The 48,067-nt window shown below is 64.4% G+C and carries 74 protein-coding genes; 12 read left to right on the plus strand and 62 right to left on the minus strand.

The window, feature by feature from the left end:
* Positions 1 to 204 precede the first annotated feature (204 nt).
* The 7 genes from JOF45_RS12825 to JOF45_RS12855 all read left to right on the plus strand — a co-directional run bounded on the left by JOF45_RS12825 (position 205) and on the right by JOF45_RS12855 (position 3,689).
* Entirely contained in the window at positions 205 to 498 is a 294-nt protein-coding gene (locus tag JOF45_RS12825) for a DUF6504 family protein (RefSeq protein ID WP_210051496.1), read from the plus strand.
* The gene (locus JOF45_RS12830) at positions 485 to 784 is read left to right on the plus strand and encodes a hypothetical protein (RefSeq protein WP_210051497.1); all 300 of its coding nucleotides are present in this window, start codon (positions 485 to 487) and stop codon (positions 782 to 784) included. The genes JOF45_RS12825 and JOF45_RS12830 overlap by 14 nt, the downstream gene beginning before the upstream one ends.
* A 428-nt stretch (positions 785 to 1,212) precedes the next feature.
* Positions 1,213 to 1,647, plus strand: coding sequence for a DUF6941 family protein (locus JOF45_RS12835; protein ID WP_210051498.1), 435 nt, complete (start codon positions 1,213 to 1,215; stop codon positions 1,645 to 1,647).
* A 32-nt stretch (positions 1,648 to 1,679) separates the two neighbouring features.
* Positions 1,680 to 1,895 (plus strand): hypothetical protein, encoded by a 216-nt coding sequence (locus JOF45_RS12840; RefSeq protein WP_210051499.1) that lies wholly within the window; start codon positions 1,680 to 1,682, stop codon positions 1,893 to 1,895.
* Positions 1,896 to 1,951: 56 nt separating this feature from the next.
* On the plus strand, positions 1,952 to 2,293 hold the full coding sequence (locus tag JOF45_RS13820) for a DUF2283 domain-containing protein (RefSeq protein WP_210051500.1): 342 nt from the start codon (positions 1,952 to 1,954) through the stop codon (positions 2,291 to 2,293).
* A gap of 257 nt (positions 2,294 to 2,550) precedes the next feature.
* A complete protein-coding gene (locus tag JOF45_RS12850) occupies positions 2,551 to 2,751 on the plus strand; it encodes a helix-turn-helix domain-containing protein (protein WP_210051502.1) in 201 nt (66 codons plus the stop codon).
* A gap of 176 nt (positions 2,752 to 2,927) precedes the next feature.
* On the plus strand, positions 2,928 to 3,689 hold the full coding sequence (locus JOF45_RS12855) for a DUF4190 domain-containing protein (protein ID WP_210051503.1): 762 nt from the start codon (positions 2,928 to 2,930) through the stop codon (positions 3,687 to 3,689).
* Positions 3,690 to 3,783: 94 nt separating this feature from the next.
* Here the strand turns inward: JOF45_RS12855 and JOF45_RS12860 are convergent, their stop codons facing one another.
* From JOF45_RS12860 to JOF45_RS12905, 10 genes are all read right to left on the minus strand, one after another.
* Positions 3,784 to 4,074 carry a hypothetical protein gene (locus JOF45_RS12860; protein ID WP_210051504.1) on the minus strand — a complete coding sequence of 97 codons (291 nt, stop codon included), beginning with the start codon at positions 4,072 to 4,074 and terminating at the stop codon, positions 3,784 to 3,786.
* A 2-nt stretch (positions 4,075 to 4,076) separates the two neighbouring features.
* A complete protein-coding gene (locus JOF45_RS12865) occupies positions 4,077 to 5,225 on the minus strand; it encodes a peptidoglycan recognition protein family protein (RefSeq protein WP_210051505.1) in 1,149 nt (382 codons plus the stop codon).
* Positions 5,222 to 5,380 (minus strand): hypothetical protein, encoded by a 159-nt coding sequence (locus JOF45_RS12870; RefSeq protein ID WP_210051506.1) that lies wholly within the window; start codon positions 5,378 to 5,380, stop codon positions 5,222 to 5,224. Before JOF45_RS12870 ends, JOF45_RS12865 begins: the two co-directional genes overlap by 4 nt.
* Positions 5,381 to 5,443: 63 nt before the next feature.
* Entirely contained in the window at positions 5,444 to 5,773 is a 330-nt protein-coding gene (locus JOF45_RS12875; protein ID WP_210051507.1) for a hypothetical protein, read from the minus strand.
* Between the two features lie 16 nt (positions 5,774 to 5,789).
* Positions 5,790 to 6,230 carry a hypothetical protein gene (locus JOF45_RS12880; protein ID WP_210051508.1) on the minus strand — a complete coding sequence of 147 codons (441 nt, stop codon included), beginning with the start codon at positions 6,228 to 6,230 and terminating at the stop codon, positions 5,790 to 5,792.
* Positions 6,231 to 6,256: 26 nt separating this feature from the next.
* Positions 6,257 to 7,045, minus strand: a complete 789-nt coding sequence (locus JOF45_RS12885; protein WP_210051509.1) for a hypothetical protein — start codon at positions 7,043 to 7,045, stop codon at positions 6,257 to 6,259.
* Positions 7,046 to 7,048: 3 nt separating this feature from the next.
* Positions 7,049 to 10,822, minus strand: coding sequence for a phage tail protein (locus tag JOF45_RS12890; RefSeq protein WP_210051511.1), 3,774 nt, complete (start codon positions 10,820 to 10,822; stop codon positions 7,049 to 7,051).
* A 38-nt stretch (positions 10,823 to 10,860) separates the two neighbouring features.
* Positions 10,861 to 12,765: a hypothetical protein gene (locus JOF45_RS12895; RefSeq protein ID WP_210051512.1), complete on the minus strand. Its 1,905-nt coding sequence runs from the start codon at positions 12,763 to 12,765 to the stop codon at positions 10,861 to 10,863.
* Between the two features lie 9 nt (positions 12,766 to 12,774).
* Complete coding sequence (locus JOF45_RS12900; RefSeq protein ID WP_210051513.1) at positions 12,775 to 13,764, minus strand: hypothetical protein; 990 nt, start codon at positions 13,762 to 13,764, stop codon at positions 12,775 to 12,777.
* Complete coding sequence (locus tag JOF45_RS12905; RefSeq protein ID WP_210051514.1) at positions 13,761 to 17,492, minus strand: tape measure protein; 3,732 nt, start codon at positions 17,490 to 17,492, stop codon at positions 13,761 to 13,763. Before JOF45_RS12905 ends, JOF45_RS12900 begins: the two co-directional genes overlap by 4 nt.
* A gap of 148 nt (positions 17,493 to 17,640) precedes the next feature.
* On the opposite strand from JOF45_RS12905, the gene JOF45_RS12910 reads away from it, so the two are divergent.
* Positions 17,641 to 18,054 (plus strand): hypothetical protein, encoded by a 414-nt coding sequence (locus tag JOF45_RS12910; RefSeq protein WP_210051515.1) that lies wholly within the window; start codon positions 17,641 to 17,643, stop codon positions 18,052 to 18,054.
* Here JOF45_RS12910 and JOF45_RS12915 read toward each other — a convergent pair.
* Together JOF45_RS12915 and JOF45_RS12920 are read right to left on the minus strand one after the other, a co-directional pair.
* On the minus strand, positions 18,051 to 18,206 hold the full coding sequence (locus JOF45_RS12915) for a hypothetical protein (protein WP_210051516.1): 156 nt from the start codon (positions 18,204 to 18,206) through the stop codon (positions 18,051 to 18,053). The genes JOF45_RS12910 and JOF45_RS12915 overlap by 4 nt on opposite strands.
* Positions 18,207 to 18,415: 209 nt before the next feature.
* Entirely contained in the window at positions 18,416 to 19,030 is a 615-nt protein-coding gene (locus JOF45_RS12920; RefSeq protein ID WP_210051517.1) for a hypothetical protein, read from the minus strand.
* 71 nt (positions 19,031 to 19,101) lie between these two features.
* Here JOF45_RS12920 and JOF45_RS12925 point away from each other — a divergent pair, with 71 nt between their 5' ends.
* Positions 19,102 to 19,428 (plus strand): hypothetical protein, encoded by a 327-nt coding sequence (locus JOF45_RS12925; protein ID WP_210051518.1) that lies wholly within the window; start codon positions 19,102 to 19,104, stop codon positions 19,426 to 19,428.
* Here the strand turns inward: JOF45_RS12925 and JOF45_RS13545 are convergent.
* The 49 genes from JOF45_RS13545 to JOF45_RS13155 all read right to left on the minus strand — a co-directional run bounded on the left by JOF45_RS13545 (position 19,425) and on the right by JOF45_RS13155 (position 44,721).
* Complete coding sequence (locus tag JOF45_RS13545) at positions 19,425 to 19,550, minus strand: hypothetical protein (RefSeq protein ID WP_281069774.1); 126 nt, start codon at positions 19,548 to 19,550, stop codon at positions 19,425 to 19,427. The genes JOF45_RS12925 and JOF45_RS13545 overlap by 4 nt on opposite strands.
* Before the next feature lie 95 nt (positions 19,551 to 19,645).
* Entirely contained in the window at positions 19,646 to 20,206 is a 561-nt protein-coding gene (locus JOF45_RS12930; RefSeq protein ID WP_210051519.1) for a phage tail tube protein, read from the minus strand.
* Positions 20,206 to 20,403, minus strand: coding sequence for a hypothetical protein (locus JOF45_RS12935; RefSeq protein ID WP_210051520.1), 198 nt, complete (start codon positions 20,401 to 20,403; stop codon positions 20,206 to 20,208). The genes JOF45_RS12930 and JOF45_RS12935 overlap by 1 nt, the downstream gene beginning before the upstream one ends.
* Before the next feature lie 92 nt (positions 20,404 to 20,495).
* On the minus strand, positions 20,496 to 20,927 hold the full coding sequence (locus JOF45_RS12940; protein ID WP_210051522.1) for a hypothetical protein: 432 nt from the start codon (positions 20,925 to 20,927) through the stop codon (positions 20,496 to 20,498).
* Positions 20,924 to 21,265: an HK97-gp10 family putative phage morphogenesis protein gene (locus tag JOF45_RS12945; RefSeq protein WP_210051523.1), complete on the minus strand. Its 342-nt coding sequence runs from the start codon at positions 21,263 to 21,265 to the stop codon at positions 20,924 to 20,926. The genes JOF45_RS12940 and JOF45_RS12945 overlap by 4 nt, the downstream gene beginning before the upstream one ends.
* 9 nt (positions 21,266 to 21,274) lie before the next feature.
* On the minus strand, positions 21,275 to 21,724 hold the full coding sequence (locus JOF45_RS12950; protein ID WP_210051524.1) for a DUF6093 family protein: 450 nt from the start codon (positions 21,722 to 21,724) through the stop codon (positions 21,275 to 21,277).
* Positions 21,724 to 22,089 carry a hypothetical protein gene (locus JOF45_RS12955; RefSeq protein WP_210051525.1) on the minus strand — a complete coding sequence of 122 codons (366 nt, stop codon included), beginning with the start codon at positions 22,087 to 22,089 and terminating at the stop codon, positions 21,724 to 21,726. The genes JOF45_RS12950 and JOF45_RS12955 overlap by 1 nt, the downstream gene beginning before the upstream one ends.
* 73 nt (positions 22,090 to 22,162) lie before the next feature.
* Positions 22,163 to 23,260 carry a phage major capsid protein gene (locus tag JOF45_RS12960; protein ID WP_210051526.1) on the minus strand — a complete coding sequence of 366 codons (1,098 nt, stop codon included), beginning with the start codon at positions 23,258 to 23,260 and terminating at the stop codon, positions 22,163 to 22,165.
* Between the two features lie 33 nt (positions 23,261 to 23,293).
* Positions 23,294 to 23,701 carry a DUF2190 family protein gene (locus JOF45_RS12965; protein WP_210051527.1) on the minus strand — a complete coding sequence of 136 codons (408 nt, stop codon included), beginning with the start codon at positions 23,699 to 23,701 and terminating at the stop codon, positions 23,294 to 23,296.
* Positions 23,701 to 24,750 carry a hypothetical protein gene (locus JOF45_RS12970; RefSeq protein WP_210051528.1) on the minus strand — a complete coding sequence of 350 codons (1,050 nt, stop codon included), beginning with the start codon at positions 24,748 to 24,750 and terminating at the stop codon, positions 23,701 to 23,703. Before JOF45_RS12970 ends, JOF45_RS12965 begins: the two co-directional genes overlap by 1 nt.
* Positions 24,751 to 24,930: 180 nt before the next feature.
* Positions 24,931 to 25,980, minus strand: a complete 1,050-nt coding sequence (locus JOF45_RS13690; RefSeq protein WP_210051529.1) for a phage minor head protein — start codon at positions 25,978 to 25,980, stop codon at positions 24,931 to 24,933.
* Between the two features lie 7 nt (positions 25,981 to 25,987).
* Positions 25,988 to 27,520, minus strand: a complete 1,533-nt coding sequence (locus tag JOF45_RS12980; RefSeq protein ID WP_210051530.1) for a type II toxin-antitoxin system HicA family toxin — start codon at positions 27,518 to 27,520, stop codon at positions 25,988 to 25,990.
* 36 nt (positions 27,521 to 27,556) lie between these two features.
* Complete coding sequence (gene terL, locus JOF45_RS12985) at positions 27,557 to 29,065, minus strand: phage terminase large subunit (RefSeq protein ID WP_210051532.1); 1,509 nt, start codon at positions 29,063 to 29,065, stop codon at positions 27,557 to 27,559.
* 9 nt (positions 29,066 to 29,074) lie between these two features.
* Positions 29,075 to 29,572, minus strand: a complete 498-nt coding sequence (locus JOF45_RS12990; RefSeq protein WP_210051533.1) for an HNH endonuclease signature motif containing protein — start codon at positions 29,570 to 29,572, stop codon at positions 29,075 to 29,077.
* Between the two features lie 424 nt (positions 29,573 to 29,996).
* Complete coding sequence (locus tag JOF45_RS12995) at positions 29,997 to 30,815, minus strand: hypothetical protein (RefSeq protein ID WP_210051534.1); 819 nt, start codon at positions 30,813 to 30,815, stop codon at positions 29,997 to 29,999.
* On the minus strand, positions 30,812 to 31,063 hold the full coding sequence (locus JOF45_RS13000) for a hypothetical protein (RefSeq protein ID WP_210051535.1): 252 nt from the start codon (positions 31,061 to 31,063) through the stop codon (positions 30,812 to 30,814). Before JOF45_RS13000 ends, JOF45_RS12995 begins: the two co-directional genes overlap by 4 nt.
* Positions 31,060 to 31,338, minus strand: a complete 279-nt coding sequence (locus JOF45_RS13005) for a hypothetical protein (RefSeq protein ID WP_210051536.1) — start codon at positions 31,336 to 31,338, stop codon at positions 31,060 to 31,062. The genes JOF45_RS13000 and JOF45_RS13005 overlap by 4 nt, the downstream gene beginning before the upstream one ends.
* The gene (locus tag JOF45_RS13010; RefSeq protein WP_210051537.1) at positions 31,339 to 31,938 is read right to left on the minus strand and encodes an HGGxSTG domain-containing protein; all 600 of its coding nucleotides are present in this window, start codon (positions 31,936 to 31,938) and stop codon (positions 31,339 to 31,341) included.
* A gap of 79 nt (positions 31,939 to 32,017) precedes the next feature.
* On the minus strand, positions 32,018 to 32,368 hold the full coding sequence (locus JOF45_RS13015; RefSeq protein WP_210051538.1) for a VRR-NUC domain-containing protein: 351 nt from the start codon (positions 32,366 to 32,368) through the stop codon (positions 32,018 to 32,020).
* 226 nt (positions 32,369 to 32,594) lie between these two features.
* Positions 32,595 to 32,729 (minus strand): hypothetical protein, encoded by a 135-nt coding sequence (locus JOF45_RS13550; protein WP_281069775.1) that lies wholly within the window; start codon positions 32,727 to 32,729, stop codon positions 32,595 to 32,597.
* Positions 32,730 to 32,774: 45 nt separating this feature from the next.
* Positions 32,775 to 33,092, minus strand: a complete 318-nt coding sequence (locus JOF45_RS13020; protein ID WP_210051539.1) for a hypothetical protein — start codon at positions 33,090 to 33,092, stop codon at positions 32,775 to 32,777.
* Positions 33,082 to 33,408 (minus strand): hypothetical protein, encoded by a 327-nt coding sequence (locus JOF45_RS13025; protein WP_210051540.1) that lies wholly within the window; start codon positions 33,406 to 33,408, stop codon positions 33,082 to 33,084. Before JOF45_RS13025 ends, JOF45_RS13020 begins: the two co-directional genes overlap by 11 nt.
* Positions 33,401 to 33,799: a hypothetical protein gene (locus tag JOF45_RS13030; RefSeq protein ID WP_210051542.1), complete on the minus strand. Its 399-nt coding sequence runs from the start codon at positions 33,797 to 33,799 to the stop codon at positions 33,401 to 33,403. Before JOF45_RS13030 ends, JOF45_RS13025 begins: the two co-directional genes overlap by 8 nt.
* The gene (locus tag JOF45_RS13035) at positions 33,796 to 34,431 is read right to left on the minus strand and encodes a hypothetical protein (RefSeq protein WP_210051543.1); all 636 of its coding nucleotides are present in this window, start codon (positions 34,429 to 34,431) and stop codon (positions 33,796 to 33,798) included. Before JOF45_RS13035 ends, JOF45_RS13030 begins: the two co-directional genes overlap by 4 nt.
* 157 nt (positions 34,432 to 34,588) lie before the next feature.
* Complete coding sequence (locus JOF45_RS13040) at positions 34,589 to 35,890, minus strand: replicative DNA helicase (RefSeq protein WP_210051544.1); 1,302 nt, start codon at positions 35,888 to 35,890, stop codon at positions 34,589 to 34,591.
* Entirely contained in the window at positions 35,847 to 36,788 is a 942-nt protein-coding gene (locus tag JOF45_RS13045) for a hypothetical protein (RefSeq protein ID WP_210051545.1), read from the minus strand. The genes JOF45_RS13040 and JOF45_RS13045 overlap by 44 nt, the downstream gene beginning before the upstream one ends.
* Positions 36,788 to 37,015, minus strand: coding sequence for a hypothetical protein (locus JOF45_RS13050; RefSeq protein ID WP_210051546.1), 228 nt, complete (start codon positions 37,013 to 37,015; stop codon positions 36,788 to 36,790). The genes JOF45_RS13045 and JOF45_RS13050 overlap by 1 nt, the downstream gene beginning before the upstream one ends.
* 61 nt (positions 37,016 to 37,076) lie before the next feature.
* Positions 37,077 to 37,352, minus strand: coding sequence for a hypothetical protein (locus tag JOF45_RS13055; RefSeq protein ID WP_210051547.1), 276 nt, complete (start codon positions 37,350 to 37,352; stop codon positions 37,077 to 37,079).
* Positions 37,349 to 37,504, minus strand: a complete 156-nt coding sequence (locus tag JOF45_RS13060) for a hypothetical protein (protein WP_210051548.1) — start codon at positions 37,502 to 37,504, stop codon at positions 37,349 to 37,351. Before JOF45_RS13060 ends, JOF45_RS13055 begins: the two co-directional genes overlap by 4 nt.
* Before the next feature lie 11 nt (positions 37,505 to 37,515).
* Positions 37,516 to 38,073 carry a hypothetical protein gene (locus tag JOF45_RS13065; protein ID WP_210051549.1) on the minus strand — a complete coding sequence of 186 codons (558 nt, stop codon included), beginning with the start codon at positions 38,071 to 38,073 and terminating at the stop codon, positions 37,516 to 37,518.
* Entirely contained in the window at positions 38,070 to 38,204 is a 135-nt protein-coding gene (locus tag JOF45_RS13555; RefSeq protein ID WP_281069776.1) for a hypothetical protein, read from the minus strand. Before JOF45_RS13555 ends, JOF45_RS13065 begins: the two co-directional genes overlap by 4 nt.
* Positions 38,205 to 38,403: 199 nt before the next feature.
* A complete protein-coding gene (locus JOF45_RS13070) occupies positions 38,404 to 38,583 on the minus strand; it encodes a hypothetical protein (RefSeq protein WP_210051550.1) in 180 nt (59 codons plus the stop codon).
* A 122-nt stretch (positions 38,584 to 38,705) separates the two neighbouring features.
* Positions 38,706 to 39,206, minus strand: a complete 501-nt coding sequence (gene ssb / locus JOF45_RS13075; RefSeq protein WP_210051551.1) for a single-stranded DNA-binding protein — start codon at positions 39,204 to 39,206, stop codon at positions 38,706 to 38,708.
* The gene (locus JOF45_RS13080) at positions 39,203 to 39,481 is read right to left on the minus strand and encodes a glutaredoxin domain-containing protein (RefSeq protein WP_210051553.1); all 279 of its coding nucleotides are present in this window, start codon (positions 39,479 to 39,481) and stop codon (positions 39,203 to 39,205) included. Before JOF45_RS13080 ends, ssb begins: the two co-directional genes overlap by 4 nt.
* The gene (locus JOF45_RS13085) at positions 39,474 to 39,662 is read right to left on the minus strand and encodes a hypothetical protein (protein WP_210051554.1); all 189 of its coding nucleotides are present in this window, start codon (positions 39,660 to 39,662) and stop codon (positions 39,474 to 39,476) included. The genes JOF45_RS13080 and JOF45_RS13085 overlap by 8 nt, the downstream gene beginning before the upstream one ends.
* A complete protein-coding gene (locus JOF45_RS13090; protein ID WP_210051555.1) occupies positions 39,659 to 39,910 on the minus strand; it encodes a hypothetical protein in 252 nt (83 codons plus the stop codon). Before JOF45_RS13090 ends, JOF45_RS13085 begins: the two co-directional genes overlap by 4 nt.
* Complete coding sequence (locus tag JOF45_RS13095) at positions 39,907 to 40,419, minus strand: hypothetical protein (protein ID WP_210051556.1); 513 nt, start codon at positions 40,417 to 40,419, stop codon at positions 39,907 to 39,909. Before JOF45_RS13095 ends, JOF45_RS13090 begins: the two co-directional genes overlap by 4 nt.
* A complete protein-coding gene (locus JOF45_RS13100; RefSeq protein WP_210051557.1) occupies positions 40,412 to 41,254 on the minus strand; it encodes a recombinase family protein in 843 nt (280 codons plus the stop codon). Before JOF45_RS13100 ends, JOF45_RS13095 begins: the two co-directional genes overlap by 8 nt.
* The gene (locus tag JOF45_RS13105) at positions 41,205 to 41,429 is read right to left on the minus strand and encodes a hypothetical protein (RefSeq protein ID WP_210051558.1); all 225 of its coding nucleotides are present in this window, start codon (positions 41,427 to 41,429) and stop codon (positions 41,205 to 41,207) included. Before JOF45_RS13105 ends, JOF45_RS13100 begins: the two co-directional genes overlap by 50 nt.
* Complete coding sequence (locus tag JOF45_RS13110; RefSeq protein ID WP_210051559.1) at positions 41,426 to 41,728, minus strand: hypothetical protein; 303 nt, start codon at positions 41,726 to 41,728, stop codon at positions 41,426 to 41,428. Before JOF45_RS13110 ends, JOF45_RS13105 begins: the two co-directional genes overlap by 4 nt.
* A 50-nt stretch (positions 41,729 to 41,778) precedes the next feature.
* Complete coding sequence (locus JOF45_RS13115) at positions 41,779 to 42,057, minus strand: hypothetical protein (RefSeq protein WP_210051560.1); 279 nt, start codon at positions 42,055 to 42,057, stop codon at positions 41,779 to 41,781.
* On the minus strand, positions 42,054 to 42,281 hold the full coding sequence (locus JOF45_RS13120) for a hypothetical protein (protein ID WP_210051562.1): 228 nt from the start codon (positions 42,279 to 42,281) through the stop codon (positions 42,054 to 42,056). The genes JOF45_RS13115 and JOF45_RS13120 overlap by 4 nt, the downstream gene beginning before the upstream one ends.
* Positions 42,278 to 42,415, minus strand: coding sequence for a hypothetical protein (locus JOF45_RS13125; RefSeq protein WP_210051563.1), 138 nt, complete (start codon positions 42,413 to 42,415; stop codon positions 42,278 to 42,280). Before JOF45_RS13125 ends, JOF45_RS13120 begins: the two co-directional genes overlap by 4 nt.
* Entirely contained in the window at positions 42,412 to 42,648 is a 237-nt protein-coding gene (locus JOF45_RS13130) for a hypothetical protein (protein ID WP_210051564.1), read from the minus strand. Before JOF45_RS13130 ends, JOF45_RS13125 begins: the two co-directional genes overlap by 4 nt.
* Before the next feature lie 115 nt (positions 42,649 to 42,763).
* Positions 42,764 to 43,012 (minus strand): hypothetical protein, encoded by a 249-nt coding sequence (locus JOF45_RS13135; RefSeq protein ID WP_210051565.1) that lies wholly within the window; start codon positions 43,010 to 43,012, stop codon positions 42,764 to 42,766.
* Positions 43,009 to 43,191: a hypothetical protein gene (locus tag JOF45_RS13140; RefSeq protein WP_210051566.1), complete on the minus strand. Its 183-nt coding sequence runs from the start codon at positions 43,189 to 43,191 to the stop codon at positions 43,009 to 43,011. The genes JOF45_RS13135 and JOF45_RS13140 overlap by 4 nt, the downstream gene beginning before the upstream one ends.
* Positions 43,191 to 44,054, minus strand: coding sequence for a BRO family protein (locus JOF45_RS13145; protein WP_210051567.1), 864 nt, complete (start codon positions 44,052 to 44,054; stop codon positions 43,191 to 43,193). The genes JOF45_RS13140 and JOF45_RS13145 overlap by 1 nt, the downstream gene beginning before the upstream one ends.
* Positions 44,055 to 44,057: 3 nt before the next feature.
* Positions 44,058 to 44,390: a hypothetical protein gene (locus JOF45_RS13150; protein ID WP_210051568.1), complete on the minus strand. Its 333-nt coding sequence runs from the start codon at positions 44,388 to 44,390 to the stop codon at positions 44,058 to 44,060.
* A 61-nt stretch (positions 44,391 to 44,451) separates the two neighbouring features.
* The gene (locus JOF45_RS13155) at positions 44,452 to 44,721 is read right to left on the minus strand and encodes a helix-turn-helix transcriptional regulator (protein WP_210051569.1); all 270 of its coding nucleotides are present in this window, start codon (positions 44,719 to 44,721) and stop codon (positions 44,452 to 44,454) included.
* Positions 44,722 to 44,952: 231 nt separating this feature from the next.
* Here JOF45_RS13155 and JOF45_RS13160 point away from each other — a divergent pair, with 231 nt between their 5' ends.
* From JOF45_RS13160 to JOF45_RS13170, 3 genes are all read left to right on the plus strand, one after another.
* The gene (locus JOF45_RS13160; RefSeq protein ID WP_210051571.1) at positions 44,953 to 45,492 is read left to right on the plus strand and encodes a hypothetical protein; all 540 of its coding nucleotides are present in this window, start codon (positions 44,953 to 44,955) and stop codon (positions 45,490 to 45,492) included.
* A gap of 246 nt (positions 45,493 to 45,738) precedes the next feature.
* Positions 45,739 to 46,362, plus strand: coding sequence for a hypothetical protein (locus tag JOF45_RS13165; RefSeq protein WP_210051572.1), 624 nt, complete (start codon positions 45,739 to 45,741; stop codon positions 46,360 to 46,362).
* Between the two features lie 57 nt (positions 46,363 to 46,419).
* Positions 46,420 to 46,794 carry an ImmA/IrrE family metallo-endopeptidase gene (locus JOF45_RS13170; RefSeq protein ID WP_245324884.1) on the plus strand — a complete coding sequence of 125 codons (375 nt, stop codon included), beginning with the start codon at positions 46,420 to 46,422 and terminating at the stop codon, positions 46,792 to 46,794.
* On the opposite strand, the gene JOF45_RS13175 is transcribed toward JOF45_RS13170, so the two are convergent.
* Positions 46,784 to 47,920: a tyrosine-type recombinase/integrase gene (locus JOF45_RS13175; protein WP_210051573.1), complete on the minus strand. Its 1,137-nt coding sequence runs from the start codon at positions 47,918 to 47,920 to the stop codon at positions 46,784 to 46,786. The two genes, JOF45_RS13170 and JOF45_RS13175, sit on opposite strands and share 11 nt — an antisense overlap.
* Positions 47,921 to 48,067 lie beyond the last annotated feature (147 nt).

Below are 48,067 nucleotides of genomic sequence, written 5' to 3' on the forward strand. Positions count from 1 at the left end.
GCACGACCGCTGAACCGACACAGTATCACGCAAGATTACGCGGGTTCGAATCGTCCCTGTGGGTCTGAATGGGTCCGTTGCGAGGGGTCCTCCTGAAACTGTCAGGATGCCTCCGAGGGGCCCGCCCCTCCTCCGTGTCGGTGCCCGACCCTAGGCTGACCTGCATCACTTGAGTCGAACATACTTTCGAAGGATGCTTAAGCCATGCTCACCACCCAGACCCCTGCAGCAGTCCGTGTCGCCTGCGCCGACGACGGCAGCCCACGCCGGCTCATCTGGGGCGGCCGGCGCCTGACTGTGATCCGGAAGCCGATCCCGTGGATCGGCCGCCGCTCATGGTGGGAACTGACCCGCCGTGCCGAGCGTGGCACGACGGCGGCGATCTTCGAGCGGGACATGTGGCACGTCGAAGCCAGAGACGTCGACACCGGCGAGGTGCTGACCCTGGACCTGGCCGTGGAGGAGCACGGCTGGGAAGTCGCCGATGAGCACCTATGACGAGCCCGTCGAGCCGGAGGCCACCAGGATCTACCGAACGATGATCGACGCGCACACATCAGCATTCGGCTCACCTGACCGGCGGCACTGCGCCTACCTATGGGGCCTTGCCAGGGAGCTGGTCATGCGGGAAGGGCTGCAGCTGCACTGGGGAACCATGGAGCCCACCGGAGTCCTGCCCGTCCGTGAGGGTCGGTCGCGTGGCCAGCAGGTCGCCGCAGTGGAACGACTAGGCCGGGACGCCTTTGTGGCCATGCGGTGGGCGTCGAAGTGGCGGGCTGAGTGAACACCCGCTGCCCGGCGAGAGTACAAGCGCGCCGAGCGCGCCCGAACCCTGCAAGCATTCGAACCGGCCGATCACGGGCTAACCGGCACGTACCAGCGCGGCTGTGACTGTGACGAATGCGCAGAGGCGACACGGCAGTACCTGGCACGGCGCAATGAGCGGAGCCGCGAGACAGCACACGCGCACGGCGGCCGGTGGTCAGGTAAGGAGATCCTGTACGTACTGAGGAAGGACCTTACGATGGGGCAGATCTCCCGAGACCTGGGCCGCATGTACAGCGCGATCTCCAATGTGCGCACCGCCGTGGCCGCCGGCCACCCTCGATACATGGCTCTGCTGCGCAGCGAGGAGTCCTAGCTGTCGTGCCTCCGGCGACCTTGAGGCGAGGAGAGGGCCAATCTCGGGCTGTGGCCAGTAGGATCGCAGTCATGGATTCCACCGAACTTCAACCGGACCTCGACTACGCATTCCTCGCAGAGTATGCCCGCGCTGAGGGAAATAGTCTGACCGCCATCGGGGCCAGTTTTACTCAAATTGACGTCCCGCAAGTTCCAGCGCAGTTCATGCTGTATGTCGCGGGCAGAATCCGGGCGAAAGAAGCCGGCGACCCATTCCCCCTCAGCTTGCGAGTCGGCCCAGATGACGCCAGCGACAGGATTCAGCTTGAGACGTCCCTCGACCCCAAAAGTGCCGTGCACCCCTACCGGGGTCGAGTTGGCATCATATTCGCAGTAGGCATTCCTTTGGGCATCGACGTGGCGGGATTACACAGGGTCGACATCGTCCTCGGGGAGGAGCAGGCCCGGACTCTCTACTTCTCAGTGAACGATCTCGCATCCGACGGCCTCGCGGCGGCACGATGAATCTGGTTCCTATCCCTCACTGCAAACGGCGGATGAGCCAGCGCAACATATCGTGGAGCGAAGTCTCCCAGGTCCTCTATGAGCACAAGCGCGGTGTGTCGTTCCCGAGCCCGGACCATCCGATGCGGCGCGTGTACACCTTGAGTCTAGAGCGGGGCTCGCTGTGCGTTGTCACACAGCCGGCAATCGAGGACACGGCACCGGATGGCAACGTGCAAGTCATCACGGTGTACTACCGGGACGAGTAGCTGTAAACTCACAAGACAACGAAGGCATACCCCGCGTAGCCTCCGGAGAGGAAGACATGCACCCAGAAGACACCACTTACTTTGACGCTAACTTTGGAGTTGGCTATGCCAAGGTCTCGGGCGGCGAGGTTGCTCGTACTCTTGAGTACTCAGAAAGTATCGTTCTTGACATGGACTCTTCCGACCGACTCGTCGGCATCGAGGTTCTCGGTCGAGTTCCTTCCCTCCCCGTCCAAGAGATGGCCCAGAAGTTCAGCTGGGGACCATCGACTGTAGCGCGTGCAGCAGAAGCTGCTAGACGGCTTCGCAGCCTAATGGACGCAAGTTCGTCCGTATCTGGCGACGGAGTCATTAATCAAGTCAATGGTTGGTCCAACCCGGGTCTCGTAACCACCTAGCTGGCCGACAAGAAGAAGGGCCCCACTGCCTCGTCGAGGCAGTGGGGCCCTTCTGTGCACGTCGAGGTTCAGCAGTGCGAGCACCGGCGGCACCAGGGCGGCCACGGCTGTCAGGATCACGCCGAACTCGGCCACGGCGATCTCGGTCGCCTGGCGGACTCGCTGGATGCTGCCCGGAGCGCAGATCTCTGCGATGACCGCGATGATCAGGGCGAAGAGTCCCAGCTGTCGCGCCCCGCCCAGATAGGATCATAGCCATGCGCCGCTTCTACACGATCCCCGAAGTCGCCGAGGCCTTCGCCACCTCAGAGGCCCAGATCCGCAGCCTGCTGAAGTCTGGCGAGCTCGAGGGCATCCAGATCGGAGGCCGCGGTCAGTGGCGCATCGAAGACACCAAGGTTGATGAGTACATCCAGCGGATGTACGCGGAGCAGCGGGATCACCAGGAAACCTTCTAGTCTGCCAGAAATCCAGGCCCGCCTTCTTGCTCGAGACTTCCTCCCCGCCAGCTGGACGTTAGGGGCTAGAATCCCTGACACGACGCAGGGGTCGTATACGAGCCGAGCGTACTGCCCCACGTCGCTTGCATCTGTCATGAGCGCACACAATTGCTCACATCTTGAAGGGGGAAGCTGTGACCGAACCTACCTATCCCGCACCGGGATACCAGCCGTACGGAGGGTACGCACCCGCACCCGAGCCGCCGAAGAAGGGAATCGGCATCACCGCAATGGTGCTCGGCATCGTTGCATTGGTATTTGCATTTATTCCGGTCATCGGACTCCTGAGTCTTGCGCTTGGCCCCGTTGCCGTAGTCCTTGGCGTCATCGCGCTTGTCAAGCGTAGGGGCCGCGGGCAGGGCATCGCTGGCGTCATCACTGGCGCGTTCGGATTCATCGTCTCTCTCGCAGGTGTCGTCCTGTTCGGAGCCTTCATGTCCGCCATGGATGAGGAAGAGGAGCGCGAGGATGTTGAAGAGCAGGTCGAGGAGGCGGCCGAAGAGGCCGGTGAAGACGACGCCGAGGTAGAGGAAATCGAAGAGGAGGTGGCTCAGGAGGCAGAGGAACCTGCTGAGGAACCTACCGGTGAGTGGGTCGAGGTTGCTTCTCTCTCGGGGACGGGCGACCAGCGCGGGGAGGTCTTCGAGGTTGAGGGCGATGCGCGGATCACCTATGAGTTCAACGAGTCTGGCGGTATGGCAGAAGGCTTTGGGCTCGGCGCTATCTACGTGGTGAGCGAAGGTGAAACCCTCGCAGAGGATGGCGGGATCCCTGAGCAGATGATCAGCGGGTCTGAGTCTGGCGAGACGATGTTCTACCAGACCGGTAGTTTCTACCTGGATGTGTCTGCAGCGAACTACGACTCTTGGACTGTGACTGTCGAGCAGCAAGAGTAGCAACCCCGAGCGACACGAAAAGAGCCGCCCCACCCTGCAGCAGCAAGGTGGGGCGGCTTCTTCGTGCGCGCTCCACACTGGGAGCGTACCCGGGTCATGGTTGGTCGATGACCTCTTCCGGGTCGTACTCGTCCAGCGGGTTGGCCGGCTCGTCGTCGGTGAGGTTCAGCAGTGCGAGCACCGGCGGCACCAGGGCGGCCACGGCTGTCAGGATCACGCCGAACTCGGTCACGGCGATCTCGGTAGCTTCCCGAACTCGCTGGATGCTGCCGGGCGCGTAGAGCTCTGCGATGACCGCGGCCACCAGAGCGAGGATTGCTGCGCCGCCGACCGCGTACAGCACGGCGCGGGGCACCTTAGCGAGAGTGTGCTTCTTCTGGGCCATGATCAGTAGACCTTTCCGTCGTATCCACGTGTCTTAGCGTGTGCGCTGGGCGGCTGGGGCTTCAGGTGCCGTCGCTGGTCATTGAGGAATGCTTTCTCAGCGCGGGTGAGCTCATCGGTCCACGCGCCGTTGGACACGTCGCCGGAGAAGAAGCCTCGGTCCCGGAGGGCGCGCTTCAGGCCACGCCCGTACTTCCCGGTCCGCTTCTTTCCCCAGCCGACGCCGTAGCCCTTGCCGGACTTCGCGGCAGGGTTCCACGCACCACGTAGCCAGCGCTTGATCGCGGCGTGCACGCTGCCATCCCGGTCGTTCCAATCACCGGTGCGTCGTAGCAGGTCTTCCCAGGCCAGGAAGAACTCGCGGGAGCGGTCGTTGGTCAGCGGGAGGTCCCGGTCGGGCCACTGGCCATGATGCAGGACGTCATTCGACCCGCCGTTCTTGACCTTCCGCACCGCAGACTTGGGCACCCACAGGTCGCCCACGCCGGTCCACCACTGCGAGTCCTGGCCGGAGCCGATCAGCAGCTCGCCCTCCTTCACGTCCCGGACCTTCTTGTGCGTGGACAGAGGGCCGCTACGAAGCTCGGTGTCGCGGGTGGCGCGGAGGAAACCGGTCAGGTTGTTCTTCGGCTTGGTGGTGGCCGGGGCTGCGCCGCTGTCGGCCCGGACAGCGCGGAGCGGGCCGACCGAGTTCTTGCCGGAACAGGCCGTGGCGAAGACATCGCGGTGCAGCGCGGTGAAGCGGTCGGTGGTCCACCAGCCCTGCTTGCGCCCATAGTCCAGGAGCCAAGCAGTGGCCGCGACCTGTGCGGCAGTCAGGGATTCGCGCTCGTAGTTGCCGATGAAGCAGATCGCCGCGCCGCCGGTGTTGCGGTTCAGCGTGTGGGCGGAGACACGGCCGATGCTCACACCCTGGAAGATGCGGCCAGACGGCGGGATCAGGAAGGTGTAGGACATACCCACGCCGTAGGTGGCCTGGCCGACGGCCTCGACGGTGCGGACGGCGGCACAGTCCTGGGCGAAGGTGGCATTCGCACCACTATGCCCTGTCACACTGTGATGACCATACACGGCCAGCCTTCCGACCGGGCGATTACCGTAGCCGTCCTGGAATCGAGCGCCCCAGGAGGCTCGGGAGATGATCGTGCTCATGCCTCCACCTCCTCTGCTTCAGTCAGCTCTTCGGCGTGAACCTTCTCCAGGTCCAGGCCGCTGTCCTTGTCGTCGGGGTCTGCGTCCAGTAGCGATGTGTCTACGTCGTCGTCAAGCTCGATAGGGATGTCGTCATGGACCATGTGCTTCCCCATAGGCTCCTCCTTCAGGGCATGAGAAACCCCCGTCCATATGGAGCGGGGGGTCAGTTGGTGTGGTCAGTGGCCTTCAGGCCAGGGCGGCAGGCTGTCTGGGTCAGCCTGGTAGGTGACAATCGTGTGCTGTCTCAGTCGGTAGGCGTACTCCCAGTACAGTGCGGTTCGGCGCTGGTGGCGGATGGACTCTGCCCGAACCTCATCGGCCTCAGCCTCAGCGTCCCGGACCTCCTGCTTCAAGGCGGCGATGGTGTCTCGGCGGTCCTTAGCCTGGGCTCTTTCTCGCTCGTGTCGGCCTTTGAGCCAGTCCCACGCGCCTTTGATGAACGCGGTCAGCAGTAGTGAGAGTGATCCGCCGCCGAGTAGGTAGATCAGAGGATTCTCTTCCCCCATGAGAGCCCTCCTCCTCCTAGGTCACGGGGTCGTAGTTCGCTTTCCGGATTCTCAGCCACCTTGCGGCCAGCCCTCCGAGGGCGATGACGATGAACCCGATCTGTAGCCACCTGTTCCCGTCGCTGAGGACTTGGGCCTCGACGACGCTATAGAGGTAGAGGCATCCGGCGACGAATAGGAACCCTACGGCGAGCGGCCGCTCTATCCACCACCAGCCAGTGATGCTGGTGATCACACCTACCGCACCGGCGAAGATCATCAGCGAGGAGATACTGGTGACCAGGAAGTCACCGAGGATCACCGACGTGGTGCGGGGCGGGTGCAGGAATGAGAGCGCGCCGAAGATGATTGCGGTGGTGTAGACCCCGACTGCTTGGACCAGTGTGACCGACTTCGGCTCCTCGATGAACGCCCAGACCCTCGATACTAGCCCGAGTGGTGCGCGTGGCTTACTCATCGCCCCTCCTCATTGTGGTCAGGCTGTTAGGCATCCTGATCACCTCCACTCATGTACCGCTCACGCGCCATCTCTTCCGGCGACTTGTTCGGCTGGGGCTGCTCATCATCTGCGGTTACTGCTAGGTGCGGTTCGAGGGGGTCAAGCTCGATGCTGGTCTGTGAATGCTGGAACCGTGTCTCCCGATACGCGATATCTAGAGCGTGTTCACGTAGCACCTGTACGCACTTTGCCCGGTCCTCTTTGCACAGGAACCCATCGCGGTCGCACTGTGATTCTTCTTCACAGGTGGGCGCGGAAATCTTCATCTCCCCCGCCTCTTTATCTACACGTGTGACGACGGTGCGACGCACGAGCGACGGGGTACGCTTCGGTTTAGGGACGCCCAGCGCTTCACAGGATGCTTCCCGAGCCTGGTCCAGTGCGCACACTCCCCGCTCATCACGGGGCAAAGCATGGAACGCCGCCAGAGTGCTACGGAGGAGAGGCGAACGCGGGTCGTCAGCGGTCTTACCTTCGGCCTGAGCCTTCAGGTACTCCCGCTCCCGTTTCTCCTCTCTCTCCCGCAGCATCTCGTAGGGCGCTGTCCACACGTCGTTATACCCCGTTACCGGGCATGACTCCGGCTCCTTCGCGTTCACCCGTGCGTCTATGATCGCGTCTAGGCAGTCGGCTAGGTCGTCGTATCCCAGCAGTTCGGACCATGACGCGACCGCCTGAAGCGGCACCGCAACGCCACGCACACCCTCCTCATCGTCCGGCTTCTGCAAGTCCACAAGGAATGAGCGAGACTCATCATCATAAGTAATCTTCATAGGTCAGCCTCTCCAGAAAGACACGTAGCGACAGCGGAACGTGTCTGCCGCAAGGGGGTCCGCATACAAGGACATGAAAATTGCTCCGAAACCTGACGGACCGATACCAACTGTGTTCACAGACAGATGCCGCCGCGGGTCGTTCGGCAAAGGCGTCATCACCGGGCCGGAGTTAGAGCTAGGGCGCGGCTCCGGGTAAACGACATCCCACCGCTCGAGTGCCCCTTCGGCCGGGCTAAACTTGAATCCGGGGGAAAGCCCGTACACGAACATGTCCCGCGCCGTGCCATCGTCGAACGGCATCCGCCCCTGAACACGAAGTCGCCCCCGGTCTGGGACTAGGCCGCCCTCTGCCGAGCGCGATCCCATGCGAAGATCGCCCGTGATCGCCAGATATGCCAGCTCATTCCGCGCGCCACCCAGGCGCGCAACGGTCCTTCCCGAGTCATCAGCCGCGACGAAGTTTCCGTTAGCCCCGTCCTGGCGCATGACCGCGCCACCGCTGGAAGGCCAGTCGGGGGATGTCCTGAACTCTCCGCCGGTGAACGTGGTGCCCTCAATCTCTCCACCCACAATGCGGGCAGAGTTGATCGTCATAGAGTCGATAGCGTTTGCCGCGATCATGTCAGCATTCACCGTCAGGAACTGTCCGATTTCGGCGGTCATCTGTTCGGTGACATTCAGGTGCTCGACATCGATAGTGCCGGTGGCGATGATGTCCCCAGTGATGATCCGCTCTGTGGTGAGCTGGATTGCCTCGATCACACGTGAGCGCAGGGTGTTGACGAACGCCGAGTCTGCGAACAGGCTGTCAATATCGATCCGCGACGCCGAGAGCTGCCCGGTGGTGATCCGGTCGGCATTGAGCTGGACTATGGAGGCGATGGCCACCGCTAGTTCAGCCACGTTCAGTCGATCCGCGTCGATAGTCCCTGCGGTGATCTGAGATGCGTGCAGTTCAAGGAACTCACCGACTGCGGCGGCAATCTCATCGGCGATAATGTGCCGGGCACGCACCGCACCATCGACGATCAGCTCGCCGTTCTCCATGTGCCGGAGCTTGAAGTCCTGCCAGTGGCCGCGCATGGCGACACCTGCTGAGACGTCAAACTCGACCCGCAGATACCGTAACTGCTCATCAGTGTTGTGGATCTCTAGCGCATACTCGTGCCATCCAGACTGAATAGACACAGAATCGGCGCGGCCAATGAACGAGCCATCAGCGTCACGCACCAGGAAGGACACAGTTGGTGCCACACCCGACCCTCCACCCCACCCGTAGAAGGTCAGCTTGAAACTGTCGTTGGGTGACATGGGGATGCCCAGACCTGAACCTGGAGCGTACTCTACTGTGGTGCGCTCGTGAGATTCGGTGCCATCATCGATACGGATAGCGCGCATACCCCGGCCCTGGCCGGGGATGGTGCGCCACCGGTTCGTGTCGCCGCGAACACGGGTCCACGGTCTGGTGTTGTCACCGTTGGCGGCAAGGTCTTCGATGGCCTCCTGTGGCATCAGGTTCTCAGTGTCAGCGATAGCCATGTGCCGGGCGCTGATAGCACCCGCCGCGATGGATTCGGCGGTGACCTCGATGATGTTGGCAATCTCACCGGCCAGCTGCTCGACATTGATTTCCAGAGCGTCCAGGGTGAGGAAGTTGGCGACCGCACCGGCGACCTCTTCAGCATTGAGTCGTGACGTGTCGATACTGCCGCTAGTGATCTGCCCAGCATCCAGCTCAATGATCGTCGCCAGGTGTGCGGCCAGGCCCTCGGTGTCAATCTGGTCCGCAGTCAGCTCCAAGAATTGACCGACTGCACCAGCGACCTCATTCGCAATGATCTGGTCCGCACCGACAGTGCCGTCAATCAGCAGTTTCCCTGAGAGTCGCCTCCTGTATCGGAACCCGGCAAAGTGAGCGTTGCCGCCGCCATCAGGCATCGCAGATGACGCCGTGAACTCCAAGGTCATTCGACGGATACTGGTGTTGTCTGGGACTTTCCACGCGAATGAGTTGTCCCCACTAGACCATGTCCCGACTGTGTCGCGGTCAACGTATGTGCCGTCTTCCTGAGCGTACCGAACTTGCAGGAACAAGTACCCGGATGCTGCGGCAGACACCCATCCACGCGCAGTGAGGCTAAACTCCTCCCCGGCCTCCGTACTGATCCCCATCCCGCTAGGGCCGTCAAAGCTTAGCCGGGAGGTGGTGCCTTGAACCCAGTTCGACGCCTGGAACCGTACGGCATTCGAGGCATTGAGTTGTCCAGGGTAGCCCATCCACCCTGTAGCCCCGCCCGTGATTGCGGACCAGAACGCAGAATCAAACCCCTGGTAGCGGAGTTCTTCAATGTGTTCATAATTGAGCAGGTTCTCGAAGTCACCAATGCGAACACTGGTCGCACTAATCGCGCCAACATCGCGCCACTCGTTGGCATCCTCAAGCCCGGAAGCAAGATCAGACTCCAGACCAGGCAGTCGCACATCCCGAAGGTTCTCCATGCCAAGGCGGGTCTCCGACAGGGTTCCCTCAGCGGCCTCCAGGTCCCGCTCATTATCGGACAGTCGGCCATCCAGGGCAGGCAGAACCTCGCCCTCAAGATGCTGCCCCGTAGCCTGCGCCTGATCTGCCGCGCTCTGAGCATTGGTGATCCGCCGGTCATAATCCGCGACCGCCGACTCAATCCCATCAAGGGCACTATCCAGCGCAGGCAGACGATTCTCCCGCAGATCGGCCAGGTCAGCCTGAGAGGCAGCGACATCCTGCTCAGCAGCATCCAGGCGAGACTCAGCCTCACTGACTGCTTGCTCTGCGGCCTCCAGGTCAGCCTTGAGCTGCGGGAAATCAACCTCATCCCACTCATCAGCAATCTCGCCGACCCGGCCCATCGCCGCATCAATATCATCCTGTGCCTGGTCGATCCGCTGCTGAGCCTCATCCAGATCAGCGCGCATCTGCTCTGTGTCCGCAGGCCGCTCCGGGGTCACCGTCACAATCGCCGACCACAAGGATTCGTTGCCGGTGGTGTCCACCGCGGTGGCCCAGATCTCGTGTGGGATCCGGTCCGGCAGGGCGATAGTCGTCCTCGACCCCGCCTCAGTGAGGTGGTCCAGACGCCGCGGGTCCCCCGGTTCCCCATTCGGGTCCCCGGCAGGGTGCATCTGCCGCCCATAGAACTGGACATGGCTCATGTCCACCGGAGTGGGGTCAGAGAGCTCCCCGCCCCACTCCAGCAGCACCAGGCCCATCTCATTACGGGCCCCGATGCCGACCGGAGGCGGAGGCGGGGTCATATCCACCGGGGTCTGGTACGGCACGGTGACGCTGTAGGCGCTGTGGCGTCCGTTGTTGTCCACCAGCCGCACCCGGAACTCCATGGTGGTCCCGGCGGGGAGGTCGTCGACGGTCAGCTCGGCCTCACCGTCGAAGTCCTCTGTACCGAGGATCCTCCACGGCGCGTTCCGGTTCAGGTCCCGGCCCCACAGCTCGTAAGACACCCAGTAGGGCCCCTGCCTGCCAGTCTCGTCTCCTTCGACCGGCTCCAGCTCGTCCAGCTCCTCCTCCGGGACGTCCTCGGCCTCCTCGTCCTCGTCGATGAGATCCACATAGTCCGGGTCTACCTCGGACCAGGACCCCACCCGCTCGGGGCGGTCGGGGGCCGTAGATTCGTACCCGTCGGAGGGCCCGGCCTCACCGGAGAGGACCTCCCCCTCTACTACCTCGTCGACCGGTTCCTCTTCGGGGGTGAGGCCGTCCATATCGCGGATATCCGACACGCTGGACTCCTATCTGTATAACTGATTGAAGGTGGCCGCTACCCCACCGGGGCGGGGTCATCGGAGTCATCTGGATCCGGGATGAATCCGTCATCCCCTGGGTCTGTCTCCTCGTCCGGTAGGGAGCCTTCGTCGTAGGTGTCTGGGTCCTCCGGCTCCGGGAGCCCCGGGTCGGCAAACTCTGGCCGGAGCACCACCACGGGCGACCCGTCGGAGGTGAACCTGACGCTGCTGCTGATCCCCGTGAGTGTCGGCGCGAAGTACGGCTCAGTGGTAGACAGCGGCGGCTCCAGCGCCGGATCACGGGGCACATGACCCTGGAGGTGATCCACACCGCCGACGGTCTTGGACATGGTCCGGGCGAAGCTGGTCGCGCTCCGCTGGAACCGCTCGTCCAGGGTGACCACGGCGGTGACCGGCTCATCCGGGGACCAGCTCAGAACGATCTGATTGACCCGCCGGCGTGACCGTTCGCCCTCGTGGTCCCAGACGCTGATCCAGTGGCCCGGCTGGTAGTCCACCATCGGGATAGCGCTCGACGGGCCGAGGGTGACGCCCAGGGTCTCTTCGATCTTGAACCGGCGCTGGGCGGCCTGCCGTTCCCGGTGGGTCAGAGATCGTGCCTGATCCCTGGTCTCTGCCTCCGGCTCACTGATCGTTCCTTCCCAGAAGCCCCAGGCTGTCCGGGACGAGTCTCCCCCGGCCTGGTATGGGAGCCGGTGAGCGTAGCCGGTGCCGTCGAGGACCATGGCCACGCTGTAGTGCTGGAACCTGGATCCGCGCTGATTCGCAGAGGTTAGGTCCCGGCCCAGCAGCAGGTTCACCCGGTCGGACTGGTCGACCTCCAGGCCACCGGCCCGGGTGATGTGCAGCCGGGAGAACGACGTCTTGAAGTCGATCAGGCCGCGCTCCCGGAAGTCCAGCAGCACCTGCAGCAGGGAACCGCCCAGCGGGAAGTCGTGATTCGTACGGGACTCCGCTGGCCACAGAACCCCGGCGCTGTCCCGGGCGTTGCTGAAGGTACGCTGACGACCCTTCAGCACATCCCACCGGGGTGACTCGAAGCCCTCGGCCTCATCCCGGCGGATACCCTCAGCCCACAACGTGGCCAGGGTGCGGCCCGGGCTGGAGTTGTAGAAGAACCGGCGCCCACCCACCGAGGTCTCCCGAGCGGCGCGCTCGGCCTTGTCGAACCGGTCCCGCGCACTGTTGTACCGGTGGCGGAGGTTCGCGACCTCGACGCCCAGCTCCGTCAGCCGCTCTTTATTGCGGGGCCAGGCGGACATGGACAGGGCTCGCCACGTGTCGCTGGGCCGGTGGTAGTAGTACAGACGGCCGTCGTGGGAGGCGTTGGACGCCAGCGACCCGTGCGGGACGTTGCGGGTATTCGAGATCCAGTAGACCCCGTAGTAGGCGTAATTCTTGCCGCCCAGGCCGTGGCGTCGTCGCACCCAGGTGGCCAGCTCCTCGAAGCGTTCCAGCGCCCGCTCATAGGGTCCCTGGACCTCACGCAGTCGCTCCTGGGCAATGTCATAGGCCCGGTTCAGGTTCCTGGCGTTCGGGGCCAGGCCGATCTTCACCTTGTCCAACAGCATCAGCGCGTTCGGGCACCGGTAATGGATGAGGTTAGTCTCTTCCACCCGGTCCTCCTCGTAGGTGTCCACGATGAACCGACCATCATCCAGCGGCTTGTACTCCAGGTCGCGTTGATCCCACATCTCCACCTGGATCTCATAGTCGCCCTGCAGACTCGCCGCACCGGCGGAGTCCTTGTAGGTGCGGATATCCAGCACCCCGGGCTCACCCTCCGAGTTGAAGGACACGCTGGCGTCGAAGACATCCACGACCTCGCCCCGATAGGAGCGGGCACCGTACTGGCCAGGCTCCACCAGCCGCAGTCTAAGCCCGTGGTCTTGGTTGCCTTCCAGAATCTGTGCAGACATTCGGGCCTCCTAGAAGTACTTGGGGCGGACGGCGATCATCACGTACGCCGGGGAGCCCACACGGACGTTGACCCGGCCGACCGCCCGACCATCCCCTGGGATGCCGGGGGTGATCAGCAGGGCGGTGCCTTGCCGCCTGCCGTGGGAGTACATGTGTTGCTCGTACGGGGTATCGATATCCCAGTCCCGGGTCGTGTTGTCGGTAGGACGGCCCGCCCGGTTCTCGAAGGTGCGGAAGATCCACCAGCGAGCCCACGGGGTCAGCATCGAAGCAACGAAACCGACGCCGCCGAGGTTCGTGAACCGGTACCAGTTCGCACCGTCCCGGGCGGGCTCCTGTGCGGGACGGACCGCGACACGGGCGTCCTCCACCGGGGCATCACCCATCGGCACATTCACAGCCGTCGTCCGGCCCGGCTCCAGCAGACCGACGTCCACATACTCCCAGTCCCCGAACCACGTGCCCGCCGGGTTGCGGGCCACGATGGTGAGGGTGCTGTGAGCGAAGGTCGGCGCGTCCTGCTGATCCCAGTCGGACTCGAAGTAGACCGCACACGACTGCTTTCCCGAGCCGCCGACTGTGCGGTCCAGGCGCAGATTCCCGTCAACCATCTGGCGGCCCACCTGGACCCGCCGCATGAACTCCGAGATGTTCTGCCGCAGGAACAGGGCCCGCTCCTGCGGGTCCCTCCCCCACTGCTGATAGCGGGGGTCCTGCGGATCCGCGCAGATCGGATAGAACTTGATCCGGATCGGGATCAGCCGGGCAGCCAGAGGCATCAGCGCGCTACGTCGCTCCCCCTGGCCACCCGGGATGTTCCAGCTGGTCACACGGCCCCCGGAGTACCGGGGCAGCACCTCAGTGCCCGACAGCAGCTCCCACACCCCATCACGCCAGGTGTGGAACTTGGACGCCGGGTTCTCCCACCGGTCGTCGTCGAGGTTCACGCCCTGCAGGTGCAGGGTGACCTTCTCCCCAGAGTGGAGTCCTGTGCTCATCCGAAGCTCCCTCCACCCAGTGCGGCCGGGTACTCCAGTGCGTCCTTCACGGACTGCTCTGTGGGCACCCCACGGGGGTTGTTGATCGCGTGAATGGTGACTTGGTTGTGGGTGCCGCCCTGGCCTTGCATGGCGGCGGCGAGGGCGCGGGTGTCCACTGCGGGACGCGGCGCCGACGGCTGGGCGAACTCGCGCACCTGCCCCTGGTAGCCGTTGCGGCCACCGGCGGCGTACCCGGACAGCTGGGCGGCGTACCGCCGGATGCCGTAAGGGTCGTCCTGGTTGACCGCCTGCAGCAGCCCGTCGTACTTGTCGCTGCTGCGCCGGTTGATGATCCACTCACGGTCATCCACCCACGCTGTCGGCTGGCCAGCCCGGTTCAGCCCCAGGATCTGGTCAGTGCCCAGGCCCGTGGACGGCAGCCGGCCACCGGAGGCGTACGCCGCCAGGCCAGTGCCGACACCGGCCCGGCCGCCATGGGCCCGGTTGATGAAGGGACTCCCGGCCCCCGAGCCGAAACCGCCCTGATTGACGAGACCGCCGAAGGTCGCGGTGATCGTCGTCGTACGGTTCCGGGCGGTGTGGTTCAGGTCAGTCTCTGCTCCGTAGGTGTTCGCGCTAGCAGTAACCGTGGCGGACCCGTCCCGGATGTTGTCGATGTCCCACTGCACGATGTTGACGGTGTTACCGTCGTCCACTGCGACCGTAGCCTGCCCGTTCGAGACACCGAGGATCTCGGCCTGGACCTCCTGCACGGTTCCCTCATCGTCAACGAGCACCATGGCGTCGCCATCAGTGACACCATCGATAGCGCCCTGCACCTCCAGGACGGTCCCCTCGTCGGTGGCATAGACGCCGACAGTCTTATCCTGGATCTCATCAATCTGCGCCTGTGTCAGCTCCACAGTCTCAGTGGCGCCGGAACCATCCACATCGATTCTCACCTGCTTCATCTCTGGAATGTTCTCCAGCTTGATGTTCAGGGCGTCCACCCCGTCCGAGGCGAAGTCCTCGAAGTACGCCTCCACGTCAGTTCGGTGCTCTTCCGGGATCTGCATGAACGCGGCCGCGTAATCGTGTGCCTGCTCTTCGGAGTATCCCATCTGCTCAGCCGTCGTGACCAGGTGATCATAGGTGGACTGGAGGCCATCAGCCACAGACTCAGCAGAGTCTCCGGCAGCCAGGTTGGCCTCTGCGAGTGCCCACGACTCTTCCCCGAGGGCACGGAAGGCCCGGTGGTTATCGATGCCCGCCTGGGTGGAGCGGTCCATGGTGTTGCCGTTATCCTCGATGGCGTCATCGAGGTCCCAAAGAGCCTCGTTGTAGCTCATCAGAGCCTCACTGGCGTCCAGCTGGATGATACCCAGGCGGGTATAGGCGTCCACGATCTCTCCGAGTGCGGACGCTGCGATGTCTGCTTGTTCGGCCAGTTCGCCCATGAGCGCCCCAGTGGTGGAGAGGCCGCCTTCAACCTCTGAAGTGATCCCTGCGACGCTCTCCATCCCATCGGCCAGATCGTTCGATGCCTCGGCCGCGCCGACAGCATCGGGGACGATTCCTTGGAGCATCCACCGAAGCATCTCGGTCTCGTCGACAGAGACACCGAGGCTACCGGCGTAGTCGTAGAGGGCTGATTCCAGCTCCGGGAACTTGTTGACGATCTCATCGCTGGAGTATCCGGCGGCGTGCAGCTCGTCCGCGTAGTTGCTCATGGCTTCGACGGCAGTGTCTATGCTGCCGCTGGCGGCCATGTTCGCCAGCGCGTCATCTGTCTGGGCGATGGCATCCTCAGCATCTGCCATGTCAGAGGCGAAGAAACGAACCGCGTCACCGACGAGCGGAATGTCGCTGGTGAGGCCATAGAGCTTGTCCTGAACGAACCCTGTGCGGTCTCCCACTTCAAGCGTTGCGCCACTGAGCTCATCGAACGCGCCCACCATGTCGTCCACGCCTTCACGTGAACGCACCAGTGTGCCCAGCAGGTGGTCGCTACCGTCCAGGTGGGCGAACTGGTCGTTCATGACTTTCCCGGCGTCGGCAGCGCGGCGGAGTCCGTTCTCTAGCTCCCCGGAGCTGATCGCTCCTTCGCGCAGGTTTTCCTCCAGGTGGTTGACCACGGCCATGCCGCCCAGGGCTACGGCCGCGATACCGGCGGCGATGCCGATACGACGCAGCCCTCCAGCGATGCCTGCGCCGCCAGTGGCGAAGTTGGCCAGGGCAGTCCAAGCCGTGCCAGCGTTGGAGGCCATGGTGCGCAGATGCGGGAGCGCGGCCACGAGGGCGCCGCCGAACACTGTGATGCCTCCTGCTGCCGCTGCGCCCAGGCCTGCGACCTGCAGTAGCGGGTCCGGCAGTTCCAGCAGAGCGGACCCGAAGTCCGCGGCCTGGTTGATAGCTTCGACCAGGAATCCTCCACCGTCCGGGGACACCAAGGGTGTGGCGATGATGGATCCGATGTCACGGATACGGGCCCGGATGCGGTCCAGGGAGCCTTCCATGGTGTCGCGCAGACCCTCTGCAGCACCATCGAACTGGTTCATCATGCCCGTGGTGAGAGCATCAATCGCGGTCTCAGCATCCAGGGCGCCGGCGGTGATCTGCTCTCGGATCTGGTTGCCGGAGACGCCCATGGCGTCACCGATCAGGTCGGCGGCGTTGATGCCCATCTGCCCCAGACGCTGGAGCTCCCGGCCAGTGATACGGCCCTGGCCCTCGACCTGGCCGAGGATGTCCACCAGCTGCATGATCTCGGCGTCACCGCCACCGATGGCGGCCACAGCGTTCTGGACACCCTCAAGCGTGGGGACGACACGCTCGGCTTCCATGCCGAAGGCCATGAGCTGCTGCTGGGCGGTGATCCAGGTGTCACGGGCGAACGGGGACTCGTCAGCGAACGCGTGCAGCTGCTCCATCTGGGCGGCGGCGGCCTCTGCGGAGCCTGCCATGGTCTCGAGCGCACGACCTGCTACCTGCTGCAGCGTGTTGTACTCGATGCCCGTCTGGATGACGTTCCCCATCAGCGCGGACAGTCCACCGCCCGCGATAGCCATGGCCCCACCCATCTGGTGGAATGCTGATGCATTGGCCTCAGCTGTCCCTAGCAGCTCGGCACCGTGCTGCTGGGCGTTGGCGAACCCCTGCCCAAGGCTAGTCAGCGCACCAGAGAATCCGGTGGAGTAAGACATCCCGGAGGCGAAGGAGGAGGACAGTCCGTCGATTCCGGCGGATGCCTGCTGAGCGATGGACCCGTGAGCCTGCATGGCAGCGGAGGCATCTTGCATGGCCCCTGCCGCGGTCTGCGACTGGGCGCCCACCGTGGCCAGCGTTCCCTCGAACTGCTGGGCTCCGGCCGATGCGGCCAGCATGTCCGCAGTCGCAGCCTGAGACTGTGCCCCCACGCTGGACAGACCAGCCGAGGCAGTCTCGGCTGATGCCCCGGCAGACTCGATGCCGGCAGAGGCATCCTGGGCGGCAGCAGACGCAGAGTCCATACCGCCGGCCATGCTCTCCGCGGACCCGGATGCGTTCTCCATGGAGGAGGCGGCACTGTCCGCACTGGAGGCGGCCTGGTCCAGGTCGGAGGCGACGCTGGTGTCCGCCGATATGCTGATGTCCCCGAGTCGGTCCGCCGCGTCAGCGACACGGGTAGCGGCCTGCTCGGCCTGCTGCATGGCAGACAGGTACGCCTGGATCTCTGCGGACAGCCTGACTCTCACGTCACGGGCCATGTCGGACCTCCTCGATATGCTGTTGAATATGAATCACTTGCAGAGGACGGGGATCGTGGCCGGTAGTGCACTGCTGCTTATTGGCTGCGCAGACAGTGGCACGGCGCCGAGTAGTCAGGGCACGGAAGTTGATGGCTCTACACGGGACATGAAGACCACCGAGGCAGCCACTGAGGAAAACTCCATGGAGGGCGTCGAGCCTGAGCTTCCGTGGTCTGTAGAGGCTGCTAGCGATTCCGCGACCATGCGAGAACTTTTGGTTCGCAATGGGCTCGAATGCCCGTCAGATGAGGCGGAATCTCACGAATCCGTTGATCATGACGACTTCCACTGGATCGACTGCGGCGACGCAGACGGGACGTTCATCTACTACGACGGATATATCGGATTCGACTCGTCAGAGGCGTTGATTCAGGACAGCTTCGAGACTGCTGTCAATGAGGGGAAAGGCATCGCTTGGACTGAGCATCATGCTGTACTCAGCTTGTCTGATGATCAACTAGAAACCGCTCACTGGGTGATGCAAGAGTCAGCCTTGGGCAAGTTAGACCCCAACCCCTAGTCGAACATGCCTGGCGGCAGGTTGATCACGTCCGGGTCCATGTCCGTGGCCGCCGACTGCTTCACCGGCATCCACATCACACCGTGATCCGGGATGCTGGACTTCTGCGCCTGCTCCTGCTTCTCCTCCACCACCGCGGAGGCGTGACACACCTCCCGCTGAGCCTGGAATGACCCACCAGACCGGCACACACTGCGCGGGTAGCCGCACTTCGGGCACAGCCCACGCTTATGCACCGTGTACGCCATCATCAGACGCAAGTTCCGGCCCCGAAGATCACCCTCCACTGCCCCCGGGTCAGCGACCATGAAATCAGAGGGGACCCGACCCCACTCCTGGGAGGCCTCACAGGCCAGTAGCCCTACACCTCCGTGCGGGGACGCGAGCCATTCCGTGAGAAAGGGCTATCAACACGGGGCGTCTTGTTCTGCGCCACCAGGTACGCCTGCTTCAGCTGAGCCCACTGCCCGCCGGCCAGGGGCCCTTCTGCGAGCTGCCGCCACTGGTCGGCGGTCAGCTTCTTCCCGTTGATGGTGGCGGCCTGCGCCAGGACCAGGGCGGTGCCCTTCACCGTCTCGGTGTACTTCCGCTTCTCCCCCGGGTACCGCTGCTTGAAGGTCTCCTCGATCTCCTCATGCTCAGCGTCAGACAGCGCGGTGACCTCCACCTCAGCCTTCGAGGCCCGGACCTTCTCCTCCAGCTCGTCGTGGCGCTGCTGCAGCTCCAGGAGCGGGTCAGCGTCACCCATGGTCGCGTCCGGGTCCGGTTCTCCCGTGTCCTGGGCCTGCAGCTGGTTGATCTCCTTGGCGACCTTGCGGGCCTCCTCCAGAAGGGACGGGTCACGGTAGATGGTGACGGTCTCCCGGGAGCGGCCGGCGTTGCCGGTGGCGAGCCATTCTTCGAGGTTGAAGGCGTCCAGGTCGGGCTTCAGCGCGCCAGTGTCCTGGGTGTCGGGGGTGGTGTTCTGTTCGGTCATGTCAGGCTCCTAGAGAGTTGAAAGTGGATAGTGTTAACCCCGCCACTCGCAACCAAGAGACAGGGGAAGTAATGGGTTACATGTATGTCCAGCAGCACGGCGCTGGAGTTATGGTCGGTGTGCCCGATGCCGCTGCCGCCGCGATGGAAGCCCTCGTGAAGAAGCGATTTGCAGAGGGCAAGGGCTTCATCATCGATGGACTCGGTGACAGCTCCTTTCAAGAGCCGAACTTGCCGGTTGAAGCTGGGGAGACCAGCACAGTCCTGGTGCATCCCAATGCCCATGTGGTGTTCACCTACAAGGAACCAACCTTGGAAGACGCCCAGGCGCAGATGAACATCATTGGCCAGTTCTTGGAAGAGTCGGGAACGATCCGACTATCCCAGGAGCAGGTCTAACGGCTCTTCGTTTCCCGCACCGGGTAGTGCACAGCGATGTTTTGCCGCTGGGGCTTGCGAACGCTCTTCAGCAGCACGACAGCTATCGTTGTCGCCGCGACAGCGGTGATCCAGTTACTCATGATCAGGCTCCTTGTAGCCAGGCTCTTTCAGGGGTGACCGTGGCCGGGAGCGAGCCTGACAAACTACTCCCGGCCACGGCGTCTATAAGGGGCGGTCAGGCGCCGGAGTCGCCGCCGGTGCCACCGGAGGCGGCGACCTCACCGTTCAGCTCGGCGCGGATCTCACGCACCGGGATCGGGGTCTTGATGTAGCCCTCCATGGTCTGCTGGCGCTGCCAGTTATCCACAGTCCCCCGGAACGCGGAATACTCGTCACCGGACTCCCAGTCCTCATCGAACCGCTTTCCGGTGTGGCGCTCCACGAAGGTGACCTCAGTGCCCTTGTGCTTCAGGGCCTGGAAGATCTCGTCGGCTTCCTCATCGCCCACGCCCGGGTTCTCCTCGTTGAAGAACCGGAACGGCTCGATGTTGCCCTCGAAGTTGGATCCGCCCAGGGTCTCGGGGGTTCCCTCCTCACACAGGGCGGCGTCAGTGGTGTCGGTGTCGGACTCGGTTGCGGAGAACCGGGTGCCATCACGGGTGACACGGCAGGACGCTTCGATGCCCTCGTTGAGGACATCAGCGGGGATGCCCTGAAGGGGGCCGGTGTAGCCCAGCAGGATGGTCAGCTTCTTGTGCTCCTGCGCATAGGTGCGCGGCGGGATCACGGTAGCCATTACTTGGCCTCCTTCTTCTCAGCAGCGGTGCTCTTCGCGGGCTCGGTGACCTGCTTGGTCTGGGTGGTCTTGGATCGGGTGGACGGCGCAGGCTCCAGCCAGGGGCTGCGCTCGATCACGTGCGGGAATTCGCGGACGATCTCGCCCGTCTTCTTGTTCTTGGCCTTGACTCGGCCATCACCGACGTGGTGCGACATGTGTATATCTCCTGATCAGGTGAAGGGGCAGTGCAATGGCCCCCACCGGTACCGGGAGGGGGCTGTCAGGCTCAGGCTTGGAGTTGGTCGGGTTATCCGATGAGGGACCAGTAGAAGTAGGTGTACGGGCGGTCCAGGTGCGGGTCATCATGGATGGGCTGCACTGGGTCGTCCTCGGTGGCGTGCCTCAGGGTGAACTGGCCGATCTGCAGGCCGGTCAGTGCCTGCGCTACACGGTCGATGGCCTCGTCGAGGTGGTTCTCGTTGTCCGCGAAGAGCAGGGTCTGGAACCGGTGGACCCGGGCGTCCAGCACCTGCTTGCCATCCAGGGCTGTGTCGCTTACTGGGACGGGGGTGCGGGTGCGAAGGATCGCACCCGGGAGGATGCGGCCCCACGCGTCTGTTGGGAGAGACTGGGCGGCCTTCCGCCGGTACACGTTCGGGGTATCCGCACCGTCGAAGGTGAAGATCTCTTCCAGCGGCTCCAGGATGGCCTGCACAGCGTCTGCGACGGTGAGGTTCATAGGACGTTCCTCCCTACCTGCGCCATGGCCTGTTCGAACGACGGAGCCACAGCCTCTAGGGCGCTTTGCATGAACATCATCGGCTCGATGTACACGGTTCCATGCTCCAAAAAGTGTGCGTAGCTCACCGCAGGAGCGACCTCGACGCTCATGCCGCCGCTGCCTTCGCGCATGTGCATGCTGGCCCGCAGTGCCCCGGTGTCTACCGGCGCGTTTGCTCTGGCGTGGTTCTGGATCGCGAGCCCGGAGGAGCGGACTACCTGTGAGGCTCTGGTGCGGACAGTGCGCTGGGCGGTGTTGAGGTCGCTGGCCAGTGCTCTGAGTTCTGCTCCGGCCATGATGTCCTCCTAGCCCTGCTGGGTGGTGTGCACCTGCACGTACAGGTCCCGATTGAAAGCCTCGGTCTCGTGGGGTGCGGACAGGATCTGCATGACCTGGCCCTCCAGGCCGGTGGCCTCGCGGTTGCCGGTGACCTGCAGCCGGTGGGCGTTGCTGTCCTTACCGGTCCGCAGGTCCGGAACGAGCCGGGCAGGAATCTGCACCAGATACGCCTGCGTATCGAACACCTGACCGCTGGCGGCCACAGCCTGCTGATCAGACAGCGCCCGGATACGTGCCGGCACGTAGTCCACGAGCACCGGGTCCACGGGGTCCGGCTGGTCTCCCCACGGGTCTGGGGCGGGGATGTCCGCCTGGGGTCGCAGGATCTGCACCCGGGAGCGCATGGCGGTCTCCACTGAAGGCTGGTGATGCTGTGACCACCCGTCCGGGATCATGCGGGTATTCGGCAGTGGCATCAGTACACGCCCCCTGTCCGGTACTCCTCACCCTCGGCCCGCCGTGATCCGCCGAAGGGGACCAGCCGCAGGGAACCGCCCTGCGCGGCCTCCTCCGCCTCAGCTTCGGCGTCGAAGTCCTGGGCCAGCCCGCGGAGCGCCTCAGCGACCGCCCGGCCGTCCGTCCTCAGATCTTGGGTGGAGATGACCTTGGAGACCAGCACCTCGGATGCGGCAATGATGCGTAGAGCACGGGCCGAAGCCCGGTTAGCGGACCCATCGAACGTCTTCAGCAGCAGCTCGAGGTCCTCATCGGACAGCGCCGGGTCATCCCCCATGTCGGAGATGTTCAGCCGGACCAGGGGCACAAGCTCGGAGTGGGCCATGATGACCGTCCTTCCTGGGGCCTGCGCCCCTGGTATCGGCTGCTATTCAGTTGGTGCGGTAGTTGGCCCGGGCTCAGCCCTGGCCGGTGGAGGCGAAGGTGCCCTGCGTGAAGGCAGGTGCGGCGCCGATGACGTACCGGCCACGGTAGGCCAGCGTGTCGTTGTCGAAGGAGCCCTCCTCGAATCCGACCTCGCCGCCGCCGATACGGTTGCCCTGGTTGTTCTGCACACGCAGATCAACGTCGGGGTGTCCGTTCAGGTAGGCGTGGACGAGTGCCGGGTTCTCGGATGCGCCGTTGGGCAGCAGGGCCCAAGCGGAAGTGCGCAGCTCCGGGGACAGGAGACGGCCGAACTCTCGGGACGCCTGGACGGTCACACCTGCCAGCGGGTTGGACAGCTCCCGCTGGATCTCGGTGCCGCCCTCGGTGGTGGTCTCCCGGATGGTGGAGACACCCACGATCTCCTGGGCGGTGCGCTCCAGGGTCGGGGGCACGACCAGCACAGCGTTGGTGGAGTCCACCAGGTCGTCGCCGCGGTGGTTCTCGGCGTGCGACAGGTGATCCAGAGCGGCGCGCAGGTTGGTGTGGCTCAGGGCCAGGTCGCTGACCTCGGAGAAGAGCTCACCGTTCAGCTCCCCGGCTCCGGGCTGACCGGTGACCAGGTTCTCGTACACCTTCCGGTTGCGGGTGTTGGCGGCGCCGCGGCCCAGCAGTCCGGGGAAGTCGGCCAGGCTGGAGAAGTCGCCGGAGAGGAACAGCTCCCAGGTGATCGGGTAGACCCGGCCGGTCTTGCCGACTCGGAACTCGATCTGGGTCTCGGCGAACGGGTTGTCGGTCTTGTACTCCTCACCCTCGGCCACGTCCTCGAAGTAGGTCTCTCCGAAGATGTCGCGCAGCCGCTGGACCCGGAAGTCGTTCACACCCTGACGGGTGGTGATCGCGGTGGTCTCATCGGAGACCGCACGGTAGGCGGCGCGAGCCTGGATCTCGAAAGCCGAGCCCAGCAGGGTCGGGAAGTCCGAGGTGGAGAATGCCTCCTGAAGCATGGCCTTGTGGGTGGGGCCACCGTTCAGGGCCTGGTTGAACAGGCGTGCGGCTTCCTGGACTGCCTTCTTGTTGGGGGTGCTGGCCGCCGGTGCGGACTCCAGCACATCCTTCATAGTCTTCGCCATGATGGGGTGTTTCCTTTCTAGAGTGTGCTGGGGTCAGGCCGCGCCGCCGGTGTCGCCACCGGAGATGGGCTGCAGGTAGCCGAACGGGGCAACCTCGAGCGTGCCGCCGCCGGATCCCTTCTCCCCCAGGGCGATGCCGTAGGGCTGGTCACCGGCGGTCATAGTCAGGCCGGAGCCACCCAGGTACACCACGTCGCCGGGGGACGCTGCGCCGGTGACAGTGAAGTCTGCCGAGCCGATGAGCTTCACCGTGGCGCGGGGATCGCCCGGGATGGATGCCTCGATGACGTTGCCGTCGCGGTCGTACTCGACGCCGTGCGGGTCAGTAACTGCCAGGCCGGCGATGTTGCCGACCACCACCGGGTCACCGGAGCGCACGCCGGCGCCCACGGGCAGGGTGATGGAATCAAGTGCCTTCGGGTAGCGGATGTTCAGTGCCATCAGCGACGGCCCTCCTCGAGGATTGTGAGGACGTCATCTTCAGTGACGTCCTGGTCTGCGGACTCTGTGACAGGGGTGGTGCCCCCGAAGCCCTCCACCTTGGGGGCACGGTCGGACTCGGACAGTTCTGCGGCCATCTCCTCGGCCTCAGCCTTGAAGGCGTCGGCGTCGAACTCAGCGCCGCGGATGGCGTTCTCGACCAGGCGTGCCTTCAGCTTCGGGGCGGTGATGCCTTCGAACGCGGCGGCGACGATGGCGTCTGCTTCGACCCGGCGGGTGGACTCGGCCAGCTGTGCCTCGGCCTGTTCGGCGCGGTTGACCGCCTCGGTCTTCTCAGCTTCGAGCGTCTCTACGCGCCCGGCAGCTTCCTGGAGCCGGGACAGCTCCGATTCGGTGATCTCAGCCATGCTTGTCTCCTTGCGGTCGGCTGGGTGTGCGGTCTCCACTGCGGGCGCGGTGGAGCTGTCAGGCTCAGGACTGGTGGCGACTGTCTCGGCCGCGTGGCGGGGCTGGTAAGTGCCCCCGTTGCGCTCGATGAGCTCCCGGCGGGTGGACTCGAGCAGCTCGATCACACTGCCCCGGTCTGCCTCCTGCAGGACCTTGCCGCCTCGGCCGGCGCGGGTCACCAGGTCCACCGACTGGGCCTCAGTGATCCGCTGGATGGTGCCGTCGTCTGCCTGCTCGGCGACGGCTCGGATAGACAGGCCGATATCGCCGGACCGTTCCCGCACGGCGTCGGCCAGGGACGGGTAGGGCTTGTACCGGGCCTCGAGTGCGCGGGTCTGCTCGTTCCACACCGCGTCAGTGGTGAGGGTGCCGGAGAGGTCCATCACCGACCGCTCTGGGCGTTCCATGGCCTCGGTGGCGGTGGGGTGGTCCATGTAGACGTGTAGGCCCTTGTGGAACACGTTCTCTTCAGCCGCCAGCCGGAGCGTGTCTCCCGGGTACTTGCCGGACGAACCGGTGCCCTCACTGATGATCTGGACCAGCATGGACCCGTCCGCGGCGGTGGTCAGGGTGCCGGCAGATTCTTTGATCTCCACGGTCATGTTGGGCCTCCCCGTATTCTGTTGGGATGGGTAATAAGTGGTTCTCGCATCTGGTGGACGACAGCGCGTCTTACTGCGGCAGGTGTGGTGGTGCACTGAAGCTGGCCGGTATTGACAGGTCGGTGACCCCCACACAGGTGCTATCGGTGTGTGAGCTGTGCGAAACCCCACACGCCTCGGTCAGAGGGCGCTGACCGGCGTCGGCTGCCAAGAGGGCCGCCAGTCCGGGTTCTCCCGCCGTTGAGCCAGGTCCTCCCACTGGAGGTCGCCGTTCTGCCATGCCTGGTAGCGGGTGGGACCCATCATGGTGCGCTGTGACTGCTCGTCGAGGCTGTTGAAGAACGCGAGCCCGTCACCGTCGCTGATGACCCCGGGCGGCTCCGGCACTCCCTCGATCCCCAACTCGGACCAGGACTTGAGGGCCGCCACGCTAGTGCACCGACAATTCGGGTGACCTTCAGGGCCGAACTGCTCCGGCGGGTGCAGCGTGCCGTGTTGCACAGCGCACGCGATACAGGTGTCGGCATCGAGTGTCGCCATCCACCGCCACCCGTCGGCCACATCCGTATTGGCCTCCAGGGTGAGCATGTCTGCCGCCCGGGCCGCATCAAGCTGCTCTGTCCGGGCGATGGTCATCGCCCGTCCGAGGCCACCGGTGAAGCCACGCTCAGCGTCGCGGATCATCCGGTGGGCTGTTGCCCTCGGGTTGTCGCCCGCGGCCATACCCCGGGTGAGTGCCTGGCGCATGGTGCGCTCCATGTCCTCGGTGAGCGGCTGGGTGCGGGAGACGATGCTGCCGGTGGTGCGAGCCACCATTGCGGCCAGGGCGTCCTCATCCACTGCGGAGAACGCGACCCGTGCCCCGCTGTTGCCGGGTGGCAGTTGGGTGCGCAGCTGGTCCAGGGTGGCGGGCGGCTGGGCCTGGACGATCTCTTCGATGTCCCTGCCGATCCTCTCCCCCGCGTAGGTGGAGAGCTCTTCCACCCGCTCGTGGGTGATCTGCAGGGACTGCTGCAGCAGCTCGGAGCGCTCCAGGTGCGCGGTGGTGACCGGTGCGCCTGTGGTGGCGTGGTCCAGCAGTTCGGCCAGGGTGCGCCGATACTCGGGCTCCAGGGTGTCCCAGGCGTCGGCCCACGCGTCAGCCAGGGCCAGGACGGTGGTGTCGTTGAGCTCAATCAGCTCCTGCCGCCGTGCCTGAGCGAGGCGGCGGGTCTCATCGTTGATGCTCACCGGCTGATCACTCCCTCTGGTTGAGGTTGCCTGACCGTCCCGCCCGTGCGGCTCGCATGGCCGCGGCTCCTTCGGCTTGTTCCACTGTGGCCTGCGGGTGGATGAAGTTCCCGGCGTCGTCGGTGAACTGGGAAACGATCTCGTCCACGTCCCGCACCCTCAGCGCACGGAGCAGCAGCCGCATAGTCGTCGCCGGAGGCATCTTCTCGGTGGCGTCAGCCTGGGCGATGGCCTGGGTGAGGGTCTCCACCGGTGTGTCATCCAGCGGCGGGAACGCGATGGTGAGTGTGCCCTCGCCGCCGGGCCATTCCACCCGCCGGTGGTCACCCACCTGGACCACGTGGCGACGATACTTCCGAAGCCTGCCCTGGGGTGCCACAGCGGCCTGCAGCATCACATACTCCAGGATCTGCCGGCGGGCCTCCCGCCACACCTCCTGCTTCGCCTCCATGATCAGCCGTGTCGGAAGGTTCAGCGTCTCCGCCACAGCCCTGGCACCGGTCTGGCCCGGGTCGGACATGAGAGTGGTGACCGGCAGGCCCAGCGCGGCAGCGACCATGGTGGCAATAGGCCGGGCGGACTCACTGTCGATGGTCGCCCCGGTCTTCGGCATCGGCACAAGGTCGGTGTCACCGGTGAGGACAGCGGACCCGCCTGCCCCGTTGGCGTCGAGCCCGGCCATCTGGGCGCGCATCTGCTGCGACTGGGAGGCGTTCTTGCCGGTGGCCTTCCACGCGATCCGGGACAGCGCCTTCACCAGTCGGTGCCAGTCGTGCAGGAACTCGGAGTACATACGAGCCCAACCCACAGCTGAGAATGCGTCGGCGGTGCCCCACTGTTGTCCCTTCAGCTGGTTCACAGCCACGTGGTAGACCGGGGTGTCCCACTGGACCGGCGCGGTCTCGTTCGGCCCCACAGTGACCCGGCGGTGCCGAGTACGCGGGGCGTGCCGCAGCGCCGGGTAGGCGGCCTTCCGGACCATGGTGCGCCCAGCTTCGGGCACGTACTCGGACCACTGGCGGACGTAGAACTGCACCGTCTCCCGGTCCCCGGGGGCGGTGATCATTCCGGTGATCTCTTCCATCGGGATGTCCCGGATGGTGACCTCACCGGACATGGGGTTGGTCGGCAGGGCGAAGAACACGTTCCCGTCAGTGCCCAGGGCGATCTGGTTGCGCTCCTGGGCTTGGGCACCGGAGAAGACTTTCCGCACGCTGGGGTCGTCCAGCCAGTCCTGCACCACACCGTTGGTCGCCTCGTCATCGGTGGACGTGCCGACGCCCTGACCGAACACGTAGGCGGAGACCAGGTGCAGGCCCCGGCGGATCAGCGGGTTCGCGATGGCCATGACCCGGTGCTGCTCAGCATGAGCGATGATGCCCTCGCGGGACATGTCACGCTCACCCTGCATGGTCAGCTGGGTCCATCCCCGGTCCTCACGCTGCAGGTCCTGTATGGATTCCTGCAGCTGCTCGATCTTGAACAGGGCTGTGGCGAGCTCTCCGGTGTGCTGGGTGGTCTCCTGGACTGGTGCTGTCACCTTCGACCACCTCTTCTCTATGGGTGCGTGTGGGGGTTACCAGGCCCCGGCGATCAGGGCGTCGTCTTCGTACTCGTCAGGCTCAATGATCTGGCCGATGCCACCGTCGATTCGGTCCTGCAGGAGCGCCTTCACCGCCTGGGACAGGGCGTCCACAGTGTCGTCATGGGCCGCGTTCGGGAAGTTCATCGCCTCTTCCAGCAGATCCCCGGCACCGGGCAGCAGGCTGGTCTCTGGGATGACCACGTTGCCGCTCATCACGTACGGTGCGATGGCGTTGGCTCGGGCGTACTTGGAGCCCTGCGGCTCCACTGGAATGATCCCGGGAACTTCAGAGCGCAGCATGCTGATGACCGCGGGGCCATTGGCCTTGTCCTCCACCAGAATCCCGTACGCCTGGGGGTATCGGGCGTGCATCCGTTTGATCGCGTCGATCGTGGTGGTGAAGTTCATCCGTTCCCGCACCTGATCGATCAGGTAGACGGTTGATCCGATGCGCAGCCATACCTGGCCGACCACGTAGTCGGAATCCTTCGCGTCCTTGAAGGTCAGATCCCAGGACTGGATGAGCTCGTGATCGTCCCTTGCCCCAACGCCAGGCAGGTGACGCACTCCGTCGCCGCGCTCGGTCCACATGGGGTGTGTGTACCGGTGCCAGTCGTCGGTCTTGGGGAGAACGCCGCCTTCGTCCGGTGAGGGCCGGCCTTGGTAGAGGGCGGCCCAGGTGCGGGGGCTGGTGTTGCGTTCCCGCTGCTCCCACTGGGCACGGTTCCGCCCGGAGGGGATGCGCAGGTACTCCCCCGGCTCACGGCCGAGCGGGTCTGTTTCGCCCTTCTCGGGCCGGTGGTCGGCTTTGGCAGGGATGTTGGTGAATTCCCACTCGTCGCCGTTCTCTGCCAGGAGGCGTCCTGCTAGGTCGCGCTGGTCCCAACGCGTCTGGATGACGACTACGGGAGCGCCGGGTGACAGGCGGGTCTGTGCGGTGGTGTTCCACCAGTCCCAGAGGCGTTCCTGGTAGGTCTTAGACGCTGCTTGCTCTGCGTCCTTCACCGGGTCATCGATGATGAGCAGGTCCACGGGGCGGCCGGTGAGCGCGCCGCCGACGCCAACGCTGTACACGCCGCCCTGGTATCCGGTGACCATCCACTCTGATTGGGATGACACGTCGTCGCGGACTTTGAGCATGCCGAGCTTGTCGGCGTTCTGGCGTATGTCGTCACGGATGGTGCGACCCCAGCGGCGGGCGACGCCCATCTCGTAGGAGGCGATTGCGATCCGTGTGTCTGGGTTCTGGGTGAGCGCCCAGAGTGCGAACCGCCTGGCGGCGAGTTGTGATTTTCCAGACTGCGGTGGAACGGAGAGGATCATGCGGCTGTCGGGCCGGTTGTAGAGGTCGACTAGTCGGTCGTTGATGTAGTCGATGACTGGTGCGCGCCGGTGTTTGGGGTCGAGTTCGTCGGCCATGTCCGCGGGGCTGTCCCAGCGCTTGGTGGGCGGATCGAATCGTTGGGCCACCAGCTCCCACAGATCCGTTGCCGACGTCATGGAGGCCTCCTATGCGGCCGCCCTGTCTGCCGTGTTGTGGGTGAAGAGGCGGTTTCGCAGGTCGATGGCGGCCTGCTCTGCTTCAGCGATGGTCTCGTATACGCCGCCGTAGTATTCGCGATAGTTGTGCTTGACCCTCACGCGCCATTTGTCGCCATCTCTGGAGACGCCGCGGACGCCGGATGCGTTGCCCCGGTACGCGCCGCGCAGGTTCTCCATGTTCTGCTTCCGGGTGGTGACCCGTAAGTGCACCGGGTTGGCACAGGCGCGGTTTCCGCAGATGTGGTCCAGGTCTGTGCCGGCAGGGATGGGGCCGTGGTGGCGCTCGTAGTTCCAGCGGTGGACTCTGACGACGCGCTGCCCGTCCCAGATGACGCCATACCCGTTGGGTCGGATCGCTCCGGTCCAGATCAGGCAGTCACCTTCCCGCTTGGTGCGGTGGGCGAAGGATGCCTCTGGGGACTTGAAGATGCGGCGTTTGGGCGCGGTAGGGTTGGGCACTGTCATCACATCTCCTACATGTGGTGGCCGTGTCCCCGGCTGTTGGCGCAGTGCGGGGACTTTCTCTATGCGGTTTGGGTCGGCGGTGCCGGGATCGAACCGGCCCCTGATACCCGTATCGGCGTCATCGCTTGTGGTGGACGAGAGGCCGTGAGATACGGGAACGCTCCCCGTTGGAGCTGACCGCCGTGTTGGGTTGGGGCGCAGGTGCACCTGGCGGTAGAGGAATCGTGACCGCGTCGTGGGTGCCCTTCAGGATGAGCGCCTGTTGACGCCCCAACCTTCTGCATCTGTACGGGTTCATGATCACGGGGCGCTGGGCCGTGTCGTGGCATGAAAAAAGCCCCGCCGTGTGGCTGGGGCTTGATAGGGTTCGGTCCCCCTTGGGGGCACTTTTCCGAACTTATGTTCTATCCTAGCTCACTTGCTCTCATGCTGCACGCTCTTTCTTGTGGCGTGTGCCGCCGTGGTTGGCGCGCTTGGTGGTCATGGTGTCGTATACCTGGGCCATGGTGTAGAGGCTGGTGCCGTCGGGGGTGGCCCAGAGGGTGCGGAGGTCGCCACGCCTGGCCCACCGTTTGGCTGAGGACAGGGAGATCTTGAAGCCCGCACTGGTGAGGGCTTTGACGATGATGGCCAGGGGTGCGGCTTGTTCCCATGCGCTGCTGACGGCGGCTTGCATGCGCTCTGCCTGGTGGTGGGTGGTGCCGCAGGTGTCGCAGCGGGCTTCGGGGCGGTCTTTGATGCCGCGTACGTCGCCGGGGCACTCCTCCCCTGTCTCCTGGTCGATGGTGCGGCAGGTGCCGAGGAGCACCCGGTCCGGCGGCAGGTCCACTACCATGCGGCACCGCTGGTAGGCGTCGAGGATCTCGTCTGTGAGCTGGCCGGAGTCGGTGCGGCTGCGGATGTTGTTGAGGTGCCCGAGGATGCGCCGGGAGTAGCTCACAGCGTTGCTGGTGCCGTGGTCTTGTTCGAGGGTGTCTGCCCAGGCGCGCAGCACAGCGGTGAGGTCCTCCCCCGGGTCACGGGCGGCACCATTCACCGGCTCGGCGGGGCCTGCGTGGGTGGCTCCTCCTTCTTGGCCGGGACGGGTAAGGACGTCCTCCCGGGCGAGGGTGGTGAGGAGCTCTCGGGAGAGGCCAGGGATGTCTCGGAGAGCTGTTTCGAGGCGTTCGAGGCAGGTGTGGCAGATGGTGATGCCTGGTGGCAGGTTGCGGGTGTTGCGGCAGTAGGTGCATTCAGTGGTCATGGTCGGCTCCTTCGTGTCACGTGGTCGAGGTTGAATCCGATGCGGGGACGGCGGCGCTCCTCTGGGTCTTCTGACCAGTCCTCGTCCCTATGTGGGGCGTCGGCGTTGAGCTCGTCCCGCTGGTGTTGGCCGGTGGCCTCCACCAGGGACGGCGCTAGGTCCACTTCGCGGGGCGGCTCCTGGGGATTGCGCAGGTCCTCAGCGTGGGCTTCGAGGCAGGCGCAGACGGCTCGGTACAGGCGGATCATTCGCTGTCCTCCATCGCCGGGTCGGGGTCTGCTATCGGAATGACAACGGTCTCTGTCCTGTAGCCCTGGCCGTTCGCGTTCAGGTAGCGAGCCTTGGTCCACCCGTTCTCTGTCCACATCTTGTAGCGCACCACCTTGACCTCGTGGGCGGTGATGGTGACTGACTTGATCTCATCGGCCTGCAGGTCCAGGTTCTCTAGGCCGAGGATGAGTTCTTGCCTGGTGATTGCCTCTGGTAGCTGAGCGTTTGCGTTGGGCAGTCCGTCGTAGATCATTCACTTCTCCTCTGCTACGAGCCCACGCAGCACCTGCGGGACGATGGTGGGTACTTTCTTCTGCTGCTCCGCGGACAGCTCCAGGGCGTCCAGAATCCTGTTGATAGCCCCGGCCAGGTGCACCGCCTGCGCCTCCTGCAGCTCGATCTGCCGGCGCTCCACACCAGCCTTGAGCGCCAGGGCGGAGTACTTGGCCAGCTGGTCCTCAGCCTCCCTGAGTAGCCGCCACCAGATGTTCGCCTGGGACTCGTGGGTCTTCACATCCACCGGGCCCTGAGCGCCGATGCCCTCATCATGCTTCGACACGCCCCAGGTGAGGGACTCGGAGCCGCCCTCCCCTGGGTCGGGGTCAACCTCCTGCACCTTCTGGCGGAGCCATAGGGTCTCGGCGTGTTTCCACTTCACAAGCTGAAGCAGGGCCTCTGCCGGGTCCACGTCGTCCTGGACGTCACCCAGGGTCTTCAAGATCGTCTCTGCCTGCGCCCGGGCGGCGGCTTTCTCAGTCTTCCCGCCGTGCATCCGGCAGCGCCTGGCTCCTTGGACTGGTGGGTTGGGGCAGGTTCCGCCGTTGCGGGTCTTTGCCCCGCATGGTTCTCGCATGGGGTCACCTCGTTTCTCAGTGGTGCATGGGGATCAACGTCGTGGGGTTGATCGGATGTTCTTCAACCGTGTGGGGTTGCTACCAGTTCCTCCCTCCCGGGTTCAGGGCTTCGTGGATCTCTCGTGAGGCCCAGTGGCGTGGTCGCCAGACGGCTACGTCTCCGCCGGCCTTCTCGATGACGGCCATGGCGTCACGCTGGGCAGGACTGATCCGGCCCTTTTCTGTCTTCAGCTCACGGAGGAGGATGCCGTGCTCTGGATGCGCCATGTACAGGTCGGGAAACCCGGGTGTGCTCCTGTCACTCCGGTAGGTGTGGTAGACCCACCAGCCGAGTTGTCGGGCGAGGTTGATGACCTGCTGCTGGAAGGTCTTCTCTGGCCACTTGCTGATCTGCTCGAGCCGCCAGTCTGCTGCGGTGGTTGTGGGCATGTGGGCCTTTCTGGGCATGAAGAAGCCCCCACCGCATGGAGGGGGCTCTATGGTTGGGCGGTTATGCTCGGTGCATGATTCTCAGGTCGATTTTGATGAGGCTGGGCCGGATGTTGTTCCGGCGGTTGCGTCGTGGTGGCCAGCAGCAACCGCGACGGAGGTAGCTAGGCCCGGCATGAGTAAGGCCCCCACCGTGTGGTGAGGGCCGGTGCTGGTGTGCGTCGGGCTACTTGGCTCGCTTCTGACCTTCGTCGAAGATCTTCTTGGCCATCTTGCTGATGTCCTGTTGGGACTGTCCGGGCGGGAGATTCTTGCGGAGCTCGGCTTCAATCTCCTGTAGGTTCTTCTTCTTGTCTGCCATGGCTTCCTCTCTCGGTGCTGCGGCGCAGTTGCGCCTATGCTCAGGTTACGGCGACGGCCGCTCCTCCTCGATCACCAGCCCGGCGGCTTCGAGCGCGGCGCGGACCATAGAGAACTCCAGGTCCATTCCGTCGTTGAAGACCTCGATATCCACGGCACCGTCGCGTGCGTACTGGCAGAGCATCGCGTTCGCCGCCGCCGCAGCCTGCTCCAGCTGCTCCGCGCTGATGGTGCGACCTGCGATGAAGCCGTGCTGGAACCCGAGGTTGGCCCCTTCGCTCGGGTTGTCGGGGAATACGTGGTCTGCTTTGGTTTCGGCTTCCATGTTCAGGCGTTCTATTGCTTTCTCCCGGTCAGTGCTCATCGTTGTCTCCGTTCTCGAGGCCCTCGGCTCGCTTCCTGAGCCATTGAACGTCTGCATATCGCTCCGTGTGGCTGAAGGTGGGCTGTGGCCTGCCGATGTAGTTGTTGACGTCCGCCTGGGTGCTCTCGTCCAGTCGCTCGGCGGCTTCTCTCAGCGCCTCGGCCTTGGCCTTCCGGATCTCCTCGGCGTACCAGCGATCAAACAGTGCTCCTGCATCGCCTCTAGCCATACCTTCGAGCAATCCCTCCAAGTCAATGGGCTGATAAGCGATGTACGTTGAGCGCACATCTTCCCTCGTCGGCGTGCGATCACTCATCATCTTCTCCTGTCAGCTCGTTGGTTAGGGCACGGACGGTCGGGCAGGGCCATTCGGGTGGTCCGGCCAAACTGGCGGCGTCCTGCATGTCAGCGCATTCGCCACAAGTCCAGTCCTCGACCAGTTCGTGGCAGTAGAACTCCCCGGCATCGTCATCGGATTGGATGTGCTCTTCGCGGTGCTCTTCGTCGGTGTTGGTGCAGTCGTCCTCGTGGCCGTATAGAGGCACCTTCCGATGCTCCTTCAGCACCGCCTCTACGGCGGCGACCAGGCGCGGCACGTCAGCCTGGGATCGCTCTAGGTCGGAGATCTGGTCAAATGCGTCCCCCTCCCACTTAGAGCGGTCGAACCGTGTCTTGATCTGGTCCAGCGCGTCCTTCAGGTCGCTCATGCGTCCTCCTCGGGCAGGTACAGGACGGTGAGCGGAGCATGACTGAGCGCCAGTGAGCTGGAGATCTGACACGTCGCTCCAGTCGTCCACCAGCCTTCACTGCCCTGCTCGAGCGCGTCACCGTAGCGCCCTCGGAGGATGGCTTCCTTCGGCAACTCCTCCAGCTGCTCCAGGGTGCTGATCGTGTCGCCCACCTTCACCGTCTCCGGCTCCTCGGCGGGGGTGTCCTCCAGCAGGACGAGGGTGGCAGTCGGGAGGATGTCTCGTCGCTGCGCCCCGCGGCCAATTCCAAACCCGTTAATTTGATGATCGCGGAAGACACGACCGGTGACCCACTTCGCGGGGTTGCCTCGGAAGGCGACCGCGATCCACTGCCCCTCCTCCAGCTCGTCGGTGGGGATGACGCGGGGCACGGTGTCGCGGTTTGCGAGCTGCGCTTTCAGTTCGTCCACACGGGAAGCGAGCTCGGTCTGGTCTCGGTTCAGTCCGTCGCGCTCACGTTCCAGTTCCAGGTAGCGCTGCTCTGCGGTTTCCAGCGCTTTCGCCTTGCTCGTCGCCAGGTTCTCCAGCGCATCCAGCTGGTCGGTGATCTCGCGGCGGATCTTGCTGATGCTTTGCAGCGGCGTGCTCATGATGTGGTCCTCTCGGTTTCTTGTTGTGCGCCCGTGGGGGAGCGCTGCGCGGCCTCGCAGGCCGGTCGGGTGGGTGTATGGGGTCGCGGTGCTCCGCATCCCTGTGGGCATAGAAGGAGCCCCGCCATGTTGGCAGGGCTCGAGGGTGGTGCGCGGGTCAGCTGCTTCGTGGGTCTCGGATGGTGGCGTAGTGGCCCCAGAAGTCCAGGGTTGCCTTCCCTGGTCGCCCGTGGCGGTTCTTCGCCACCCGGAAATCGATCTCGTGCATCTTGTCCGGGTCATCGGCCAGACGGTGCAGCAGGATCACTGCGTCACTGTCCTGCTCGATGGCCCCAGACTCCCTCAGGTCCGCCAGTTGTGGAAGCTTGTCCTCCCGTTGGGCGCTTCCGCGGTTCAGCTGTGACAGCAGGATCACTGGCACCTGGTGCTCTTTGGCCAGGATCTTCAGCTCCCGAGTGAGACTGGCGATGTACTCGTGCCGTGGTCGCTTGTCGCCTGGTGGTGACTCGATCAGCTGCAGGTAGTCCAGCACCACACCGGCCAGGGGCGCACGCGTCCGAGCGGCGGCGGTGACGAAGCGTCGGATCTCACCGATGGTCGCGTTGGGTCGGTCCATGATGGTCAGCGACAGCTTCTCCAGGGCCGGGACGGCGTGGGCGATCTTGTTCCAGTCGTCCTCGGTCAGCTCCCGGTCCCTGATCCTCCCGAAGGGCACCTTCGCGGCGGCGCTGAGCATCCGGTTATGCAGCTCGGCGGTCGACATCTCCAGGCTGATGAACGGCACCGAACCGTGTCGGGCCAGGGCGGTCGCCAACTGGACCCCGGCCACGGTCTTGCCTGCACCCGGGCGGGCGCCGATGGTGTACAGGGCGCCCGGGATGAGACCGCCCAGCATGTCGTCCAGCGATGGCCACGGGGTGGGGATGTACTTCCGCTCCGATTCGAGTTCCGCCAGCGATTCGGCCAGAGTCTCCTCGGTGAACCTCACTGGGTCCAGCGCGGCGGCCGGGGTGATCCCATCCAGGGCCTTCTGGGCTTTCTCCTGGATCTGCTGTGGGTCCGCGTGGGAGTCCACCATCACCCGGATCTCGTTGGCTGCCTGAAGCGCTCTGCGCCGTGCGGCTCCTTCGATCACGATGTGGGCGTAGTACTCGGCGGAGGACGGCGTGGCGGTCCGTGAGGCCAGCGCGTGCAGGTACCCGCTATCGACGCGGGCCTGATGCTTGATCAGCTCCTCCGCCACCGTCACCTGGTCCGGGGGCACTCCCCGAGCTTTCAGAGTGAGGGCGGCGTGATGGATCTGCTCGTGCTGGGGGCTGGCATAGTCCGCCGGCTCCACGGTCAGGTAGTCCAGGACCCGGCCAGAGCTGAGGAGGATCGCGCCCAGGAGGTTCCGCTCCGCTTCGGCGGTGTTCTCAGAATGGGAAGACGGGCTCCCCTCTGGTGGCGCGCTGTTCAAGTTTCTCCTCCGCTCGTCGGTAGTCGTCTTCGGTGTAGTCCCATGCGGACCGGGATGGCTGCTGGGATGGTGGTGGTCCGGGCTTCTCCTTGATGAGCCATTGGGTGAAGGCGGCGTTCCAGTTCACTGCGCGACGGTCGTGGGCTTCTGCGTGTGCCCTGAATGAGGCCGCCACCTGGTCCAGGTCCAGGTTCTTCTGCTCGGCGCGTGCCTGGTGCTCTTTCGTGGGCGCCCAGTCGGGTGGCAGAGGGGTTGATGGCTTCTTGCGCCCGTGCTCTCTGTCTTCTTTAGAAGACGTAGATGTAGCTGTAGTTGTGTGCAACCCCAAACCTTGGGCAGAGCTTGGGGGAAACTCTGCCCCTGTGTGCAACCCCAAATCTTGGGCAACGTTTGGGTCAAACGTCGGGCAAGGTTTGGGTGAAATGAAGTCTTCGATGGGTGCCGATGGCTCCCCCAGTAGGTTCACCACACGCTCATGCTTCAACCCCGCCCAGTCATGTCCGGCATCCACCAGCTTCCGCAGCTCATGGATGATCACCGCCCGGATCTCCTGGGAGGCGGTGGCCCCATAGGCGTTCACCATGGACACGGTGAGGCGCGGCTGCTTCAGCAGGCCGTCATGCTTCAGGAAAGACCTCACCAACACCTCTTCGGTGTCCTCATCGATGAGGATGAACCGCTTGGACTCCAGTGACCTTCCGACCTCCTCAACGTGGTCGCCGGTGCTGTCTGTGGCCAGCTTCGCCAGTCGCTTGGGCCGCCATTCAGCCACCCCCGCGTAGCTGAGACTGTCGTGGGTCAGCAGCGTGAAGTAGAGGCGCTGCTCTGCCTCTGTGAGGTCGCGGAAGTCCTGTGATATCCAGATGTCCAGCCTGATATTTGCCAGCTCCCTAGCCATCAGGGTGTCCCCTCCTTTCGTGATGCTTCTCGGATCGTCGCCTTCACCTCGGTGTCAGTCACGCCGTGGCGCAGGGCTATGCGCGTGTAGTGCGCCACGGATCGCCGGTTCACTTGGCAGTCGTTGTGGGCCAGCTCGGTGGCTGCCAAGTCCAGGTAGTACAGCGACCAGGCGCGGACACTGATCTGGCGTTGTTCCTGCGGGGTGATGATGCTGTTCAGTTCCATGTGTGCACCTCCTTTCGGGCATAGAAAAGCGCCCTCTGTGGGGCGCGTGTGGGACGTTGGGTCAGGTTTTCTGCCAGCCGCTGTGCGGAGTGTGCTCCCACCCCTCATTCCGCCAGCAGTCGGCGCACATGCGCCGTGGGTCGTCTTGGTAGACGCGGGGGTTGAAGATGATCCGGCCTAGGAAGATCACCAGCGGCTCCCGGTCCCCCTTGGTCAGGATGTGGCCGCAGCCGTCGCACTGGATCACCCACGGGTCAGTGGACTTGATGCCGTGCACCATGCCTGGCTCGTCGGGCAGGGTCACCGTGAACAGGGCGTCCTGGTGGACGGTGGTCACTCGTCCACCCATTCGACGGTGAACTCACGGGCGCCCAGGAGCGTGTCTCCCTTCTCTCGGCTCCGCACGGTCACTTCTGGTGACATATGGCCCGTCCAGAGCTCGTATCCCGTGTGCTCCTGCCCCTCGGGGGTGGTGATCTTCCAAGGCACGGGGCCTCCTCTCAGAACAGCACCAGCTGCTCAGGTTCAGTTGGTGCAGCAGGCGCGGTGGCCCTGCGCATGTACTCGGCGGGGTCTTCGCCCCGGTTGACCGCATGGATGAGGCGGAACCCGCCACGGGCGTCCACCTCGGTCCAGGCCGCGGCCCAAGCTCGGGACAGGAGCGGCAGAGGGAAGTCCGTGCGATGCTCGGGCAGGTCGCCGTCCAACATCCGCGTCATGCAGCAGGAGGCGGACAGCACCTCCACGGGTGCGTACCGGTCGGGGTAGAACGCGGTGGTGACCAGCTGCCCGGACCCGCAGTCACACGTGGGCCAGTCGTGCCACCCCTCTGGGGCGTCCGGTACGGGGCCAGCCCTTCGTGCCAGCCAATGACCACAGCAGCGGGACTGGTAGTGACTGTGAGCAAGCATGGCCCGGCAGGCGTCCAGGTCCACGCCGTGCTTGATGCCCCAGTCGTTGTCATCCATACGGCACTCCCCGCAGAGCTGACCCGGCCAGCCATTCGGAAGCTGGGCGGGGCCGATGGTCGGTTCCGGTGTCCCGGTGAAGTCGCTCATGTCTCCTCCTGCTGGAGCGCGATCCTGCATGCGAAGCAGATCAGGCGCCGGTACAGCACGACGACAGCCTCCACATACTCGGGAGACAGAGCCGTCATCAGCTCGCCGCAGCGTCGGCACGTATAGCTCATGGTCGCCTCCGCCCATCTGGTCGCCGGGTGTCAGGCCAGTAGATCTCCAGATCCGTGGCCAGAGACCGCTCAGCAGCAGCCTTCGACGCCTTGCGCATGTCCTCGGCGTGGTGGGAGCACTGCCAGCTCTTCGAACAGGTGCCCCAGGGATTCCAGCAGCAGGTTCGGCGGCATGGGGTCGCTTGAATGTGGGGTGCCATCACCACTCCTCCAGGTAGAGGCGTTCATCTTCACCGTGGTTTCGGTCCTCCCGGCGTCCGATGTCATGCATCAGCCGGTCTCGCTTGTAGTGCTCGGTGTCGCGTCGGATCATCAGCAGCCCGGCCACCAGGACGGCGGCCAGGATCGCGATGAGCACCCACATCAGTGGGTAGTCCATAGGGGTGGTCCTCTCATCAAGAAGTCCCCGGCCAGCAGCGCCAGCCGGGGACAAAAGGAAAGCCGCCCCACAAGGAGCGGCTACGGTTGCGGTTTAGAGGGGTGCGGAAAGGGAGAAGCGGATCAGAACGGGGGCTCGCTGCTTCCCGGGGTGTCCCAGGAGCCTCCGCCGGCGGCCGCGCCGCCCCACGGGTCCGCGGCAGGCTGCTGCGCGCCCCACCCGGACTGCTGGGCCTGGCCACCACCGAAGCCACCGCCCTGCTGAGCCTGGCCCTTCTGGACCTTCGCCACCTGTGCAGTCTGGAATCGCAGTGACGGGCCGATGTAATCCACATCGATCTCCAAGTTCGTGCGCTTCTGCCCCTCCCTGTCAGTCCAAGCGGTGGTCTTCTGGGTGCCCACCACGATGACCTCGAGGCCCTTCCGCAGAGTCTCGGCGGCGTTGACGGCGTTCTGCCGCCAGATATTCAGCCGGTAGAAGGTCGGTTCCCCGTCCTGCCACTGACCGTTGACCTTGACCCTGTTGTTCTCGGCCAGGTTCGCGTTCAGCACCGGGGTCTCTCCGGCGTAGCGGAGCTGGTCTGGATCGGCGGTCAGGTTGCCGACGACGGTGATGATGCTCATGCTGCTGCCTCCTGCAGGTGTGCGGTGATGTGCTTCTCGATCAGGTCCGGGCGGTAGCCCTGCCAGTGGGTATCCTCGGTGGCCCCCGGCTCACGGACGATCACCACAGGGGCCTTCGAGTAGTCCATCTCCTTGATCGCGGCCATCGCCTCAGAGTCGGTGGACAGGTCCACCACCTCGTAGGTGACGCCGTGCTTATCCAGGTGGCGGTAGGTGGCCTTGCACTGGACACAGATCGGGGTGCTGTACACGGTCACAGTTGGCAGGTCAGCCATTGGTCTCCTTCAGTGGTCGGATGGTGATGTTGTGCCCGATAGTCGGGTCTTTCTGGTCCTCGTAGATCGGTGCCGTGTGGGCCTCACAGAGGCGAGCAGGGCCCGACGGCGCACTCCAACTGATCCAGTGGGTGGCGACCTCGGGGCAGGCGTCGGGGCCGGTGCCGTAGTCGCAGGTCATGCCGCAGCCTCCCGCACCCGCTCAGTTAGAGCGCACCGGCATGCGTCCAGGTCAGCCCACGCCTGGCAGTCCAGGGACGGCTCCACTGACTCGGCGCGCAGCATGTCCTCCACCTCGTCCAACAGGTCCAGCATCCGGGCCTCGGTAGGGCGCCAGTCGCCGCAGCGGATAACGTTGGCGCGGACCGTGTCCGCCCGGATCTCGTCTGGGTCGATCAGGATCGGCTCAGCGTCAACGAGCATGGTCATGACTGCTCACCTTCCTCCAGCAGAGGCACCGTGCCCCGCAGCGCCTCCTGCGCGATCTGGTGCTCCTTCCAGCCCTTCTGGAAGCTGGCACGCAGATACGGGCGCCCTTCCACCAGCTTCAGACCCGGAACCACCTCGCCGGTCTCCACATCGACCAGTTCGCCGTGCTCGGTCTCCTCCAGAGACAGCTGGTCCAACACGTTCGGCTTCGGGCGGGTCTCCGTCACCGTCTCCACCAGCTCCGGGTGAGACGCCTTCAGGTATCCGACGAAGCGGGACTCGTTGACCGGCTTCAGCTTCGGTTCCGGCTGCACCAGCGACAGCTGGCCCACCTTCTCCCCCGACGATGGGTGCACCACCACACGCCGGTCCGTGGACTTCTCCGGGTCCGCCAGATCACGGACCATCTCGTCAGTCAGCTCCTCGGACAGTTCCTTCTCCATCGTGGTCACCAGCTTCTTCGCGTCGCGAAGCGCCAGCACCTTCTGGTGCAACGACAGATCACTCATTGGTGTCCTCCTCTACAAGCTCAGCGTCAATTGGTTCCTGTACCGTCTGCGCGCCCTCGACCGGTGCGCCATCACCGCTCTCAGCGGATGGTGGGGCGTCCGACTTGGCCTGCTCAGCCTTCTCCGCCAGCTCCCGGCCACGGGCCACCGCATGCTCATACAGCGGGTGCCCATCCCCCATCTGCCGGACGATCAGCCTCAGCCTCTCCAGGTCATTCCACGCGCCTCGCAGCGCCTGCTCCACAGGGTCATGCTCGGTGCGCGGCTCAGCGGCAGGTGACGCGGCCGACTGGGCCGGGGCGGCAGGCTGAGACGGCTCCTGGTCGGAGATCTCCATCAGCTCCTGGGGGGTATATTTCAATCCGCCCAGCACCTCAGAGCAGGCAAGGCGGACACACTCAGCGATAGCGCGCCACTTCAGCATCAGCGCCGGGTCCTTCGCCCAGTGCCCCTTGCCCCACAGGCCGGAGTCGATGGCCTTCTGCTTGGTCCACTCACTGGTGTGCTCATAGTCCGGGTCGTCTTTGCGGATGATGCTGCACACCGCCCGCTCAGCGTCACCGGTGACCCGGACCTTGTGGCCAGCGGAACGGGCCAGGGACTGCATCAGGGAAGCGCTCATGGCGGGCTTGCCGCTGATGACGTTGATCTCGTTGATGGCGACCATCTGGTGGATGCCCAGCGCGTCGCCGTACTCCATGGCCAGCAGCACGTTGGCGGGCTGACGCTGGTATGACTTCGGGAGCAGCCCGGACTGGGCCAGGTGCTCGGCGTAGGTGATCTTGTCAGTGAGGCTGACCTGCTGCGAGGCCGCCCTGGTGATCTCTGTGCTCATAGTTCTCTCTCGCTCGTTCGAGGTCGTGTCGGTGGGTGGTGAGGGCGGTGAAGTAGATCGCGCCGACGGCCAGCAGCAGGGCCAGCCCGTCGAACGCCATGGACCGCCAGGTGTGCAGAAACAAGAAGGCCGCACATGTGAGTGCGGCCAGGGCGGGAGTGATCGTCTGTCTCATTCGGCTTGCCTGCCGATCCCGATCAGGTCAGTCAGTGTCTGGCCAGGACGGACACGGCCACGCGACTCGAACCACGCCAGCAGCGCGTCACGGTCCCGAGCCACGTTCTGAGTCCGTGCACTCCCCCGGTTGATCACCAGGTCATCCACCTGGTCCCCGATGCGGCGCAGAATCCGCACCTGCACCTCGTTCTCCCCGGACAGGATCTTCCGGATGGTGCGCGGGTCCACGCCCATGGCGACGGCGCATCCGCTGACCGTCCTCCCCTGCTCCAGCAGCGGCGTGATCCGTGCTGCCACCTTCCTCACTTGTGGGTCGGTGCACGGGACGCGTCGAATATCGGTAGCCATCAGGCGGCCTCCTCCAGGTTGTCGTAGAGGTCGCCCATCCGGTCCCGGATCGCGTCCTCGCTCAGGTTCTGTGCTCGCAGGTCGTTCCACTGCTCGAGTGCGGCCACCTGTGTGGCGCCGTCGTGCAGTGCCTCGGCCTGGGCCAGCAGTCGGGCAGTGAAGGTGTGCAGGTCCTCCAGCTGGCCCGCCCGCATACGACGGCGGATCATCAGGTGCATCTGGTGGACCGTGTTCAAGTCGTCTTCGGCGCGGGCGAGGCCGGCGTCCACGGCGCTCATGAGCCGACCTCCTGAGCTTCCGCGGTGTACGTGTCTTCCAGGTTCAGATCGCTGCGGATCTCCCGGATCAGTGCCTGCATCTGGTGGAGTGCACCGTCAGCGGCGGCGATACGGTCACGGTCCGCCAGCCGTAGGAATCGGTCCCACTCGGTGGTCACTGTGGCGGACAGCTGGGAGAGGCGCTGCACCTCGTTGCTGATCTTCGGTGAGAGATAGCTGCTCATCGTCCGATCCTTTCCGCGGCCAGGTAGGCCAGCTTCACGCCCTTGTGGTCATTGATCGCCCGCGCCAGCTCCACCCGGCGCTGCAGGGCCTCCAGAGCTTTCTCCTGCTGTGCGCGCTTCTCCTCCGAGCTCATGCGGCCTCCCTCATCGCCCGGTCAGTGGCGGTCTCACCGGTGGGGTCCTGGTACTGGATCACGGTCAGCAGCTCGATGGGTGACAACTTCAGCAGGTGGTTCAGCTTCGAGTTCACGAAGTTCCACGGCAGACCGAAGTGCTCCACCATGTGCGCCACCCGGTCGAACCTGCCGGTGACGATGGCTTTCACATCGTTCTGGACGTCCTCTACGTCCTGGATGGTGAATCGCATAGTCTTCTCCCTACTCACGTGCGATAACTCGATCTGCACGCCTCACACCCCGGGGGTGAGGAAAGCTCACGGGGTAACGGATAGATAGGTGCCGCAGAGTGCGGCGAAGGTGGGGTCAGGCGAACGGGTCAGATTCGTCCACCGGCGCACTAGGACCCCGGTAGGTGGTGGTGATGTACCGGACGATCTGCGCCTCCAGCTCAACGGTCCACAGGAGTGGGCCGGTGCGCTTCCGCTGGATGTACAGTCCCGACTCTCGGGCGATCTCGCGCAGCATCTCCGGGGTGACACCGATCCGGTCGCTGACTGGGCCAGTGCCTTCCAGGATCTTCTGGCGCTCAGGCGCGGCGGTCTGAGTGGTCATGCGGGTACCCCCAATAGTGTGTGGCGCATTTCGCGGCGTTCTTGTGGGGTGTTGCCGGACAGCCATCCAAGATCAGCCATAATCACGGACCCCCATTCGGTGCCGTACTCCCGTGCCGTCTCGTTGATCTCTTCCCACTGCTCATCAGTGAGGGTCAGAGTCACCTTGTGCTTACTCATCAGGCGGCCTCCAGTTCTTTGAAATCCGCGGTGGGCAGCCCTTTGCGGATCAGCAGGTCACGAAGGTCTACCTCGGGGCGTCCTGGTCGGACGTAGGTGGACTCCCGGCGCTTGCCGGCCACCATGGGGCCGTCCAGCATGAAGTAGGGCTTGCCCTTGTAGGTGGGGTGCATGTGCTCATACCCGTTCTTCTTCTCCCCGTTCTTGCCTGTGCGGGTTCCGCGCTGGTCGATCAGCAGGCCGGAGGAGTAGAGCAGCTCGAAGAACTGCCGCTCGGACACGTCCGGGAAGTAGTGCTTGTGGAACTTCCGCAGGTTCAGCCCGCGGTTGGAGTTGACCGCCGTGACGATCTCCTCGGCCTCTTCGGCGCGGGCTTCTGCGAGTTCGCGCTTCTCCCACTGGTCAGCGGCCAGGCGCAGGGCCTCGCTCATTGACTGTGGGACCGGAAGTGAAGGGGTCGCATTTGAAATGCGACCGGTCTCAGCTTCACGGGTGCGGACTGCGAAGTAGGACTGCGCCGCGGCAACTTCGGGCTTGCGAGGGTCGCCGTTCATGGCGACCAGGTAGGCGGCGTACCGGGTGAGGAGCACATCTGCGGCGGGGCGACCCCACTGGGACTTTTTGACGGCTCCGGCAAAAAGGTCTGTCACGTTCCGTCCCTGGTTCTCAGCGGTGCGCTGGGCGCGCTCTACGGCGTCCTCGAATCTGCGCCACGAGTCGTACCCCAGAAGTTCCATCAGGTCACGCCCTGACCAGAACTCGACACCATCGGCACGGTGCTGCTTGATCTGATCGAACGGGCTGGCCCCGGAGTTTTTCCCGGCGCCGGGAAAAAGGCCCAGTTCCTCTCGGATGACTTCCACCATTCAGGCCACCTCCCGGCGCTTCTCAGACAGGTCCGACACCTCAGCGGTGCGCTCCCCCAAGTACTTCACGTACAGGACGGTGCCCCGCACTGCGGCGTCCCACGCGCCCTCCTGGAATGCGCGGAGCTTGCCCCGCTTGATGTGAGTCCGGGAAGCATCCAGGGAGGTCTTCGGCCTGCCGGGGATCTCGAACATGACCCACGCTCCAGGGTTGTCGCGGCACTCTGCGGCCACTGCCTCCCACAGGGGCGAGGTGCGGCTGTTCTTGCCACGCTCACCATCGGGCAGGTGGTCCGCGGTGCCCTTGATCTTCAACTGCTGTATCGTTGACATTGATTGGTTCCCTTTCTGGGATCTAGGCCCGTACCTGCTTGCTCCAGGTGCGGGCCTTTTCTTATGCGGCTGTGGACAACGGTGAATTACCAGTGAACGTGTTGAGCAAAAAGAGTTCACGGGTGGGCACCTCCAGCGCTTTCGCAATGGCGGCCGCAGTATCCACAGAGCATGTGGTCCGGTGTCGCTGCAGGTTCGTGATCGTCGTCGGAACAATCCCGGCGCGGCGGGCAATCTCTGCCTTGGTGAGGCCACTGAATCGGATGGCCATACTCAGTGCCCGCCGATCCACGGTGGCGTTGCCTCGGCGTCGCCCCTCTTCGTAGGTCATATCCCCTCCTTCCTTCGTGCTGTTCATCGGTTAATCACCACTATACATGTGAGGTTCCTCCCTCACAAGCCGACCCCTGAAATCTCCTCGATCCCCTTATTTCAGGCGCTTCAAGCAAATTACATGGATGTTGTTTGTGAGCCCCGGCCTCACGCGTAGGCTTGCCTTGTCCTGTTGTTGGCCTGAAGGATTACTGCCGTGAGAGACCTACAAACCCTGATCCGCTCCGAGATGGACGCCCGCGACCTCACCTATAGAGCAGTCGCAGAGAACGCTCAGCGGCAGGGGTACAAGGTCTCTCACGCCACGGTCACCAACTATGTGAAGGGGAAGACTCGGGCCTACACCCGGGATTCTCTGATCGCCATCGCAGCGGGCATAGGGGTGCCCGCGGAGAAGCTTTTGTCCGCTGCTGACATGCAACCCCTGGGGGAACTATTCGAGCTCCCCGAAGAGGCGGCACTGCTGGATCCGCACGAGAGAGAAGCTGTCCGCTCCGTGGTGAACGCATTCCTTCAGAGCAAGCGGCAGAGGGCAGCCCCGGCTCTGAGCGATCACGCTGGCGGGTTGGAGGCCATACGGCGCCATATGGAGCGCACAGGACAACTAGACGAGGAGGTGGCGAGTGATGACGACTCGACCCCCATGTACCAGGCCGCAGGGAGTGCGGCCACAGAAGACCCCGACGACTACGACCTAGCCGCAGACGACAGCCTGCACCAAGGCGACCACGGGCAGATCGGGCCGGATGATATCGAGCACACGACATGATGGCGTCGCCGTACCCTTCAATGAAGGTGAAGCGATTCCGTCGGATGCTCGGGCGCGCCTTCGGCTATGAGCGGGTCAAGGGCCGGGGCAAAGGCTCCCACACCATCCTGCGCAGCAACCGGGGGTACCCCGATCTCGTTGACGGATTCCATGATGGAGCAGAGATCCCGCCACACCGGGTGAAGCGTATACTGATAGATGACGTAGGCCTGACCAACCAGCAGGCACTAGAGGTGGTGAGAGAGCATGGATAACCTTCACATCGTGTTCACTGAGTACCCCGGATATGGCTGGTCCACCAGCTCTCCCCAGGTGCGCGGCCTCGCATGCTTCTATCCCACTGTCGATGAAGCGCAGCTGAACCTGGATGACGCGCTCCTCACCGCTGGCGTTGAGTACGGCAATGCGATGATCCACCAGCACGAAGAGAAGTTCCTGACGGACGATGACGGGAACGAGTACCTGGTGCGCTTCTCTGTCTCCGATGCCAGCTTCGATGCTGCCAGCCGACTGATGGGATCAATCCATCGTGGCGATATTGAGCCGGACATGATCCCCATGAACCGGTCCGGAGACCGTCAGATCATTGGCGTGGATTCCACCCAGACCCTGCGCTGGGTGAGTGATCAACTCCGGGAGGATGAGGCCGCCCTGGTCTGCTACCACCAGGGCGACGATGTTGTGTACCACTTGCCGTATGGGAACTCATCGCGGCTGGTAAATGGCTGGGACATGGATGACCTCGGACTCAGCATGGACAGCACTGTCGAGGACGCAGTAGACGCGGTAATCTCCCGGGAGGCAAGCACCCTGGAGAATCACGAAATCCCGGCAGCGGATGTGCGCCGAAGCCTCGTTGTAGCCCACTAGCTAGTCTCCACTCCTCTGTCATCAGCCCATGTCAGACCATGGCTGTAGCGTCCAGGCATGGCTGATCTTGAGGGGATCGCTCACCGGATGGGCGTGCGTGTGGAGCACCGGACCAGTCTGCGCCGAGGCAGGTGGGGAGAATACGACCACCGGCACCGGGAGATCCGGCTGCTGACTGGGCTTGGTCCGGTGCAGTACCGGTCCACCCTGGCCCACGAGCTGGGGCACGCCCACCACGGCCACTGGTGGACCAGCCTGCGGCATGAGGACCAGGCCGACACCTACGCCGCATGGCTGCTTATCAGCCCCGCAGAATGGACGCTGGCGACCGCCATCTACCCCGACTGCCCTCAGTCCGTAGCCGCTGAGCTGGGGGTACTCCCCCGGCTGGTAGAGATCTACGCGGGCACCATCTCACCGGTCACCAGGTGACCACCAGAGCCGCCGACTGATCATCTTCCATGCTGATCATGTCGTAGATCCGCAGCGTGTACTCCAGACGCTCATGGCCGACCCGCTTCTGCACCACGTTGGGGCGGACGCCCTTCCGCAGCAGGTGAGCGATGTGGTTGTGCCGCAGATCGTGCACCCAAGGGCGCTCCATGAGCACGCCCTCGCTCTCGAGCTGGTGCATCAGCGGCTGCCAGCACTGCTTGTGGAAGGTGCCGTTGTAGAGCTGCTGGGCGGGCGCGTCCGTGTCGGGGAAGATCAGGTCGTTGCCGCGCAGCCCTTCCGCGTGTGCCCAGAGAGCGCGGGACAGTTCCAGGTCGAGGGGCACGTCGCGGCGACTCATCATCGTCTTGGTCAACCCGATGCGCTTGTTGTTCTTGATGGCGCGCCGGATACGGATGGTGACCTGCCCGGTGTCCGGGTCGCGGTGCAGATCCTTACGGCGTAGCTCCACCAGCTCACCCCACCGCATGCCGGTGACGGTCAGGGTCCAGATGATCAGCCGGAAGAATGGAGTCTGCGCCCGCTCTCGGAGGGTGCGCAGCTGCTCGAGGCTGAGGTCTACCGGCTCATGGGTGGGCAGCTCATCGCGTTTGCCCAGCACGCCGAAGGCTGGGTTCTCCTTCAGGCGTTTCCCCACCTGTCGTTTCAGCGCGGAGGAGACGACGGCGTGCCGGTTGCTCTTGGTCTTCCACGCGGCCGGCTCGCCTTCCGGGCTGGCCTTGGTGATGTTGGAGCGCAGCCCGTCCAGCCATGTGGCGATGGCCTTCGGCTCCAGCTCGGACAGCGCAATGCCGGCCAGCTCGGTGCCGCGGAGGTGCCGGTCCATGTCGCGCCGGTACTTGCGGCTGGTGTCGGTGTCTTTCAGGTCGTCCAGGTACTCCTGAACGGCGTCCCAGACGGTGTAGCCGGCTGAGTCGGCCTGCTTCTTCGCCTGCCGAGCGAGACTGAGGGTGTTCTGGTTGGCGTCCAGGTAGAGCTTCAGGGTCTCGGCCTTGCCTCTGTCCCGGAAGCTCTGCGAGGTGTCCTTGCGGAGCTCTCGGTCGTACCACTTCACGTAGTAGGACCGGGTGCCATCTTTCCGGGTGTGAGTTGTCAGGCTCGCCATAAGCGATGACTGTAGCGGCCGCCGGGGACACCGCGTGTTGACACGGTTTCAGGAAAATCTGGGTTCCTATCAGGAAACCCCCGCCTGTCCGGGGAAATCCCTGGTCAGACGGGGGTCTATTGGCGGAGGCGGGGGGATTTGAACCCC

Origin of the sequence: Nesterenkonia lacusekhoensis (genome assembly GCF_017876395.1) — a bacterium.
GTDB classification, from domain to species: Bacteria; Actinomycetota; Actinomycetes; order Actinomycetales; family Micrococcaceae; genus Nesterenkonia; species Nesterenkonia lacusekhoensis.

Coding starts and splice junctions, on each gene's coding strand:
- JOF45_RS12825 (WP_210051496.1), top strand. CDS start 205: ATGCTCACCACCCAGACCCCTGCAGCAGTCCGTGTCGCCTGCGCCGAC.
- JOF45_RS12830 (WP_210051497.1), top strand. CDS start 485: ATGAGCACCTATGACGAGCCCGTCGAGCCGGAGGCCACCAGGATCTAC.
- JOF45_RS12835 (WP_210051498.1), top strand. CDS start 1,213: ATGGATTCCACCGAACTTCAACCGGACCTCGACTACGCATTCCTCGCA.
- JOF45_RS12840 (WP_210051499.1), top strand. CDS start 1,680: ATGAGCCAGCGCAACATATCGTGGAGCGAAGTCTCCCAGGTCCTCTAT.
- JOF45_RS13820 (WP_210051500.1), top strand. CDS start 1,952: ATGCACCCAGAAGACACCACTTACTTTGACGCTAACTTTGGAGTTGGC.
- JOF45_RS12850 (WP_210051502.1), top strand. CDS start 2,551: ATGCGCCGCTTCTACACGATCCCCGAAGTCGCCGAGGCCTTCGCCACC.
- JOF45_RS12860 (WP_210051504.1), bottom strand. CDS start 4,074: ATGGCCCAGAAGAAGCACACTCTCGCTAAGGTGCCCCGCGCCGTGCTG.
- JOF45_RS12865 (WP_210051505.1), bottom strand. CDS start 5,225: ATGAGCACGATCATCTCCCGAGCCTCCTGGGGCGCTCGATTCCAGGAC.
- JOF45_RS12870 (WP_210051506.1), bottom strand. CDS start 5,380: ATGGGGAAGCACATGGTCCATGACGACATCCCTATCGAGCTTGACGAC.
- JOF45_RS12875 (WP_210051507.1), bottom strand. CDS start 5,773: ATGGGGGAAGAGAATCCTCTGATCTACCTACTCGGCGGCGGATCACTC.
- JOF45_RS12880 (WP_210051508.1), bottom strand. CDS start 6,230: ATGAGTAAGCCACGCGCACCACTCGGGCTAGTATCGAGGGTCTGGGCG.
- JOF45_RS12885 (WP_210051509.1), bottom strand. CDS start 7,045: ATGAAGATTACTTATGATGATGAGTCTCGCTCATTCCTTGTGGACTTG.
- JOF45_RS12895 (WP_210051512.1), bottom strand. CDS start 12,765: ATGTCTGCACAGATTCTGGAAGGCAACCAAGACCACGGGCTTAGACTG.
- JOF45_RS12900 (WP_210051513.1), bottom strand. CDS start 13,764: ATGAGCACAGGACTCCACTCTGGGGAGAAGGTCACCCTGCACCTGCAG.
- JOF45_RS12905 (WP_210051514.1), bottom strand. CDS start 17,492: ATGGCCCGTGACGTGAGAGTCAGGCTGTCCGCAGAGATCCAGGCGTAC.
- JOF45_RS12910 (WP_210051515.1), top strand. CDS start 17,641: ATGAAGACCACCGAGGCAGCCACTGAGGAAAACTCCATGGAGGGCGTC.
- JOF45_RS12920 (WP_210051517.1), bottom strand. CDS start 19,030: ATGACCGAACAGAACACCACCCCCGACACCCAGGACACTGGCGCGCTG.
- JOF45_RS12925 (WP_210051518.1), top strand. CDS start 19,102: ATGGGTTACATGTATGTCCAGCAGCACGGCGCTGGAGTTATGGTCGGT.
- JOF45_RS13545 (WP_281069774.1), bottom strand. CDS start 19,550: ATGAGTAACTGGATCACCGCTGTCGCGGCGACAACGATAGCTGTCGTG.
- JOF45_RS12930 (WP_210051519.1), bottom strand. CDS start 20,206: ATGGCTACCGTGATCCCGCCGCGCACCTATGCGCAGGAGCACAAGAAG.
- JOF45_RS12935 (WP_210051520.1), bottom strand. CDS start 20,403: ATGTCGCACCACGTCGGTGATGGCCGAGTCAAGGCCAAGAACAAGAAG.
- JOF45_RS12940 (WP_210051522.1), bottom strand. CDS start 20,927: ATGAACCTCACCGTCGCAGACGCTGTGCAGGCCATCCTGGAGCCGCTG.
- JOF45_RS12945 (WP_210051523.1), bottom strand. CDS start 21,265: ATGGCCGGAGCAGAACTCAGAGCACTGGCCAGCGACCTCAACACCGCC.
- JOF45_RS12950 (WP_210051524.1), bottom strand. CDS start 21,724: ATGCCACTGCCGAATACCCGCATGATCCCGGACGGGTGGTCACAGCAT.
- JOF45_RS12955 (WP_210051525.1), bottom strand. CDS start 22,089: ATGGCCCACTCCGAGCTTGTGCCCCTGGTCCGGCTGAACATCTCCGAC.
- JOF45_RS12960 (WP_210051526.1), bottom strand. CDS start 23,260: ATGGCGAAGACTATGAAGGATGTGCTGGAGTCCGCACCGGCGGCCAGC.
- JOF45_RS12965 (WP_210051527.1), bottom strand. CDS start 23,701: ATGGCACTGAACATCCGCTACCCGAAGGCACTTGATTCCATCACCCTG.
- JOF45_RS12970 (WP_210051528.1), bottom strand. CDS start 24,750: ATGACCGTGGAGATCAAAGAATCTGCCGGCACCCTGACCACCGCCGCG.
- terL (WP_210051532.1), bottom strand. CDS start 29,065: ATGACGTCGGCAACGGATCTGTGGGAGCTGGTGGCCCAACGATTCGAT.
- JOF45_RS12990 (WP_210051533.1), bottom strand. CDS start 29,572: ATGACAGTGCCCAACCCTACCGCGCCCAAACGCCGCATCTTCAAGTCC.
- JOF45_RS12995 (WP_210051534.1), bottom strand. CDS start 30,815: ATGACCACTGAATGCACCTACTGCCGCAACACCCGCAACCTGCCACCA.
- JOF45_RS13000 (WP_210051535.1), bottom strand. CDS start 31,063: ATGATCCGCCTGTACCGAGCCGTCTGCGCCTGCCTCGAAGCCCACGCT.
- JOF45_RS13005 (WP_210051536.1), bottom strand. CDS start 31,338: ATGATCTACGACGGACTGCCCAACGCAAACGCTCAGCTACCAGAGGCA.
- JOF45_RS13010 (WP_210051537.1), bottom strand. CDS start 31,938: ATGCGAGAACCATGCGGGGCAAAGACCCGCAACGGCGGAACCTGCCCC.
- JOF45_RS13015 (WP_210051538.1), bottom strand. CDS start 32,368: ATGCCCACAACCACCGCAGCAGACTGGCGGCTCGAGCAGATCAGCAAG.
- JOF45_RS13550 (WP_281069775.1), bottom strand. CDS start 32,729: ATGGCAGACAAGAAGAAGAACCTACAGGAGATTGAAGCCGAGCTCCGC.
- JOF45_RS13020 (WP_210051539.1), bottom strand. CDS start 33,092: ATGAGCACTGACCGGGAGAAAGCAATAGAACGCCTGAACATGGAAGCC.
- JOF45_RS13025 (WP_210051540.1), bottom strand. CDS start 33,408: ATGAGTGATCGCACGCCGACGAGGGAAGATGTGCGCTCAACGTACATC.
- JOF45_RS13030 (WP_210051542.1), bottom strand. CDS start 33,799: ATGAGCGACCTGAAGGACGCGCTGGACCAGATCAAGACACGGTTCGAC.
- JOF45_RS13035 (WP_210051543.1), bottom strand. CDS start 34,431: ATGAGCACGCCGCTGCAAAGCATCAGCAAGATCCGCCGCGAGATCACC.
- JOF45_RS13045 (WP_210051545.1), bottom strand. CDS start 36,788: ATGGCTAGGGAGCTGGCAAATATCAGGCTGGACATCTGGATATCACAG.
- JOF45_RS13050 (WP_210051546.1), bottom strand. CDS start 37,015: ATGGAACTGAACAGCATCATCACCCCGCAGGAACAACGCCAGATCAGT.
- JOF45_RS13065 (WP_210051549.1), bottom strand. CDS start 38,073: ATGAGCGACTTCACCGGGACACCGGAACCGACCATCGGCCCCGCCCAG.
- JOF45_RS13555 (WP_281069776.1), bottom strand. CDS start 38,204: ATGAGCTATACGTGCCGACGCTGCGGCGAGCTGATGACGGCTCTGTCT.
- JOF45_RS13070 (WP_210051550.1), bottom strand. CDS start 38,583: ATGGACTACCCACTGATGTGGGTGCTCATCGCGATCCTGGCCGCCGTC.
- ssb (WP_210051551.1), bottom strand. CDS start 39,206: ATGAGCATCATCACCGTCGTCGGCAACCTGACCGCCGATCCAGACCAG.
- JOF45_RS13080 (WP_210051553.1), bottom strand. CDS start 39,481: ATGGCTGACCTGCCAACTGTGACCGTGTACAGCACCCCGATCTGTGTC.
- JOF45_RS13085 (WP_210051554.1), bottom strand. CDS start 39,662: ATGACCTGCGACTACGGCACCGGCCCCGACGCCTGCCCCGAGGTCGCC.
- JOF45_RS13090 (WP_210051555.1), bottom strand. CDS start 39,910: ATGACCATGCTCGTTGACGCTGAGCCGATCCTGATCGACCCAGACGAG.
- JOF45_RS13095 (WP_210051556.1), bottom strand. CDS start 40,419: ATGAGTGATCTGTCGTTGCACCAGAAGGTGCTGGCGCTTCGCGACGCG.
- JOF45_RS13100 (WP_210051557.1), bottom strand. CDS start 41,254: ATGAGCACAGAGATCACCAGGGCGGCCTCGCAGCAGGTCAGCCTCACT.
- JOF45_RS13105 (WP_210051558.1), bottom strand. CDS start 41,429: ATGAGACAGACGATCACTCCCGCCCTGGCCGCACTCACATGTGCGGCC.
- JOF45_RS13115 (WP_210051560.1), bottom strand. CDS start 42,057: ATGAGCGCCGTGGACGCCGGCCTCGCCCGCGCCGAAGACGACTTGAAC.
- JOF45_RS13120 (WP_210051562.1), bottom strand. CDS start 42,281: ATGAGCAGCTATCTCTCACCGAAGATCAGCAACGAGGTGCAGCGCCTC.
- JOF45_RS13125 (WP_210051563.1), bottom strand. CDS start 42,415: ATGAGCTCGGAGGAGAAGCGCGCACAGCAGGAGAAAGCTCTGGAGGCC.
- JOF45_RS13130 (WP_210051564.1), bottom strand. CDS start 42,648: ATGCGATTCACCATCCAGGACGTAGAGGACGTCCAGAACGATGTGAAA.
- JOF45_RS13135 (WP_210051565.1), bottom strand. CDS start 43,012: ATGACCACTCAGACCGCCGCGCCTGAGCGCCAGAAGATCCTGGAAGGC.
- JOF45_RS13140 (WP_210051566.1), bottom strand. CDS start 43,191: ATGAGTAAGCACAAGGTGACTCTGACCCTCACTGATGAGCAGTGGGAA.
- JOF45_RS13150 (WP_210051568.1), bottom strand. CDS start 44,390: ATGTCAACGATACAGCAGTTGAAGATCAAGGGCACCGCGGACCACCTG.
- JOF45_RS13155 (WP_210051569.1), bottom strand. CDS start 44,721: ATGACCTACGAAGAGGGGCGACGCCGAGGCAACGCCACCGTGGATCGG.
- JOF45_RS13160 (WP_210051571.1), top strand. CDS start 44,953: ATGGACGCCCGCGACCTCACCTATAGAGCAGTCGCAGAGAACGCTCAG.
- JOF45_RS13165 (WP_210051572.1), top strand. CDS start 45,739: ATGGATAACCTTCACATCGTGTTCACTGAGTACCCCGGATATGGCTGG.
- JOF45_RS13170 (WP_245324884.1), top strand. CDS start 46,420: ATGGCTGATCTTGAGGGGATCGCTCACCGGATGGGCGTGCGTGTGGAG.
- JOF45_RS13175 (WP_210051573.1), bottom strand. CDS start 47,920: ATGGCGAGCCTGACAACTCACACCCGGAAAGATGGCACCCGGTCCTAC.